Source organism: Amycolatopsis pretoriensis (assembly GCF_900107925.1).
Classification (GTDB): domain Bacteria; phylum Actinomycetota; class Actinomycetes; order Mycobacteriales; family Pseudonocardiaceae; genus Amycolatopsis; species Amycolatopsis pretoriensis.
Window position 1 is genome coordinate 677343 of record NZ_FNUJ01000007.1, and the last position, 56482, is coordinate 733824.

Here is a 56482-nt window from a genome sequence, read left to right on the forward strand (position 1 = left end):
CGGGTACTCCAACGTCACTGCTCCATGTGAAGCAATTTCGAAGTCTGGGGAAATATGTGAAACATTGGCAAACCGGGCGAATCGGCCCGATCCGCGCCCTTTGGCGTCTTGAAGCCGCCTGATCGGAGGGGCAGACTCGCCCGCATGCCCGCGCTCCGGAGTCGCACCCTCGTCATCGCCGCGGCGGCCGCGGTCCTCACGACCGTCGCCGCCGGACCCGCCACCGCCGCCACCCCCACGCCGAAGTCCCCGGTCGCCGTCGGGTTCGGGGGCGCTGTGGCCAGCATCGACGCCGACGCCACCGCGATCGGCACGAAGGTCCTGCGCGACGGCGGCAACGCCGTCGACGCGGCCGTCGCGGTCGCCGCCGCCCTCGGGGTCACCGACCCGTTCTCCGCCGGCGTCGGCGGGGGCGGGTTCTTCGTCTACTACGACGCGAAGACCCACCGCGTCCACACGCTCGACGGCCGCGAGACCGCGCCGAAGACCGCCGACGCGAACCTGTTCGTCGAGAACGGCCAGCCGCTGCCGTTCAACGACGCCGTCACCAGCGGGCTCAGCGTCGGCGTCCCCGGCACGCCAGCGACGTGGTCCGAGGCGCTGCGCAAGTGGGGGACGCGCTCGCTGGCGAAGTCCCTGAAGCCCGCGGAAGACCTGGCGCGCAAGGGTTTCGTCGTCGACTCGACGTTCCAGACGCAGATCGCGAACAACGCCGCGCGGTTCGCCGCCTTCCCGTCGACGCGCTCGCTGTACCTGCCCGGCGGCGCCCCGCCGGCGCCCGGGAGCGTCTTCCGCAACCCCGACCTCGCGAACACGTACGCGCAGCTCGAACGCCAGGGCGTCGACGCGCTGTACCGCGGCCCGATCGGCGCCGACGTCGCGAAGACCGTCCAGCAGCCGCCGAAGGACCCGGCCTCGACGCTGAACGTGCGGCCCGGCAAGCTCAGCACCGCGGACCTCGCCGCTTACCGCGCCATCGAGCGCGACCCGACCCACACGCGCTACGAAGGCCTCGACGTCTACGGCATGCCGGCGCCGTCCTCGGGCGGGCTCACCGTCGGCGAGGCGCTCAACATCCTCGAGAACTTCGACCTGAAGCACGTGAGCAAGGCCGACTACCTGCAGTACTTCCTGGAGTCGACGCGGTTCGCCTTCGCCGACCGCAACCGCTGGATCGGCGACCCGGCCGTGATCGACGTCCCGGCGCGCGAACTGCTGAGCCAGCGCTTCGCCGACTCGCGGGCGTGCCTGATCTCGAAGGACAAGGCCGCGACCAGCCCGGTCGCGCCGGCCGACCCCCGCCACCCGGCTCGGTGCGCCGCGGGCGCCAGCCCCGCGCCGACGCCGTACGAGGGCGAGAACACCACGCACCTGACGGTCGCCGACAAGTGGGGCAACGTCGTCGCCTACACGCTGACCATCGAGCAGGAGGGCGGGAGCGGGATCGTCGTGCCGGGTCGCGGGTTCCTGCTCAACAACGAGCTGACCGACTTCTCGTTCACGCCGGTGACGCCGGGCGTGCCCGACCCGAACCTGCCCGGTCCGGGCAAGCGGCCGCGCTCGTCGATGGCGCCGACGATCGTGCTCGACCACGGCCGCCCGTTCTTCGCGACCGGCTCGCCGGGTGGCGCGTCGATCATCACGACGGTGCTGCAGGTGATCCTCGGCCGGCTCGACCGCGGGCTGTCCCTGGAGGACGCGATCGCGGCACCGCGGGCGTCGCAGCGCAACTCGGCGGCCGCCCAGGTCGAGCAGGCGTTCCTGGACCAGCCGGAGACGGCGGACCTGAAGGCCCGCGGCCAGGGCTTCTCGACGGCGCCGGCGGAGATCGGCGCGGCAACGGGAGTGGAGCGCCTGCAAGACGGCCGCTGGCTGGCGGCGGCGGAACCGGTCCGCCGCGGCCAGGGCGCGGCCCAGGTGGTGTGGCCGGCCCGCTGGTAGCTCAGGCTTCGAGAGCCCAGCGGACGTACGGCGCCTTCGGGACGAACCCGGCCCGCTCGAACACCCCGGAGGCGCCCGACGGGCTCGCCGAGTCCACGACCAGGCTCGCCCGGTCGTAACCCCGCTCCTTCGCGGCGCTCGACGCGTGCGCCAGCAGGGCCGTCGCGATGCCGCGGCGACGGTGCTCCGGGAGCGTCCCGACGATCATGAAGTGCGCGTCGCGAACTCCGGTGGCCTCGGTGTCGGCGTCCCAGGACAGGGTCACCAACAGGCCCACCGGGACCCCGGCGGCGTCCCGGTGCAGGAAGCTGACCTCGGGTCGGAACGTCTGGTTGACGATCTTGTTCCGCCACATGTCCGGTGGCATCGGCACCGCGCCCCAGCAGTCCGCGAACGCGGCGTTCCGGACGCGCCGGAAGTCCTCGTCCGTCTCCTCCGACCACGGCTCGATCCGCGCGTTCACCGGCGCGACGTCCCCGAGCGGGCGCTCCATGCGCCGGAAGAACCGCACCGGCGCGAAGCCCTGGGACCGCATCAGCTCGGCCAGGCCGGCGATGTGCTCGGGCCGGTGGACGTCCACCGCGAGCCGCAGCCCCGGGTGGTGCCGGGCGTGCAGGACCTTCGCGGCGGCCACTCCCGCTTCGACGAGGGCGGTGCCGATACCGCGGCGACGGTGGTCCGGGTGCACGCCACCGTCCAGGAAGACCCGGTGGACTTCGGCCGCGGTCGGCTTGTAGCGGATCTTCATGTAGCCGATCATCGTGTCGCCGGCGAAGGCCGCGAGGCTCCCGCGCGCCAGGTCCACGCGCGAGGCGCCGACCCGGCTCACGACGTCGGCGGCGCGGAGCGCATCGGCCGACCCGCCGCCGAGGCCCCGAACGCAACCCCCACCCTCTCCGGGGGGCGTCCCCAGTCCAGCGTATCGGTGGTCGCCGGCGGAAAGGCGGGAAAGGGCCGTGGCAGGAGCCGGTTGTCCACATCGCGGCGGGGGTGTGGACAACCACAGCGCGCTCTGTCGGAGGGGGCCTTCTAGACTCGGGCCCGATGTTCCAGCCACCTGAACCCTCCCCACCGGGGGTGGGCCGATGAAGCTCGTCTTCGCCGGCACCCCCGAGCCGGCCGTCCCGGCGCTGCGCGCCCTGCTCGACTCCGGCCGCCACGAGGTCGTCGCCGTCGTCACCCGCCCGGACGCGCAGGCCGGCCGCGGCCGCCGCGTCGTCCGGTCACCCGTCGGCGCCCTCGCCGACGAGCACGGGATCGAGGTCCTGACGCCCGCGCGCGCCGGCGATCCGGCCTTCCTCGCGCGCCTGACCGAGCTGGCGCCGGACGCCTGCCCGGTCGTCGCCTACGGAGCGTTGCTGCCGCAGGCCGCCCTCGACATCCCGCGCCTCGGCTGGGTGAACCTGCACTTCTCGCTGCTGCCCGCGTGGCGCGGCGCCGCGCCGGTGCAGGCCGCCATCCGCGCCGGTGACGAGATCACCGGCGCGTCGACTTTCCGGATCGTCAAGGAGCTGGACGCGGGTCCGGTCTTCGGCGTCGTCACCGAGGCGATCGGCGCGACCGACACCGCCGGCGGCCTGCTCGGGCGGCTCGCGGAGTCCGGGGCCAAGCTCCTGCTGTCCACCATGGACGGTCTGGCCGACGGCAGCCTGGTCGCCCGCGACCAGCCCGCCGAGGGGACGACCTACGCGCCGAAGGTGACGGTCGAGGACGCGCGCGTGTCCTTCGCCGACCCGGCCTCGGCGGTCGACCGGCAGATCCGGTCGGTCACCCCGGACCCGGGCGCGTGGGCGGAGTTCCGCGGGGAACGGCTGAAGCTCGGCCCGGTCTCGGTGCTCGACGAACCCGGCCCGCCGCCGGGCGAGATCGTGGTCGAACGCAAGCGGGTGCTGGTCGGGACGGCGACGAAGCCGTTGCGGCTCGGCGAAGTCCAGGCACCCGGCAAGAAACGGATGGCGGCCACCGACTGGGCTCGCGGATCACGCATCGAGCAGGGAGAACGCCTCCGGTGAACGACCACAGGGAACGACGTCCGTCACGGCCGCAGCGGGGCCGTCCCGCGCCGCGCAAGGAAGGGCCGCGCCGGCCGCCGGCGGTGGACCCGCCGCGTCAGGCCGCTTTCGACGTCCTCGCGGCGGTGCGAACGAAGGACGCCTACGCCAACCTCGTCCTGCCCGACCTGCTGCGCGAGCGGCGGATCTCCGGCCGTGACGCCGCACTGGCCACCGAACTCGCGTACGGCGCGTCGCGGGCGCAGGGCCTGCTCGACGCCGTCATCGCCGCCTGCGCCGAGCGTCCGCTCTCGCAGACCGACCCGGCGGTGCTCGACGCGCTGCGGCTCGGCGTCTACCAGCTGCTGCGCACCCGCATCCCCGAGCACGCCGCCGTGACGTCCACTGTGGATCTCGTGCGCGCGGAAGCCGGTTCGTGGGCAACGGGTTTCGCGAACGCCATCCTGCGCAAGGTGTCCGAAAAGGACGAAGCGGCGTGGCTGGACGAGCTCGCGCCGGACGAGGCCACCGACCCGATCGGTGCCTACGCGCTGCGCACCGCGCACCCCCGCTGGGTCGCCCGGTCGTTCGCCGAAGCGCTGGGGGACAAGGGCGAGGGCCTCAAGGCCGCGCTCGAAGCCGACGACACGCGGCCCGAGGTGCACCTGGTCGCCCGCCCCGGCGAGATCAGCGCCGACGAGCTGGCCGCGATCACCGGCGGCGACCCGGCGCCGTACTCGCCGTACGGCGTGCGCCTGCCCGCGGGCGCAGGCGACCCGGCCGACGTCGAGCCGGTCCGTGAGCGGCTGGCCGCCGTCCAGGACGAGGGCAGCCAGCTGTGCGCGATCGCCGCGACGAAGGTGCCCCTGGAGGGCTCCGACGAGCGGTGGCTCGACCTGTGCGCCGGCCCCGGCGGCAAGGCGGCGTTGCTCGGCGCGCTGGCGGCGTTGAGCGGGGCGACCGTGGACGCCGTCGAGAAGGCGCCGCACCGCGCGAAGCTCGTCGAGAAGGCCACGAGCGGGCTGCCGGTGAAGGTGCACGTCGGCGACGGGCGCGAAAGCGGCCTGGAGCCGGGCTACGACCGGATCCTGGTCGACGCGCCGTGCAGCGGGCTCGGCGCCCTGCGGCGGCGGCCGGAGGCGCGCTGGCGCCGCCAGCCGTCCGACGTCGCGGACCTGACGAAGCTGCAGGGCGAGCTGCTCGCGGCGGCGTACGAGCTGCTGCGGCCGGGCGGCGCGCTGACGTACGTCGTCTGCTCGCCGCACCTGGCCGAGACCGAGGGCGTCTTCGGCGAGACGGCGCGGCGGCTGAAGGCCGAGGTGCTGGACGCGCGCGAGCTGTTCCCGGGCGTGCCCGAGCTGGGCGACGGGCCGTACGTCCAGCTGTGGCCGCACCGCCACGGCACGGACGCGATGTTCTGCGCCGTGCTGCGCAAGCCGTGAGGGACCTCGGGCTGGTAGCGGGCTCGTGCGGCGGACTGGACACCCGGTTCGCCGCCGAGCTGGTCCGGCCCGCCACCGAGCGCGGCTGGCGCCCGGCGATCACGCTGACGCCGACGGCTTCGCGCTGGCTGGAATCGACGGGCGCGCTGGCCGAGGTGGCCGAGTCGGTGGAGCTGCCGGTGCGCAGCGTCTCGCGGTTGCCGGGGGAGCCGCGGCCGCACCCGGACCCGTCGGTGTTCCTGTTCGCGCCGGCGTCGGCGAATTCGGTGACCAAGCTGGCGTTGGGGATCGCGGACAACCAGGCGCTGACGGTGCTGGGGGACGTCCTGGGCGCGCCGGGGATCACGATCGTGGTGGCGTACCAGATCCAGGACACGCGGGTGTTCCACCCGGCGTGGCAGCGCCACCTCGACACCCTCGCGGGGGCCGGGGTGACGCTGCACCGGTTGAACGTCGGGCGTCCGTGGACGGAAGCCTTGGACCTGCTGCCCTGAGCGGCACCTGCGCGGATGCCGATCGCCTGGATGACGGCGGCTTGGATGACGTGAAAGATGCAGACCTCATCGGGCTCGAATTGTCCACAATTTGACCACGGTTAGAGGCTTGCTGTCGTGAAGAGCCTCTGGTAAAAAATCACCACAGTCGCGCCGGGGAGGGGCGACCTGGTTCTCGGGGGTCTGTGGCTTCGTTGAGTGATCCGATGCTTGCCCTGTTGGCTATTTTGGCGTGGCCGATCGTTGCTGTGATTACGGTTTTCACGGTTGGAGTTCTTGTTAGTCGTGCCCTGCGTGGTGAACGTCAGCACTTGCGTTCGGTCCACTATGGTCGTATCCAAGCGAAAGCTACTGTCGACGTTCTCGACGGAATTCTCGACGCTGCAATCGCTTTGAACGCGCAGTACGCGCATCGCGAAGTGGATCCTGCAGTTCATCTTGCCGGTGCGCTTCGTATCAGTCCAGTGGATTTCACCTCTTCGGCTTTGGAGGTCGGACGGGCGGTCCGTGCCGGGAATGTCACTATTATCGACTTTGCGCAACTGGAGGTTGAGGATGCCCGACGGCTGGCTGATTTTTGTGGCGGGCTCGCATGTCATTCGGAAGCGTGGTTGTTTCGACCCTCGGTCACGACATTGATCGTCACACCACCGCGTCGCGCCTGATTGTTGTCCAGAGTTGGTCCAGTGTCGTCATGGAGCGTTGAATCGTGACAGTGAATGAGCATTTGCTCAGCATGACTCATCAGATCAGAGTGATCGAACACAAGCTCGCCGTGGCTCGTCGGAGGCAGCGGTGGTCCAACATCGCCCTTGTCTTCGGGCCGGTGCTCCTGATCTTCCTTTATGTCATCGCCTGGCTCCCGGCGATCAGTCGAACCGTGTTGATTGCTGTCTACATCCCGGCTCTGCCGATTGTGGTCGCCAGTTGTTTCGCGTCTTACCTGCTCAAGAGAAATCCGGGCGGCCCCCTGGTGCCTGGGGAAGGTGGTCGTCGGGTTCGCGAGAGCGAAGGAGCTTTGGAGCTTGAACTGGCGCGCGAGCGGGACGCGCGCAAGCAGGTTCTGGCACAAGCGGACGTCGAGCCGAAGGTCCGAAAGATCACCTATAAGGAAGACGCGTACTCTGACGTCGATCAACTTCGCGAGGAGAGCAAGAAATATCGAAGCGTCAACAATATGCTCCAAGGTTTTTTGATCATCGGTTCTTTGGCTGCCACTGCTGCCTCTGCGATTGCCGCAGAAGTTGTTGTCATCCGCTGGGTGACGCTTGGGATCACGTTCTTTGTCGGCATATCAAGCGGCTTCATGGGCTACTTCAAGTACAAGGAGCGGAGCTTCTACCTCCAGCAGACCGCCGACGCCATCGAACAGGAGTGGGAGGCTGTCGAGATCGGCGTCGGTCGATACAAGAAGCTGTCCGAGGAAGATGCACTGGCGGAGTTCGTCGAAGAGGTGCACCGGCTGAAGAGCGAACAGAAGAAGCGGCAGCAGAACCTCGAGCAGCCGCCGGAGGGGCGGAATCCGAACGACGGCTGATCGCCCGACCGACGTGCTCGACCTACTGCACTACGAACACGCCGCCGCGTCGGTGGCGGCCAGCAGGTGGCCGTTCGCCTCGGCCGGGGTCGGGTTCTGGTTCAGCACCACCGTCACCCGGCGGCCGCCCGGGGCCACGCCCGCCAAGTTCGTGAAGCCGATGATCCCGCCCTCGTGGCCCCAGAACTCCCCGCACGACAACGGAATGCTGCCCAACCCCAACCCGTAGCGAGCCCCCGGCACACCGAGGTCGGCCGGCACCGTGCGCTTCATCTCCGCCAGCTCCGCCGGCCGCAGCAACCGGCCACCCAGCAGCGCTCCGTAGAACCGGTCCAAATCGGCCGGTGTCGAGACCAGACCGCCCGCCGCCCCCGCGATCGTCGCGTCGAAGTCGCTGAAATCCACCCGGTCCGGTGTGTAGCCGACCGCGTGCGGGTCCGGCAGCTTCTCGTCGCCCCGGCGCGGCAAGTACGTGTCGCGCAAGCCGAGCGGCCGGGTGATCCGCTGGGCGATCAGGTCACCCAGTGCCTTCCCCGTCACCTTCGAGGCGAGCATCCCCGCCACGATGTAGTTCGTGTTCGAGTACGACCAGCTCGTCCCGGGCGGGAACAGCGCCGGGTGCTGCAGCGCCATCGCCACCAGCTCTTCCGGCGAAGCGCCGCGGTGCCGCAACGCCTCCGGGTCGCTCAGGTCGAAGTCCTGCAGGTAGTCGGGAATCCCGCTCGTGTGCTGCAGCAGCTGCCGGACGGTGATCCGCCGATCGGGCAGCAGCCCCGGCAGGTACCGCTCGACCGGCGCGTCCAGCTTCACCCGGCCCTCGCCGGCCAGCTGCAGCACGACCGTCGCCACGAACGACTTCGTGACGCTGCCCGCCCGGAAAGAACCGTTGCGCGGGAACGGTTTCCCCGTGGTGACGTCACCCTTGCCGCTGCGCGTGACCCGCGTCCGCGGGCCGTCTTGCACGACCGCCGCCGCGCCCGGTACGCCGTCCTGGGCGGTGAGCACGTCCAACCGAGCCTGCACCGGCGAGCCGGCGGCCAACGCCGGTGCCGCCGTGGTCGCCGCCAGCAGCACGACCAGTGTGCCGGCCGCGATGATCCGCACTGACTTCCGCATGAAAAACCCCCTGGTGTCTCGGTGCTCCCCACGCTAGGGAGCCGGAACACCAGGGGGCATGGGGCAGGCCGCCGGAAACGTCCGGGGGCCTGCCCCACCGGATCAGCGCAGCTTCAGCGCGCGCTTCAGGGTGCCGAACACGTCGGTCTGGTTGGTCAGCCCGACGATGTTGGCGGCCTGCGGGCCGAGGCCCGCGATGCGCACCTGGGTGCCGGTGTGCGACTGCGAGCCGCCGGTCTCCGCGGTGCCGTAGGCCAGGGTCATGTTCGCGCCCTCGTTGGTGACGAGCGTCGCGGTCAGGCCCGGGGTGGCCGTCGGCTCGACGATCTGGCTGCTGTGGCCGTGGTCGGCCGTCACCAGCACCAGCGTGTCGGGGTGGCTGCGGGCGAACGCCGTGCCCGCCGCGATCGCCGCGTCGAAGTCGATCGTCTCGCCGATCTGGCCGCACGGGTCCGCCGCGTGGTCCTGCTTGTCGATGCTCGCGCCCTCGACCTGGAGGAAGAAGCCCTTGTCGCTGCGGCGGTCGTCGAGCAGCTCGAGGGCCTTGCGGGTCTGGTCGGCCAGCTTCGGCTGGGTCTTCGGCAGGTTCGCGTTGGTGGCGCAGCGGGTCGGCGCGGTGCCGCCGTGGACGGCCGCCGGGCCGGTCCAGTTCACCGGCATGTTGCCGTCGGCGAACAGGCCGAGGACCGGCTTGCCCTTCGGCGCCTTCGCCAGGTCCGCCGCGGTGGTGACGACCTGGTAGCCGGCCGCCTTGGCCTGGTCCAGCACGGGCTTGCCCTTGAACTTGCCGGCCGTCACGGGCTGGTTGAAGTACTTCGCGCCGCCGCCCAGCAGGACGTCGGGGCGGGTCTGCACCAGCTGCTCGGAGATCGAGCCGAGGCCGCCGTTCTCCTTGGCGTTCTTCGCGCACTTCGCGGTCGTCTCGACCGGGCCCTTGCAGTCGCGGTTGACGACGTGCGAGCCGAGCACGGCCGGGGTCGCGTCCTGGACCTCGGCGGTGGTGACGTCGCCGGTGCGCAGGCCGTTGCGCTTGGCGATCTCCAGGATCGTCGGGACGTCGTTGCCGTACGCGTCGACGGAGATGGCGCCGTTGTAGGTCTTGGTGCCGGTCGCCCAGCCGGTGCCGGACGCGGCCGAGTCGGTCACGTAGTTCGGCTTGGCCGGGTTGTTCTGCTCGACCGCGTACGTCGTGTAGTCGCCGGTCAGCGGCAGCTCGTCCATCGCGAGCCGGCCCGCGGCGCCGCGCTCGTAGTTGCGGGCGGCGGTGATCTCCGACTGGCCCATGCCGTCGCCGATGAACAGGATCACGTTGCGGGCGTGGCCGCCCTGGATCGCGGCGCGGACGTCGTTCGTGCGGTCACCGGTGCCGGCCGACGAACGCGCGTCGGCGGAGTCGGAGCCGTTGGTGGCGAGGGCGACCGGGGCGGCGGCGACCAGCGCGGCGCCGAGCGCGCCCGCGACCAGCCACCGGCGGCGGCCGGCGAACAGCGAAGCCATGTTTCTCCTCTTTGGGGGACTTCGGGGATTACGGCCCGGATTTCGGACACGGGCTATTAGTCCTCCCGCATGTGTGGTGCGTAGAAAGCGAAGGTGACCACCGGGTGGCCGCTGGCCGAACTCATGGCTTCCCGCGGGTGACCGGGAGCACGTCGGTTATTGACCGGCGAGATGACCCGGCCGCACGACGCCCGATTCGTACGCTATGACCACCGCGTGGCTGCGGTTGGCCGCGCCGAGCTTGCCGAAGACGTTGCCCACGTGGGTCTTCACGGTCTCCAGGCTGATCACCAGTTCGGTCGCGATGTCCTGGTTGGACAGTCCGCGCGCGACCAGCCGGAGCACCTCGGCCTCGCGCCGGGTGAGCGCTTTCGCGGCCCGCGCGTACCGCCCGCCGGGCGGCCGGGCGGTCACCAGCCGCCGGATCGCTTCGGGGAACAGCAGCGACTCCCCGGCCGCGACGGTCCGGACCGCGTGCGCGATCTCCTCCTTGCGCGCCCGCTTGAGCAGGAACCCGCTCGCCCCGGCCAGCAGCGCCTCGTGCACGTAGTCGTCGTTGTCGAACGTCGTGACGACGAGGACCTTCGGCGGGTCGTCGAGCGAGCCGAGCAGCCGCCGGGTGGCCTCGATGCCGTCGGTGCCGGGCATCCGGACGTCCATCAGCACGACGTCCGGCCGGGTGCGGCGCACCGCGGGCAACACCTCGGCGCCGTCGGCCGCTTCGCCGACCACGGGGATGCCCTGCTGCTCCAGCAGCGCCCGCAGGCCGGTGCGGACGAGCGGCTCGTCGTCGGCCAGGAGCACGGTGGGGCTCACGCGCCCGCCCGCAGCGGGATGGTCGCGGACAGCCGCCACCGCGGCCCGTCGGGACCCGCGTCGAGCTCGCCGCGCAGGGCTTCGACGCGCTCGGCGAGCCCGGCCAGGCCGCCCCGCCCCGGCCGCGGTTCGACGCCGGGCAGCGCGTTGACGACGGCGATCGCGAGCCGCTCGGCCCCCGCCTCGACGTGGACCTCGACGGTGCCCGGGCCGGCGTGACGCAACGCGTTCGTCAGGCCCTCCTGGACGATCCGGTAGCCCTCGCGCGACACGGCGGCGGGCAGGCCGGCGACGGGCCCGGTGACGGTCAGCCGGACGTCGACCCCGGCTTCGCGGGCACGCACGGCGAGGACGTCCACCTCGGCGAGCGTGCGGGTGGGCTCCTTCGCCGCCGGCTCCTCGCGCAGCAGGCCGAGCACGTGGTCGAGGTCCTCGAGGGCGGATCGGGACGCTTCTTCGATCGTGCCGAGCGCGCGCCGCACCTGGGCCGGGTCGGCCTCGACCAGATCGGCCGCCGCGGCCGCCTGGATGGTCGACGTCGTCAGCGTGTGCCCGATCGAGTCGTGCAGCTCGCGGGCCAGCCGGTTGCGCTGGGCGAGCACGGCGGCGCGGCGTTCGGCGAGCGCCGCGCGCTCGGTGTCGGACGGGCCCAGCAGCGCTTCGGCGCCGGTGCGGAACGCGCGGGTGGCGCCCGCGACCAGCACGAGCGCGCCGAAGAGCAGCACGACGCCGAACGGGACCGTCCACGCGCCGAGCGGGACGTCGTCCCAGAACAGGCTGATCGAGTCCTGGCCGCCGGCCAGCCACACCGCGGGGACGAGCAGGCCGAGCCCGAGGAACGCGAGCACGGTGAGCAGCACGCCGCTGAGCAGCGTGTGCAGGGCGAGCCACAGGCCCGAGCGCAGCCGCGTCCCGGCGCCGGGACGTCCGGCCGGCGCCGGGACCGCGGTCCCGAGCAGGAGGTTCGCCAGCCCGATGCCGGCGCGCCGCACCGGTCCGAGCAAACCCAGCAGGCCCGTGAGCACCGCGATGGCCACCAGGGCGAGCAGCGCCCGCACCCGTGAATCGGCTTCGACGGCGACCGCCGCGGCGAAGGCGAAGGGGGACACCGGCACCATCAAGAGGGCGCCCGCGACGGCGAACGGGAGGCCGCGGTAGCTGCCGAGCCGCGCCAGGGAGCGGAAGAATCCGGACATGCGGCGAGCGTAGGACGGCCGGTGTGGCCGCCGCCTCCCTCCGCGGAGCCAGATCCTGGTCACAACCGGTTAGTGAGCGTTAGCACGCTCCTCCTACACTCAGGACGTGGCAGACCGACCCCTGATCGCCCCCAGCATCCTGTCCGCGGACTTCGCCCGGCTCGGCGAGGAGATCGCCGCCGTGGCCGGCACCGGCGAGACCCGCGCCGACTGGGTCCACGTCGACGTCATGGACGCGCACTTCGTGCCCAACCTGACCCTCGGCCTCCCCGTGGTCAAGGCGCTGCTCAAGAGCACCGACGTGCCGATCGACTGCCACCTGATGATCGACGACCCGGACCGCTGGGCGATCGGGTACGCCGAGGCCGGCGCCTACAACGTCACCGTGCACGCCGAGGCCGCGAAGGACCCGGTCGCGCTGGCCAAGAACCTGCGCGCCGCGGGCGCGAAGGCCGGCCTGTCGATCAAGCCGGGCACCGCGCTCGAGCCGTGGCTGGACGCCCTGAAGCACTACGACACGCTGCTGGTGATGTCCGTCGAGCCGGGCTTCGGCGGGCAGTCGTTCATCGCCGAGGTCCTGGACAAGGTCCGCACCGCGCGGCGGCTGGTCGACACCGGGCACCTCAAGCTGGTCGTCGAGATCGACGGCGGGATCAACACCGACACCATCGAGCAGGCCGCCGAGGCAGGCGTCGACTGCTTCGTCGCGGGCTCGGCCGTCTACGGCGCCGGCGACCCGGGCAAGGCGGTCGCCGCGCTGCGCGAGCAGGCGGCCCGCGGCCGGGCGGGCTGACCGCGCGGCGGCACCGGGGAAGCCCCGGGGCCGCGGCGGGTGTTGGATGGAAGGACCGGCTCACAAGGAGGCAGCGGACGTGTTCACCGGCATAGTCGAGGAGATCGGCGAGGTCACCGCGGTCGAGCAGCTGACCAACGCGGCACGGCTGCGCGTACGCGGCCCGCTGGTCACCAGCGACGCCGGGCACGGCGACTCGATCGCGGTCAGCGGGGTGTGCCTCACGGTCGTCGAGGTCGGCGGGGGTGAGTTCACCGTCGACGTCGTCAACGAGACGCTGCAGCGCTCGAGCCTGGCCAAGGTCGCGACCGGCGACCGGGTCAACCTGGAACGCGCGACGCCCGCGGGCGGCCGGCTCGGCGGGCACATCATGCAGGGCCACGTCGACGGCACCGGGACGTTCCTCGGCCGCGACGAAAACGGCGTCACGACGTTCTCGCTGCCCGCGCACCTCGCGCGGTACGTCGTCGAGAAGGGCTCGATCGCGGTCGACGGGATCTCCCTCACCGTCGCGGCCGTCACCGACGACCGGTTCCAGGTGGCGTTGATCCCGACCACGCTCGAAGTGACGACCCTCGGCGGCCGGGAAGCCGGCGACCTGGTCAACCTGGAGGTCGACGTGGTCGCGAAGTACGTGGAGAAGCTGGCCGAGGCGCATATCCGCGACCAGGTGCAGAATCGGGACGGCGGCGGCACGGAGGAGCGGTCATGAGTGAGTCGAGTGCACCCACGCCCGAAGCGGGCTGGACCCCGTGCGGCACCGGGGCGGTGTTCGACGCCGACGCCATCGAGCGGGCGATCGCGGACATCGCGGCGGGCCGGCCGGTCGTCGTGGTCGACGACGAAGACCGCGAGAACGAAGGCGACCTCATCTTCGCCGCGGAGAAGGCGACACCGGAGCTGCTGGCGTTCATGGTCCGCTACACCTCGGGCTACGTCTGCGTGGCGCTGACCGAGGCCGAGGCCGACCGGCTGGACCTGCCGCCGATGTACCACACGAACCAGGACGCGCGCGGCACCGCGTACAGCGTCACGGTCGACGCCGCCGAGGGCATCAGCACCGGCATCTCCGCTGCCGACCGCGCGCACACGATCCGGCTGCTGGCCGACCCCGCGTCGACGGCGAAGGACTTCCGCCGCCCCGGGCACGTCGTGCCGCTGCGGGCGAAGGAAGGCGGCGTGCTGCGGCGCCCCGGGCACACCGAGGCGTCGGTCGACCTGGCCCGGATGGCCGGGCTCGCGCCCGCCGGCGTGCTCTGCGAGATCGTGTCGCAGAAGGACGAAGGCGACATGGCGCGCCGCGACGAGCTCGAGGTCTTCGCCGCCGACCACGACCTCGCGATCATCACCATCGCCGACCTGATCGCCTACCGCCGCCGCACCGAGAAGCAGGTCGAGCGCGTCGCCGAAGCCCGCATCCCGCTGTCCGCGGGCACGTTCCGCGCGGTCGGCTACGACTCGCTGCTGGACGGCATCGAGCACGTCGCGTTCGTCTACGGCGAGATCGGCGACGGCCAGGACATCCTGGTCCGCGTCCACTCCGAGTGCCTGACCGGCGACGTCTTCGGCTCGCTGCGCTGCGACTGCGGTCCGCAGCTGGAGGCGGCGCTGGAGGCGGTGGCCGCCGAAGGCCGCGGTGTCGTGCTCTACATCCGCGGCCACGAGGGCCGCGGCATCGGCCTGCTGCACAAGCTCCAGGCCTACCAGCTGCAGGACGACGGCGCGGACACGGTCGACGCAAACCTCGCGCTGGGCGTCCCGGCCGACGCCCGCGACTACGGCACGGGCGCGCAGATCCTGTGCGACCTCGGCGTCCGCACGATGCGGCTGCTGTCGAACAACCCGGCCAAGCGGATCGGCCTGGAGGGCTACGGCCTGCGCGTCACCGGGCGGGTGCCGCTGCCGATCTCGCCGAACCCGGAGAACCTGCGCTACCTGCGGACCAAGCGCGACCGGATGGGCCACGACCTGGCCCAGCTGGAGCACTACGACCAGGTCCGCGCGGGCACCGAGCACCCCGACGGAGGACTCCTGTGAGCGGCGAAGGCCGTCCCGACGTTTCCCTGGACCTGACCGGCTGCAAGTCCCTCAAGCTGGGGATCGTGGCCACCAAGTGGAACTCGGACATCACCGACGTCCTGCTGGAGCGCGCGCTCGTCGCGGCCCGGGAGGCGGACCTGGAGGAGGACCCGACGGTCGTCCACGTCGCGGGCGCGATCGAGCTCCCGGTGGTGGTGCAGGCGCTGGCCCGCAACCACGACGCGGTGGTCGCGCTGGGCGTGGTCATCCGCGGCGGCACCCCGCACTTCGAGTACGTGTGCGACGCGGTGACGGCGGGCCTGACCCGGGTGGCGCTCGACGAGAGCACGCCGGTCGGCAACGGCGTCCTGACGTGCGACACGCACGAGCAGGCGGTCGACCGGTCGGGCCGGCCGGGTGCCAAGGAGGACAAGGGTTACGAGGCGACGGTGGCGGCCCTGGACACGGCCCACGTGCTGAAGAGCCTGCGCCAGCCGTGGACCGAGCGGGGTTTCGTGTGACCGTGAAGACTCTCCTGGTGATCCGTCCGCGGCGCGCGCTGATCATGTGCAGCGTGCTGGCGGTGGCGCTGCTGGCGGTGTTCGTGGTGGTGGCGGTCCTGCTGCGCAACGGCAACACGGGCGTCCACTTCCAGCGTTCCGACCAGGCGGCGATGATCGGCATCGGCATCCTGCTGGCGTGCGGCGTGATGCTGTTCGCGATCGCCCGGGTGCGCGCGGACGACGAGGGCATCGAGGTCCGGAACGTGCTGGTGACCCGGCGGTTCGCTTGGGACGAGGTGCTTTCGGTCAGCTTCCCGGATGGTGCCTCGTGGGCGCGGCTGGAACTGCCGGACGACGAGTACCACGCGGTGATGGCGATCCAGGCGGTGGACCGGGCCAGGGCGGTGGAAGCGGTGCGAACACTGCGAAAACTCCACCGCGCGGCCACCGGCGGCTGACCTTCGGGCTCGGCTTCGCGCGCTGGGTCGCCGCGTGGGGCGACAATTACGGCCGCGCGGGGCCACCTCGGCCAAGGCGGCGGGCGCGCCGGCCGCAACACTGGCAGGCGGTGCGGGCGTCGCGGAAACTGCACCGCGCGACCACCGGCGGGTGACACTCGCCCCGGCTCGTCAACTGCGCGGCCGATTCCGAGCAGCGCGCACTCGGCTTGGGCTGAGCCGCCCGCCACGGCGGCGGCCCCGCGCGGCCACCGGCGGCTGAGCGTCAGAGGTCCAGGTCCACCACGATCGGCGCGTGGTCCGACGGCCCCTTCCCCTTCCGTGCGTTGCGGTCCACATAGGAATCCGTCACCGCGGACGTGAAAGCCTCGTTCCCGTACACCAAATCGATCCGCATCCCCTTGTTGTTGGGGAAGTTCCCGGCCCGGTAGTCCCAGTACGTGAACGGGTGGTCGTACTTCAGCGGCCGCGGGAACACGTCCGACAGTCCGAGGTCCCGCAGCCGGGCCAACGCGTCGCGCTCCGGCTTCGTCACGTGTGTCGACTCCGCGAACACCGCGATGTCCCACACGTCCTCGTCCGTCGGTGCCACGTTGAAGTCCCCGAGCACCGCGTACGGCTCGGACGACAGCTCCGAAGACACCAGCGAGTGCAGCGACGACAGCCACTCCAGCTTGTACCCGTAGTGCGGGTTGTCCGGCTCGCGCCCGTTGGGCACGTACACCGACCACACCCGCACCCCGCCGCAGGTGGCTCCCACCGCACGCGCCTCCGCGGCGCCCTCGAACGACGGCTCGTCCGGCAGCCCGCGCACCACGTCGGACAGCCCCACCCGCGACACGATCCCGACGCCGTTCCAGCGCCCCAGCCCGTACGCCGCCACTTCGTAGCCCAGCGCCTCGACCTCGGCCAGCGGGAACTTCTCCGTCGTGGTCTTCAGCTCCTGCAGGCACAGCACGTCCGGTGCCGTCTCCTCCAGGAAGCCCAGCACCCGGGGCAGGCGGGGGACGATGGAGTTCACGTTCCAGGTGGCGATCCGCATGCCCGCGAGCATCCCACACGGCACCGACAAAACCGGGGCGGCGCCGAAGCGCCGCCCCGGAGGCTCACACGCCCGCGGTCGTCCGGATCCACGACCGGCTCGACGCCACGCTCGCGTAGTTGTTCGTCCCGCGCGTGTTCGTGCCGCTCTGGTTCTGGACCGTCGACGCGACGCCGACCTGCACGCCGCCCGAGACCTGGGGGCCGCCCGAGTCGCCCTTCCACGCCGACCCGTTGATGCCGACGCTCTGGATCGCGCGGCCGCCGTACGCGTCCGTCGAGCGGCCGGTCACCTGGACGTTCGCCGTCTTCAGGGCGGACGCCGGCGGGCCGGTCGGGGTCGTGCGGCCCCAGCCGTAGAGCTGGTTCGTGCTGCCGGTCGACGGGTCCGTGCTGCCCAGCTTGATCGGCGCCGCGCTCGTCGCCGACGCCAGGTGCAGCAGCGCGATGTCGCCGTTGGGGGACTCGTACTTCCCGTCGACCGCGATCTGGGTGCCGGAGAACAGCGTGTTGCTGCCGACCTTGACGTGCATGCCCGAACCGTCCTGGTCGAGGCAGTGCACCGCCGTCATCACCCAGCGCGCGGCGATGACCGTGCCCGAGCAGTTGAAGCCTTCGAAGTCGCGGCCCTGGGTGTTGACGTACACCTGCGCGCCCCACGACACGGTGGGGGCGGTGGTGCCGCCGACGATGTTCGGCTGGACGCCGGCGGAAGCCACGGCGCCACCCGCGAGAGTCAGCGCGACGGCGGCCGCGGAAACGGCGCCGAGGAGACGGAGAGAGCTCACGGTGGGGATCCTTTCGGACGGGGGCCGGATCGGCCGGTCGGAAAGTAACCACCGCGTCCTCGGTGGGGACACCTACCGAAGTCGGAAGCGGACGAACACCCTACTTCCGGCGGGGCGACCGGGGGCGTGCGAGAAGTGTCGGTGGTGGCAAATAGGCTGGGGGAGTGGCTGACCCGACCACCTACCGACCCGCTCCGGGAAGCATCCCGGAGGCCCCTGGCGTGTACAAGTTCCGCGACGCGACCAAGCGGGTCATCTACGTCGGCAAGGCGAAAAGCCTGCGCAGCAGGCTGAACTCCTACTTCGCCGACCTCTCCGGCCTGCACCCGCGCACCCGCCAGATGGTGACGACGGCGGCCAGCGTCGAGTGGACCGTCGTCACCACCGAGGTCGAAGCCCTCCAGCTCGAGTACAACTGGATCAAGGAGTTCGACCCGCGGTTCAACGTCCGCTACCGCGACGACAAGAGCTACCCGGTGCTCGCGGTGACGCTGAACGAGGAGTTCCCGCGGCTGCACGTCTACCGCGGCGCGCGCAAGAAGGGCGTCCGGTACTTCGGGCCGTACGCGCACGCGTGGGCCATCCGCGAGACGCTCGACCTGCTGCTGCGCGTCTTCCCGGCCCGCACCTGCTCGGCCGGGGTGTTCCGGCGCCACGGCCAGATCGGCCGGCCCTGCCTGCTCGGCTACATCGACAAGTGCTCGGCGCCGTGCGTCGGCCGGGTCTCCGCCGGCGAGCACCGGGACATCGTCGAGGACTTCTGCGACTTCCTCGCCGGCAAGACCGACGTCATGATCAAGCGCCTGGAAGCGGAGATGGCTGCGGCCTCCGAAGAGCTCGAGTTCGAGCGCGCGGCCCGGCTGCGCGACGACCTCGGCGCCCTGCGCCGCGCCATGGAGAAGCAGGCCGTGGTGCTCGGCGACGGCACGGACGCCGACGTCGTGGCGTTCGCCCACGACGACCTCGAAGCCGCCGTCCAGGTCTTCCACGTGCGCGGCGGCCGGGTCCGCGGCCAGCGCGGCTGGGTGATCGACAAGGCCGAGGAGATGGACGTCCCGGCGCTGGTCGACCACTTCCTGACCCAGTTCTACGGCGACGAGGCCGAGCTCGACGCCCGCGACGACGTCGACGCCGGGCCGGTCGTCCCGCGCGAGGTGCTGGTGCCGGAGCTGCCCGCCGACGCCGACGCGGTCGCGGAGTGGCTGAGCGGCCTGCGCGGCTCGCGGGTCCAGCTGCGGGTGCCGCAGCGCGGCGACAAGAAGGCCCTCGCGGAGACGGTCGAGCGCAACGCGGGAGAGGCGTTCACCCAGCACAAGCTGCGCCGCGCCGGCGACCTCACGGCCCGTTCGGCGGCGCTCACCGAGCTGCAGGAGTTCCTGGCCCTCGACACCGCGCCCCTGCGCATCGAGTGCATCGACATCAGCCACATCCAGGGCAGCGACGTCGTGGCGTCGCTCGTCGTGTTCGAGGACGGCCTCGCGCGCAAGTCCGAGTACCGCCGCTTCGCGCTGCGCGAGGCGGCCGAAGAGGGCGATGTGGCCTCGATCGCCGAGGTCGTGCGCCGGCGCTTCTACCGCTACCTGAAGGAAACGGCGGAGGACACGAGCAAGCCCGGCCTCGACCCGGAGACCGGCCGGCCGAAGAAGTTCGCCTACCCGCCGAACCTCCTGGTCGTCGACGGCGCGGGCCCGCAGGCCACGGCGGCCGCGGACGTGCTGGCCGAGCTCGGCATCACCGACATCTCCGTGATCGGCCTGGCGAAGCGGCTGGAAGAGGTGTGGCTGCCCGCCGACCCCGACCCGGTGATCCTGCCGCGGACGTCGGAGGGGCTGTACCTGCTGCAGCGGCTGCGTGACGAAGCCCACCGCTTCGCCATCACCTACCACCGCGAGAAGCGCTCCAAGCGGCTGCAGACGTCCGAATTGGACAGTGTGCCCGGGCTGGGGCAGGCTCGCCGCACCGCGCTGATCAAGCACTTCGGCTCGGTGAAGAAGCTCAAGCAGGCCAGGGTCGAGGAGATCGAGGCGGTGCCCGGCTTCGGCAGGCGCACCGCGGAGGCCGTGGTCGCCGCGCTGGCCGGGGAGTCCGGTGCGGGCAACGGCACACAAGCAGGGGAGTAGGGAAAGACAGTGAGTGCGCAAGAGGAGATCCGCGGGTCCGGCATGGAGGTCGCGGTCGTGTCCGGGCTGTCCGGGGCGGGCCGCAGCACGGCGGCCAAGTGCCTGGAGGACCTGGGCTGGTTCGTCGTCGACAACCTGCCCCCGGAGCTGATCGCGACGATGGTCGAGCTGGGCGCGCAGGCGCGTGGCGCGATCACGAAGGTGGCGGTGGTGATGGACGTGCGTTCGCGCGCGTTCACCGACGACCTCGCCTCGGTCATCAAGGACCTCGACGCGCGGGGCTACAAGCCGCGCGTGCTGTTCCTGGAAGCGACCGACGCCGTGCTGGTGCGGCGCTTCGAGGCCGTCCGGCGCGGCCACCCGATGCAGGGTGACGGCCGGCTCGCCGACGGCATCACCGCGGAGCGGACGCTGCTGGAGCCGCTGCGCGAAGAGGCCGACCTGGTGCTCGACACGTCGTCGCTGTCGGTGCACGACCTGCGCGCCAAGATCGAGGACGCGTTCGGCTCCGAGGCGAGCACCCAGACCCGGGTCACCGTGCTGTCCTTCGGCTACAAGTACGGCCTGCCGATGGACGCCGACCTGGTGATGGACGTCCGGTTCCTGCCGAACCCGTTCTGGATCCCGGAGCTGCGCGAACACACGGGCCTCGACGGCGAGGTCCGCAACTACGTCCTCTCGCAGGAGGGCGCGGAGGAGTTCCTGGACCGCTACCACCAGCTGCTGCGGCTGATCGGCGCCGGCTACAAGCGCGAGGGCAAGCGGTACCTGACGCTCGCCGTCGGCTGCACCGGCGGCAAGCACCGCAGCGTGGCGCTGTCCGTGGAACTCGCCCAGCGTCTGTCCAAAGAGGACGGTATGGCCGTGAAGGTGGTGCACCGCGACCTTGGTCGTGAATAACGTGCGCGCGGTCGCCCTCGGGGGCGGCCACGGGCTGCACGCCACGTTGTCCGCGGTGCGGCGGGTGACCCCCGACGTCACCGCGATCGTGACCGTGGCCGACGACGGCGGATCGTCCGGCCGGCTGCGGCGCGAACTCGGGCTGCTGCCGCCGGGCGACCTGCGGCAGGCCTTCGCCGCGTTCGCCGCCGAAGACGGCGGCACGCTGTGGGCCGAGGTGTTCCAGCACCGCTTCGGCGGCGACGGCGCCCTGGCCGGCCACGCGGTGGGGAACCTGCTGCTGGCCGGGCTCTTCGAGGTGCTCGGCGACCCGGTCGCCGCGCTCGACGAGGCGTGCCGGCTGATCGGCGTCTCGGGCCGCGTGCTGCCGATGTCGCCGGAGCCCCTCGAAATCGAGGGGCAGGTCAGCGGCCTGGACAGCGAGAACCCGGCGGCGCTGCGCACGATCCGCGGGCAGGTCGCGGTGGCGTCGACGCCCGGGCAGGTGCAGCGCGTGAGCCTGCGCGCGCCGGGCGGTTCGGGGCGCCCGCCGCTGGCGTGCGAGGAAGCCGTCGAAGCGGTGCTGAACGCCGACGTCGTCTTCCTCGGCCCGGGCTCCTGGTTCACCAGCGTGCTACCTCATTTGCTGGTGCCGGGCCTGCACGACGCGCTCGTGCGGACCGCCGCGACGAAGGTGCTCGTGCTCAACCTTGTCCCCCAGCCGGGGGAAACCGCCGGGTTCTCGCCGGAGCGGCACCTCGACGTACTCTTCGAGCACGCGCCCGATCTGCGGGTCGACGCGGTGATCGCGGACCGCGATTCCGTCCCCGACCCGGCGAATCTCCGGCGCGCGGCCGAACGGCTCGGCGGGCGCGCGCACCTGGGGGCGGTGGGCGACCCGGAAGTGGCGGGACGGCATGATCCTGATGCGCTCGCGTTGTGCATGCGGGAGGCTCTCGGTCTCGGCGGGGAGCACGGGGGAGGAGCGAAAGGCAGGGAGGGGCAGTAATGGCGATGACCGCCGCGGTGAAGGACGAGCTGAGCCGGCTGGAGATCACGAAGATCGGGCCGCGCCGGGCGGAGGTCGCGTCACTGCTCCGCTTCGCCGGCGGGCTGCACATCGTGGCCGGCCGGGTGGTCGTGGAGGCGGAGCTGGACACGGGCTCGGTCGCGCGACGGCTGCGCAAGGAGATCCACGAGCTGTACGGCCACCATTCGGACGTCCACGTCATCACCGCCAGCGGCGGGCTGCGCAAGGGCACGCGGTACGTCGTGCGCGTGGTCAAGGACGGTGAGGGCCTGGCCCGCCAGACCGGGCTGATCGACCAGCGCGGCCGCCCGGTGCGCGGGCTGCCCGCGGCCGTGGTGTCCGGGGGCGTGGCGGACGCGGAAGCGGCGTGGCGGGGCGCGTTCCTCGCGCACGGTTCCCTGACGGAACCGGGCCGGTCGTCGTCGCTCGAGGTGACGTGCCCGGGCCCGGAGGCGGCGCTGGCGCTGGTGGGCGCGGCGCGCCGGATGGGCATCCAGGCGAAGTCGCGCGAGGTGCGCGGAGCCGACCGGGTGGTGGTCCGCGACGGCGACGCGATCGGCGCGCTGCTGACCCGCCTGGGCGCGCACACGAGCGTGCTGCAGTGGGAAGAACGCCGGATGCGCCGCGAGGTCCGCGCGACGGCCAACCGCCTGGCGAACTTCGACGACGCGAACCTGCGCCGCTCGGCCCGCGCGGCGGTCGCGGCGGCGGCCCGGGTGGAGCGTGCCTTGGAGATCCTCGGCGACACGGCTCCCGACCACCTGCTGGCGGCGGGCAAGCTGCGGCTGTCCAACCGGCAGGCGTCGCTGGAGGAGCTGGGTCAGCTGTCGGACCCGCAGATGACGAAGGACGCGGTGGCGGGCCGCATCCGCCGCCTGCTGGCGATGGCGGACAAGCGGGCGAAGGACCTGAACATCCCGGACACCGAATCCGCGGTCACGCCCGAGATGCTGGAAGAAGAAGACGCCTGACGAGGTCCCGCAGCCACGGCTCGGCGATCGCGGGCTGCTGTTCGAGGACCCGGGCCAGCCGTTCCCGCACCGCCGCGGTGCGCCCGGCGTCGACGATCGCGACCGCTTCGGCCAGCGCCCGGCGGGTGCGGTGGTCGCGGGCCGGTTCGCGGACGTCCGGCGCGGCCCACAGCTCCCGGCCGAACGAGTGCGTCAGCTTCTGCTGGTGGTCGGCGAGGTAGCTGAACAACGCGGACTCGACGGAGACGTTCCGGATCGTCAGCTCGCGCGCCCAGTCCACGTGCTGGTGCCAGCGGTGGGTGTTCGGGCTGGTGTGCGTGCGCCGCGTCAGGCCGACGATCCGGATCCGGCGGAGGACGGCCGGCCAGTCCGCGCGGTCGTCCTCGGCCCAGTCCCGCAGGATGTCCAGCAGCTGCTTCAGCGTCCGGCCGGTCGACACGACGTCGGCGAAGACGATCGGCCGGGCTCCCCGGGCGAGGAGAGCCGGACTCAGCCCGTGCGCGGCCAGGTTGGCGCGCAGCTGCGCCACTTCGGCCGGGTGGAGGCGGCCGAAGAACCAGCTGTCGATCGACGCCGTGGACAGCGGCAGCAGGTGCAGCCGGTCCGGATCCGGCAACGCCCCGCCGAGCAGGTCGAACACCGAGTCCCCGGACCGGCCGACGAAGTACAGCTCGCCGTCTTCGGACCGCGCGAGCACCTTGGCCGCGCACTCGACGAGGTCGTCGAGGAACCACAGGTCCGGTTCGGGCAGGCCGTCCAGGAGCGAGCCGAGGTGGTCGGGCCGCGCGAGGTCCCAGCGGAACGGCCGGTTCGGCTCGATCACACCGGCATCGCGCCTTCGAGCCCGGCCATCAGCTCGGCGAGCCGGTAACGCGAGCCCGCCCCGGCTCGCCAGGACGGCCGCGGTCGCCACGAATCCCTCCAGGAGCGCCCGCTGGATCGGGTCACCCCGGTCCCCGACGGCCCGGCCGGCGGGACGAATGCCTCGGCGAGGCGCGTGAAGACCGTGCCGGGCCCGTGGGACGGGTTCCACACGTCCTGGCCGTCGATGCTGGAGTACTGGCTCATCGGCCGCGAGCCTAGGCCGTGCGGCCGCGCCGGGCAGCCGGTTTTCGGCCCGCCGCGTTAACCGGGCACGCCACTTCGTAACACCGCGGTAGCACCCGGGCGCCGTCGGCGAAACGCGGCACCCCGAACCTCGGAGGCGACCCGAGGGAAGGGGAAAGCATGCGCAACCCGCACGTGACGCCGGAGGTCGGCACCTGGCTCACCCGGCGCAGCAGCAAGACCGCGGACTGGACCGTCGACGACCTCGTCGCCGCCAAGCGGGGGACCACCGTCTCCGTCGTCATCCCGGCCCGGGACGAGGAGGCCACCGTCGGCGCGATCGTCGCCGCCATCCGGGACGAGCTGCGGGGCCGGCTCGTCGACGAAATCCTCGTCGTCGACAGCCACTCCACCGACGCCACCGCCGAAGCCGCCGCCGCGGCCGGGGCCCGGGTCGTCGCGCAGGACGCCGTCTTCCCCGGCCTCCCGGCGTACCGGGGCAAGGGCGAAGCGCTCTGGAAGGGCGTGGCCGCGACGACCGGCGACATCGTCGTCTTCGTGGACGGCGACCTCCACGACTTCACCACGGACTACGTGACCGGGCTGCTCGGCCCGCTGCTCACCGACCCGTCCGTCGCCTACGTCAAGGGCTTCTACCACCGCCCGCTCGGCGCCGAGGCGGACGGCGGCGGCCGCGTCACCGAGCTCGTCGCCCGGCCGCTGCTCAACATGTTCTGGCCGGAGCTGGCCGGGTTCGTGCAGCCCCTCGCCGGCGAGTACGCGGGCCGGCGCGAAGTGCTGGAGAGCATCCCGTTCGTCGTCAACTACGGCGTGGAGATCGGCCACCTCATCGACCTGCTGGAGCTGCGCGGCCTCGACGCGCTCGCCCAGGTCGACCTCGGCCACCGCGCCCACCGGCACCAGAGCACGCAGGCGCTGGGCCGGATGTCCGGGCAGATCATGCAGACGCTCTTCGACCGCCTGGAGCACTACGGCCGCCTGGTCACCGCGATCCCACCGGCGACGCTGCTCGCGCAGTTCCGGCGCGGGACGTCGGACAGCGGCGTCGAGCGCGAGCTGGTGCTGACCGACCTGACGTCCCCGCGGCACCCGCCGCTGGCGAGCCTGCGCCCGGGGAACGTGCTGCGGGACACGGCCTGACGAGTTACGCCAGGCCCGCCGGAACCGCGCCGAGTTCCCGTTCGAACGCCTCGATGAACGAGGCGATGCGTTCTTCGTCACGCCGGTAGTGGGTCCACTTCCCGACGCGCGTCGACCGCACCAGCCCCGCGCGCTCCAGCACCGCCAGGTAGGCGGACACGGTGGACTGCGCGAGCCCGGCCTTGGCCTGGATGTGGCTGACGCAGACGCCGACCTCGCGCGGGTCGGTGACGGCGGGGTCCACGGGGAAGTGTTCTTCCGGTTCGCGCAGCCACTGGAGCACCTCGAACCGCACCGGGTTGGCGAGCGCTTTGAGGGGCTCGAGCAGAGCCGCGATGTCGCCGGTCACGGGCATGTCTTCGCCGGCCTTCCGCGCTGGTCAATGGCCACATCGATGATATCCGATGCGACGGGCGGGTGCGACCTCCCGGCCGGGGGCGCACCCGCCTTGACTCGTGTCAGGATCCTGACATACAGTGTCCTGTGTCAGGAACCTGACACGTACGGAAGGACGATCGTCATGCCCGTCACCGGCCCCGACTTCATCTCGCTCCAGGCGCGCGACCTCACGGCGTCGCAGGCGTTCTACGAGCGGTACCTCGGCCTCGTCCGCTCACCGGCCGGACCCCCGCACGCCGTCGTCTTCGAGACGAAGCCGATCGCGTTCGCCCTCCGCGACGTCGTCCCGGGCACCGACCTCGCCTCGGCTGCCCGGCCCGGTATCGGTGCCGCGATCTGGCTGCACGCCACCGACGTCCAGGCCATCCACGACACCCTGGCCGGCGACGGCCACGAGATCGTCGCGGCGCCGATCGACGGCCCGTTCGGCCGGACGTTCACCTTCGCCGACCCCGACGGCTACCACGTCACGCTCCACGACCGGGCCTGACGGAGTCCCGGCGCAGGAACAGGGCGCTGGTCAGGACACCGAGCAGCACGATGGCGGCGTTCACCGCGATCGCCGCCTTCAGGCCGCCGAGGATGGCCGTGGCTCCGGTGCCCGCCACCGCGGACGTCACCACCACGCTCATGATCGGCGTGCCCATCGTGATGCCGACCTGCTGGGTCATCGTGGCGAGGCCGGTGGCCAGGCCCTGTTCGTGGTCGGCCAGCCCCGAGGTGGCGGTGACCATGAACCCGACGATGACGAGCATGTTGCCGACGCCGCCGGCGAAGCTCGCGACCAGCATCAGTGCCAGCCACGAGCGGTCGTCGCCGAGGCCGAGCAGGGCCGCGGTGAACACGGTCTGCAGGATGCCGCCGATGATCAGCGTCCGCTTGCTGCCGGCCTTGCCGATGACCTTCGGGGCGCAGACGCCGCCGGTGACCGTGCCCAGGCCGAGCACGCCGAACGACAGGCCCGCCGCGAGCGGGGAAAAGCCGAGCACCTCCTGCAGGTAGAGGGTCAGCGGGAACACCAGCGAGCACTCGGTGAGGAACGCGATCAGGCCCGCGACGTTGCCCCAGGCCACCGACCGCCTGCGCAGCACGGTGAGCGGCACCAGCGGCGCGGACACCTTGCGCTCGACGGCGTAGAACACCAGCAGCAGCACCACGCCGGCCGCCAGCGAGCCGAGGACGGCCGGCGAGCCCCAGCCCTCCTCGCTCGCCTGGGTGAGCCCGAAGATGACGGCGAGCAGGCCGAGCGTCACCGTGATGGCGCCGGGCACGTCGAGCCGGGGGCGCTCGTCGGGCCGGGACTCCTTGATCACCGTCGGGGCGACGAGCAGCACGGCGAGCGCGACGGGCACGTTGACGAAGAACGCCCACCGCCACGACAGCAGGTCGGTCAGCACGCCGCCGAGGATGGCGCCGGCGGTGAAGCCGCTGGACATCAGCGCGCCGTTGAGGCCGAGCGCCTTCCGGCGCAGCGGGCCCTCCGGGAACGACACCGTCATCAGCGACAGCGCGGCCGGCGTCACGGCGGCGGTGGCCAGGCCCTGGAAGACGCGGGCCACGATCAGCGTTTCCGGGTTCTGGGCCAGGCCGCCCAGGACCGAGGCCGCGGCCAGGACGACCAGGCCGCCGAGGAACAGCCGTCGCCGGCCGAACAGGTCCGCGACCCGCCCGAAGAACAGCGTGAACCCCGCCGCGCACAACGCGAACGCGGTGGCGATCCACTGCAGGTGCCCCAGCGGGAAGCCGAGGTTCCCGCCGATCACCGGCAGCGCGACGTTCAGGATGGCGAAGTCCGCGGCGAGCATGAACTGCGTGGCGAGCAGCAGGACCAGTACCAGCCGCAGCCGCGGCGTGAGCCGGGCGGGCGCCTCCGTTTCGATGACGGACATGAGGGTCCTTCCCCTGGGGTTTCGTTGTCACGGAGAAGGTTCGTCGGCGCGGCGGTGCCCAGCCAGAACCGCGTTCTGCCCCGTCCGCGCGAGGGTGGTCACGACAGCACCACCCTCGCGGCTCGTGGGCGCGGCATCATGGGGGTGAGCACCGGAGGTGTCCATGGCAGCCCTGTCCGAGCTGGGTGATTTCCTCAAGTCGCGCCGCGCCGCGCTGCGTCCCGAGGACGTCGGCATCACGCCGCACCCGGCCCGCCGCCGCGTCAGCGGCCTGCGCCGCGAGGAGCTGGCGACGCTCGCCAACGTCAGCATCACCCACTACACGCGCCTCGAACAGGGCCGCGCCGGCAACGCCTCCGACGGCATGCTCGAGGCGATCGCGCGCACCCTGCGGCTCACCGAAGACGAGACGGCCCACCTGAAGGACCTCGCCCGCCCGGCCGCGTCGCCGCGCCGGGCGCCGGCCCGGGTGGCGCAGGCGAGCGCGTCGGCGCGGCAGCTGCTGGGCGCGATGACGCACGTCCCGGCCGTGCTCATGGACCGCCGCGGCGACGTCCTCGCCTGGAACCAGCTGGGCCACGCGCTGCTCGCGGCCCACCTCGCGCCCGGCAGCCCGGACGACCCGGCGGCCCGGCCCAACCTGACCCGGATGCTGTTCCTGGACGAGCGCTACCGCGCGCTGTACCGGAACTGGGGCGAGCAGGCGGAGCTGGCCGTGGCCTCGCTGCGCCTGGTCGCCGGGCGCCACCACGACGACCGCGCGCTCGCCGAGCTCGTCGGCGGGCTCACGATGAACTCCGACGAGTTCGCGAAGCTGTGGGCCCGGCACCCGGTGCGCACGTGCACGTCCGGCGTCAAGCTGCTGCGCCACCCGGTGGTCGGCGAGGTGGAGCTCAGCTTCGAGAACCTCGACATCCCCGGCACGTCGGGGCAGCGCCTGATCGCCTACACGGCCGAGCCCGGTTCGCCGTCGGAGACGGCGCTGAAGCTCCTGGGCAGCGCGTCGGCACCGGCTCCGGCGGTGGCGCGGGGCGTCCACCCGGGTGGCCCGAACACGTAACCCGCGCGCTCGCGCCACGTCCGCGCCGTGCGCAGGTCGCGCAGGATCGAGCCGTACTCGTGGAAGCCGACCTTCAGCAGGTTGTACGTGCCGATGTTCTTCGTCAGCCCGTACGTCGGCCGCTTGCCCTCCGGCACGAAGCTGCGGAACAGGCGGTCCCAGATGATCAGGATGCCGCCGTAGTTGGCGTCCAGGTATTCGGCGTCGCTGCCGTGGTGGACGCGGTGGTGCGACGGGGTGTTGAAGACGTATTCGAACCAGCGCGGCAGCTTGCCGACCTTCTCGGTGTGCACGAAGAACTGGTAGACGAGGTCGATCGACAGGCCGGTCAGGATCATCCACGGCGGGATCCCGCACAGCGCCAGCACCGACCAGAAGGGGAGCTGGAAGTACGGCGTCCACTTCTGGCGCAGCGCCGTCGAGAAGTTGTAGTGCTCGCTGGAGTGGTGCACCTGGTGGCCGGCCCAGAGCAGCCGCACGCGGTGGCTCGCGCGGTGGTAGGCGTAGAAGACCAGCTCCTGGCCGAGCAGCATGAGCACCCACGTCCACCAGTCGCGCGGGTCGAACCTGACCGGCGCCAGCTCGAACAGGGCGGCGAAGACGAAGAGCATGACCAGCCGGAACAGCGCGTTGACGCCGACGGCGACCGTGCCCATCAGCATGCTCGTGCGGGTGTCGGCGACGGTGTAGCCGACGACGTTGTCGTCGTGGCCGAGCACGTGCACCGCGACGATTTCGATCGCCACGAACAGCACGAACACCGGGATCGCGAACAGCACGGGGTCGCGCAGGTGCGCCAGGAACTCGGCCACGTCGCCTCCTTTGATCTGACCTGACGGTAACTTACCTTCGGGTCACTTTACGCACGGTAGGCTCTCGCGCGTGACGGAGTCAAGGGCGGTCGGGACCAAGGGGATGCCTCGCGAAGAGCGCGAGGCCCAGCTCGTCGTGGCCGGCACCGAGGAGTTCGGCCGGGTGGGCTACGCGGGCGCGTCGATGGTCGAGATCGCGCGCCGGGTCGGGGTCACGAAACCGTTGCTGTACCAGTACTTCGGCTCGAAGGACGGGCTCTACCTCGCCTGCCTGCACCGCGCGGGCGACCGGCTGACCGAGGGGGTCGCGACGACGATGGCGGCCGGCGGTGACCCCGACCAGATGCCGCTGAAGGTGCTCTCGGCGATCTTCACGACGTTCGACCACGACCGCTACGCGTGGCGCCTCCTGCGCGACGAGACCGTCCCGGCCACGGGCGACATCGCGGCGTCGGCGGCGGACTACCGCTACCGCCTGGACGCGTTCGCGCTGCTGGGCGCGACGGAGCTGATGACCTCGCGCGGCCTGGCCGACCCGGTCGACATCGAGGCGATCGCGCAGGTGTGGACCGGGGTGGTCGACTCGCTGATCAGCTGGTGGATCGACCGCCCGGACGAGGACGCGGCCGCGATGACGGCCCGCTGCGCGCGCATCATGGCGGGCCTGTTCGGCTGGTGACCTACCCGTGTGGCGGGAGCTTCCGCGCGAAGCCGTGCCAGTACGCGGCGGCCGCGCTGTGCTGCCGGACCACCGCGTCGGGCGCCGGGGGAGCGGGCCAGAACTGCAGCACGTAGCTGTCCCGCTCGGCCTCGCCGTCGAGGCGCGTGTCCTGTTCGCGGCCGGTGTCCATCGCCGTCGCGCTGTAGCGGACGCGGTAATCGCCGGGTGCCAGTTCCAGGTGGTGAACCCGACGTCCCCGGTGTGCAGCCCGGTGAGCAGGAACAACGTGCCGGGCACGGCCGCGCCGCACAGCCCGTTGCGCTGCCCGGCGAAGCACGCGGTCAAGTCGCCCTCGAACGGCTCGCCGCCCTCGCTGCAGACGTACATCTGTCCATAGTGGACAGGAACGTCGCCGTGCACCACGGTTCGCATGCCCGCCGGCATGGCAGGCACCTCCGACAGTCTCCCTTTGGCCGGTTTGTCCGTTATCGTGATACGCAGAGTGGTGTTCGCCGATTGACTTCCCGAACGGCGTAGCGAAACCGGTCGCGTTCGCGATTAATCAGGGAAGCCATCGCGTCGAGAGGTGTCCCATGCCCGAACCAGCCGCCCCCGTCCCGGCCGACCCCCGCCTCGCCGCGCGGTTCACCGAGGACCTGCTCGACGGCTGCCGGGTCCTGGCCAAGGACTACGGCTACCGGCCGGCCCAGTTCGAGCGCATGGTCCGCGAGCACGGCGGCGTCGAAGCGGCCCGGCTCCTGCTGCGCGGCGCCGGCACGGCCGGCGGGTTCACCGTCCTCTGGGAGAAGAACCAGCTCGGCCGCAGCTCGGAAGCGACGATGCTCCGGACGGAGTACTCGGAGCTGTTCACCCCCGACGAGCTCCTGCTCGCCCGCCGCCGCCTCGAGGAACACGGCTTCGACGTCGACGCGCACCTGCGCACGCTCACCGAGCAGGCGTAGGGCGGCAGGGGTGACCGGCGCCGCTCCGGTCACCCCTGCCGCGGCTTCTAGGCGGCCGCGCTCGACTTGCCGCGCAGCACGACGTTCGCCGTCGACGCGCCCTTGATCGCCGTCTCGATCTGGGCCATCGTCGAAGACGAGCTCAGGCCGGGGACCGTCGCGGTGTTCAGGGCGTAGAGGGTGAACGTGTACGGGTGGCTGGACCCGCCCGGGCAGGGGCCGAAGAACTTCTGCGCGTTCGCCCCGCTGCCCATCGCCTTCTGCTTCGCGCCGCCCTGGTTCGGCACGGTGTACCCCGCGCCGAGGCCTTCCGGCAGCGACTTCGTGGCGGCCGGGACGTCCCAGATCGCCCAGTGCAGCTTGTTCCCGCTGTTGGCGACGTCGGCGAACACGATCGCGTACGCCTTCGCGCCGGTGGACGCGCCCCACCCGAGCGGCGGCGACGGGTCCTGGCCCGCCGTGCCGTCGCCGGCGCAGGTGTACTTGTCCGGGATGGTCGCGTTGTCGGCGAACGCGGAGCTGGTCAGCTTGAAGTCACCCGGCGTCGAACCGCCGGGGAACTTCAGCCGCACGATCACGTTGTCCAGCACCGACGGCGTGCCGCCGTTCTTGTCGTTGTTCGTCGACGTCAGCCACAGCCCGCCGTCCGGGGACTTCGTGACCGAGCGCAGCCGGCCCCAGCGGCCGGAGAACAGCGTCGACACGGTGCCGATGCCGGTGCCCGCGGAGTTGATCTGCGTGGCGAACATCTGCTCGCCGGTGACGCCGGCGATGTAGATCCAGTCGTTGACGATCTCCAGCCCGCTCGGCCCGGCCTGCGACGTCGGCCAGGTCTTCTTGGGAGCGATGAAGCCGCTGCAGCTGCCCTGCGTGCCCTCACAGCTGGGCCAGCCGAAGTTGCCGCCCTTCTGGATCAGGTTGAGCTCGTCCTGACTGCTTTCGCCGAACTCCGCCGCCCACAGCTGGCCGCGGGAACCCCAGGCCAGGCCCTGCGGGTTGCGGTGGCCGTAGCTCCAGACGTACCGCGCGTTGCCGCCGGTGGCGTAGAACGGGTTGTCGCTCGGCGCCGAGCCGTCGGGGTTGAGCCGCAGGATCTTCCCGTTGAGCGAGCTCTTGTTCTGCGCGTTGTCGCTGTTCTTAGCGTCGCCCACGGTGGCGTAGAGCTTGCCGTCCGGACCGAACTTGATCCGGCCGCCGTTGTGGTAGCGGTTCTTCGCGATCCCGGTCAGCACCGGCGTCGACGTCGAGGACAGCGTGCTGCCGTCGTAGGTCATCCTCACGATCCGGTTGTCGCCGGAAGCCGTGTGGTACAGGTAGATCGCGTGGTCGCTCGCCCAGTTCGGCGAGATCGCCAGGCCGAGCAGGCCGCCCTCGCCGTTGGTGCCGACCGCGCCCGGCACCTTGCCCAGCGTCGTCTTCTGGCCGGACGGCGTCACCAGCACGACCTCGAACCGGTCCCGCTCGGTCACCAGCGCGTTGCCGTTCGGCAGGAAGTCCACCGACCAGCCGAGGTCGACCTTCGCGATGTCCTTGTCGTACTCCGGGATGCCCCCCGCGCCGCCCGGAGCAGACGTCCTGGCGGTGACCGCGTTGCTGGCCGCGGAGCTGTTGCCGTCGGGGTCGCGCGCCTTGACCGTGAAGGTGTAGGAGGTGTTCGGGTTCAGGTTCGTGACGGTCGTCCCGAGCGACGTCGTGGTCGCGACCTTCGTGGCGCCCTGGAAGACGTCGTAGCCGGCGACGGTGCCGCCGTTGTCGGTGGAAGCGTTCCACGCCAGCGAAACGCTGTTCGCGGTGACGCCGGTGGACCGCAGGTTGCCCGGCACGGTGGGCGGGGTGGTGTCGTCGCTCGGCGGCGTGGTGAAGGTGACCACGTTGCTCTGCTGCGACGGGTTGCCCGCGGCGTCGTACGCGCCGACGGAGATGTCGTAGGCCGTGTTCGGGGTCAGGTTGTCGACGGTCGCGGTGGTGGTCTTCCCGTCGACGGTCTTGAGGATGTTGCCGCCGCGGTTGACTTCGTAGCGGACGACGCCGACGTTGTCGGTCGCGGCGGTCCAGGTGAAGGTCGCCGCGGTCGGGAGGATGTTGCTCGCCTTGAGGTTCGCCGGCGCCGTCGGTGGTTCGCCGTCCGTGGGCGCGACGAAGGTGTCGGTGAGCTTGTCGGCGTTCGGGCCGCCGTTCGCGGTGGTCGCGGTGGTGCGGACCTTGTTGACGCCGGCGGTCAGCTGGACGGTCGCGGTGGCGGTCTTCCAGGTCGTCCAGGCGCCGGTGCCGGGGAAGTCGACGGTGCCCTTGTCCCCGCCGTCGACGACGAGCTTGACCGGGCGGTTGTCCGCGGTTCCGTTGGCGTAGCGGAAAGTCAGGGTGTGCGTGCCCGCCTGCGCGGCGTTCACGGAGTATTCGACGTAGCTGCCGGCGACGTTGTCGAAGTTGACGAACCCGGTGCCGGAGTAACCGGCGTGGTTCGACTCGACGACGCCCTGGGAGATCACGGCGTTCTCGGACTCGTAGTCGGTGTCCGCGGCGAAAGCGCTTACCGGACTGAGCGCGGTGAGGCCGAGCGCCGCGACGGCGGTACCGGCCAGTACCACGCGCCACGGTGGACGGGGTGCCACTGGGAGCCTCCTGCGTGGGTCGGGGGACAGGGGGTGACCGGGGCGGAACTGGTCGGCGGACCACCGGAATCGGACCTAATAGTTAGGAAAGTTTCCTATCTATAGGGACAGATCTCACACCCTCCGAGCGGGCCGTGTCAATACTCGACACGGGCGCTCACCCTTGGTGAAGAAGGGTTTCCCGCTCACCGGTGCTTGGTCTCAGCCGACCACCGCGGCGGTTTCGCCCGCCCAGTCGCGCGGCACCAGGAACGAAGCCAGCTCCGCCTCCGGGCTCCCCGGCTCCGGCGTGAACCCGGCGTCCCACCGGACCAGCGGCGGCAGCGCCGCCAACACGGCCTCGGCGTCGTCCCTCGGGGCCGAGGCCGCGTGGAAGAGCGCGGACTCCACGAACCGGCCGCGGCGGTGCAGCTGCCACTGCCGCTCACGCTCACCGTGCGCCAGGTCCCGCCGCCGCCGGACGATCGGGAGGTACGCCGGCGCGATCGTCGCGATGCCCGCCGCCGTGAACGCCGCTCCGCGTCGCCAGCCGTGCGGGCCGGACGGGCTCAGGTGGTCGAACGCGATGCCGCCGATCCCGTGCGGCTCGGCGCGGTGGGGGAGCCGGAACCGGTCGTCGGCGGCCCGCTTCGCCTGCGCGTGGAACGCCGGGTCGAGCGTGTCGCAGTGGTTCTTGAGCACCCGGTGGAAGTGGGCCGCGTCCTCGGCGAAGCCGTAGCACGGCAGGAGTTCCGCGGCGCCTTCGAACCACCACGCGTCGCCGGATTCGCAGTACCGGAAGGACGCCCGCAACGCCGGGACCCACGGGTTGCGCGGGTGCAGGACGACCGACAGCCCGCTGGTGAAGAAGTCGCTGTCGGCCGCCGACGTCACGGCGACCGCGGCGCGCTCGAAGACGTCGCCGTCCTCCAGCAGTTGTACCCGGCCGCGGCCGAAGCGGGCCCCGCCGTCCAGCCGGTCCAGCTCGGCGACCAGCTCGCGCTGACCTGAGCTCAGGATCGCCTTGACGGCGTCACGTCTGTCGTCCTCACCCGGAAGCATGCCCCCACCCCCGTCGGCGAGGGTACCAGCGAACCGACGTCAGCCGGCGATTTCGGCCCGCGCGACGACCTTGGTGATCTTCGCCCGGACGAGTGCCTCCTCGGGGACGGCGTTGCGTTTGCCGTACTCCTCGGCCCGTTCGGCGCCCATGTACCGGGCGCCGAGGCGGGTCGCCCATTCGAGGGTCTCGGCGTGGTCGTGCGTCAGCCGCGCCTCGGCGGTGAACTGCACGTACGAGTACGGCGGCGCCTGGTCGTCGACGACGAGGGAGATCCGCCCGTCCCGGGTGATGGCCTTGCCCTTGAGGGTCTCGGTGCCGGTGTTGAAGATCAGCTCGTCCCCGTCCGGTCCCTCGTTCAGCAGGAACCAGATCGGGGCGACGATCGGGGCGCCGTTGGCGCGGACCACGGCGATCTTGCCCGTTCGGGTGCCCTCCGACGCGAACTGCCACCACTCGTCACGGCTCATCTCACGCATGTGAGCGACGTTAGCCCGTCACCCGCGCGTGCGCAGAGGGTGGCCGACTAGCCTGGCCTGCTGTGCGAGACGACACCGGGGGAACAGGACTGGCCGACGAGGGGCTGACGCGCCGCCTCAAGGCGCTGGCCTGCACCGCGCCGCTGCACGACCTGGACGCGCGGAAGGCGAAGCTCGACTGGGCCGACGCCACGGTCTACCAGATGGCCGAGATCGCGCTGCACACGATCGACCAGGTCACCATCGCCATGGACTTCGACACCGGCGCCGGCCACGACGAGGTCATCGACCGCCTGCTGCCCTTCATCGCCCAGCAGGCGCCGTCGCGGATGCCGGAGGAGCACGTCCGGGTGGCCAAGTGGGTCCTGGACAACCTCATCAACGTCGGGACCACCGACCGCGGCTTCCGGCGCGTCTACGGCTCGATCGGGCCCGGCGGCTACCAGCGGCGCCAGTTCGACTTCAAGCTGCTGGTCGAGCTGGCCGCCCCGGACGGCGAGGTCTACCTGCGCGCCACCGACGAGGCCATCAACGTCCTCGTGGGCGCCCTCGACACCGACGTCGAGTCCGCGCAGATCGCCGCCGAGGTCAAGCTCGAGAACCTGATCAACCGCGGCCGGCTGGCCGACGCCAAGCTCGCCGCCGAGCAGGCCCGCTACCGGACCGTCCAGTACGGCGAGACGCTGCGCGCGAAACTCGACGCGACCCGCCGCGACGTCCGGTCGGTCGACTGGGAACGCGAGGTCCCCGAGCTGCTCGACAGCGCGCTCAGCCACATCGAAGCCCGCTTCCGCGCCGAGAACGCCATCCTCAAGAACATCACCACCGCCCGCGACGAGACCGAGGACCTCGACCGCAAGCGCCGCGCCGCCGAGCTCGTCGACATCGTCGGCGACTGCATCCGCCGGCACACCCGCCTGCAGTCCCGGCTCGCGGACGCGGGCGCGGTCTTCCGCGCCGAGCAGGACCGCCAGCAGTTCTCCGGCCCGCCCCAGCGCGCCACGCTCGACCTGTTCGGCCAGCTCCTCGTCCCGACCCTCGGGCTGCCGCTGGCCGACGCCGTCGCGCCCGCCGAGCACTTCTTCCACGCCGCCGCCGGCATCACCGCACCGGTCGTGCCGTCGCTGTCGTCGCTGGTCTCGCTGCTGCTGCGCCAGGCTCCCGAACGCGACCAGCTCGTCGGGGAGATCCCCGAGCCGGAGCTCATGCCCGCCGAAACCACCGACCGCTTCGGCGACGACGTCTGGCGCGCCGCCGACGAGCTCCTCGACCTGCCCGAAGTGCCGCGCCGGCTCTCCGGGCTCCTCGAAGAAGCCCGCCGCAGCCGCCAGCCGGGCCTCGCCGCCCTGGTCGCGCTGCGCGCGGTCCACGCCTACAGTCCCGGGGTCGGCGCGGCCCGCCGCCAGGGCGACCGCTCGGTGCTGCTCGCCGTCGACGACGGCACGCTCCTCGACGACCCGGACTTCGGCGGCGCCGACCTGCTCCTGTCCACCGCCGCCGTCGAGCGGGCCGACGAAGAAGAGGAAGTCGCGTAATGGCGCTGTCCCACAGCAGCGTGGACGCCGAAGCCGCGGCCCGGCTGGTCGCCTTCGGCATGCGGCCGAAGCAGCTGCCGGCCCGTGACGTCGTCTACGGCGACCTCGTCCGCCGCTACGGCGAGGACAACGCGTTCAAGGCCCTCACCCACGCCGTCGCCGCCGGGCTCGGCCTCATGGTCCTCGAGGTCAACCAGCAGGCCGGCGCGGTCCTCGCCGCCACCGACGAGTCCGTCTTCGAGATCAAGATGGACTCCTACGCCCGCCAGGCCAAGATCCGCGAGCGCCGCGAGACGGAGAAGGTCCTCCACGGCCTCATCCACCTCGCCACCGCCGCACTCGGCTACCCGCGTCCCGACGACCTCGCCAACGACACCTACATCGGCCGCGTCAGCGTCGAGCAGGTCGACGCGATGGTCCGCGAAGCCGCCCGCATGCTCGACGAACGCGCCGCGGCGGCCGAAGCCAACAACGACCCCCTGGCCGACGCACCCGAGCTCGAACAGGCCTGGCGCGCGTACACGAGGCGCCCGGCCGCGGCGGCCACGAAAGACGGCCGCCTCGCCGCCGACACCACCCGCGGCATGGTCAGCCGCGCTCTGCGCTTCCTCGCCGACCAGGGCTTCCTGGTCCCGGTGAGCGACGAACAGGGCGGCACCTACCGGACCACGCCGCGCTACCAGATCCAGGTCCGCGAACTCGCCGCCGACGCCGCCTTCGACGACCTCCTGTCCCTCGACGTCGTGGCCGTCGCGAACGCCGGGGGCACGCTGCGCGCGACCTCGTCGGACACGCTGTAAAAGGGGAGTAGATGTACGAGCTTTCGCGGGTCCGCCTGCATTCCGTGGGCCCGGCGGGTGCCCGCTACCAGGACGTCGTGCTCGACTTCAGCGGCGTCGGCGCCAAGATCACCGCGCCCCAGCAGGACGCCCTGTTCAGCGCCGGCATCCACGCGACCGGCCCGGCCGAGCTGCGCCGCCCGTCGCCGGCCAGCGTGCTGTTCCTCGAGAACGGCGGCGGCAAGTCCGTCCTCATCAAGCTGATCTTCTCGGTCATGCTCCCCGGCCGTCGCCAGGTCGTCGGCACCACCAGCACGAAGGTGCTCGAGAAGTTCGTCGCCGCCAAGGACGTCTCGCACGTCGTGCTGGAGTGGCTGCACGTCGAGAGCGGCCACCGGATCATCACCGGCAAGGTCTCCGAGTGGCGCGGGCACGTCGTGTCCGCCGACTCCGAAAACCTCGCCGACTCCTGGTACTGCTTCCGCCCGACCGTCGCGCTGGGGCTCGACTCCCTGCCGATGACCCAGGACGGCCGGCTGCTCACCATGTCCGGCTTCCACGACAAGCTCGCCGCGGCGCAGCTGGCCGAGCCCGAGCTGGAGCTGTCCTGGACGCGGCGCCACCACGAGTGGACCGGCCGCCTGGACACCCTCGGCCTCGACACCGAGCTGTTCCGCTACCAGCGCGCGATGAACGCCGGCGAGGGCGAGGCGGCGGACGCGTTCGCCTTCGGCACCGACGACGCGTTCGTCGAGTTCCTGCTGAAAGCGGTGATCTCCGAGGACGAGCCGAAGGACCTCGCCGAGGTCGTCGCGACCTACTCGAACAACCTCGCCCAGCGCGGGGACCTGTTGTCGGAACGCGATTTCGTCGCCGGCGCTCTGGATCTGCTGGGCCCGCTGGCCGCCGAAGAAGGCGTCGCCGCCGAGTCGCGCAAGATCGCCGAGTCAGCGAAAGCCGACATGGCGTCGCTGGCCGGGCGCGTCGTCGCGCGCAACGAGCTCGAGAACGCGCGGCTGTCCGGGCTCGAGGACCACGTCACCGAGGTCAAGTCCGCGGAGAAGCTCGCCGAGGGCGACCACCGGCGGCTCGCCGCGGCCGTCACCGAGCTGCGTCGCCTGGTCGCCGTGCTGCGCTTGGACGAAGCCCAGGAGGCCCGCAAGCGCGTCGACGGCGAACTCGCTTCGGCGAAGACCGCCGCGGAAGCGTGGCGCGAGACGGCGACCGTGCTCAACTCGCTGAACGCGGCCCGCAAGGCCAAGGACCTGCGCGAACTGGTCGGCAACCGCGAAGAGAAGGCGCGGCCGGCCCTGAAGGCACGCAACGACGCCGCTTCGGCACTCGCGCGCGGGTTGCACTCGCTCGCGCAGGACGCCCAGCGTCAGGCCGACAAGGCCGAAGCGCACGCGGGCGCGTTGCGGGCCGAAGCCGAGAAGGCCCAGACCGAACGCGACGAGGCCGCCAACCTCGCCGCCGGACGGCGGGCCGAGGCACGCGGGCTGACCACGCGGATCACCGAGCTGCGCGAAGAAGTCCAGAACGCCGTGCGAGCGGGGTTGTTGCCGTCGGGGGCCGACGTCGCCGAAGCGTCCCGCGCCGCCCGTAGCGCCGCCGAAGCGGCCACCGCCGAACTCGCGCGGCGCGAGCAGGAACTCGACCGCGTCGCGGCGGATCTCCAAGCGGCGCAACGGGCCGTGAACGAGGCGCACCAGCTCGCGGGCACCACCCAGGACCGCTTCGAGCGCGCCACCGAGGACCTCGACCGCGCCCACCGCCGCACCGATGCGCTGGCCGCGGAAGGGCGGCTGATCGAGCTGCTCGGCGCGGACGACGTCGCTCTGGAGAGCGATCTGCCGGTGCTGCTGGAACGGCTGCGCGAGGCGAGCGCGGCGGTCGAGAAGGAGCAGACCGCGCTGCGGATGGAGGAGTCCGCCGACGAACGCGCGCTGGCCGCACTCGGGTCCGGTGGGCTGCTGCCGCCGCCGGAGGACGTCCAGGCCGCGTTGGACGCCCTGGAAGAAGCCGGGATCACGGCGTGGTCCGGCTGGCGCTATCTGTCCAAACTGGACGCATCACGTCGGGCTGAGGTGCTGGAAAGCCTGCCGCAGCTGGTGTCCGGAGTGCTGCTGAACGACGCCGCGCACGTGGACCGCGCCCGCGAGGTGCTCACGAAGCGGCGGCTGCTGCCGTCCGCGACCATCGCCGTCGGCACCACCGAAGCGCTCTTGGCCGAGGTGCCCGCTGCGCCCGGCGTGGAGTTCCTCGTGCCGCCGAACCCCGCGATGTACGACGAAGAAGCCGCCGACGCCGAGCGGGAAGCCGTGGCCCGGCGGCACACCGAACGGCAGCGGCGCCTCGAAGCGTTGTCCGCCAAGCTGTCCGCGGACGGCGCGTTGACGTGGAAGCTCACGACCTGGCGCGAGGACTACCCGCCCGGCGCCGTCGCGACCCTGGCCGAGCAGGCCCAGGCGGCCCGGACCGCACGCGAGACCGCGCGCACGGCGCTGGAGCAGGCCGACGCGGACTTCGCGCGGCTGAGCGAAAAAGCCGTGTCACTGCGCGAGCGCGTCCCCGAACTCCGCGCGGCCGCGACCGAAGCCGAGGAACGCGCCCGGCGGCTCGGGGAGCTGGGGGTCCGCAGCGCGCGGATCACCGAATGGACCGAAGACGTCGAGCGCGCCACCGAGGTCGCCGAGCGCGCCGACCTGCAGGCCGCCGACGCGGCGGGCAAGGCCGCGCGGCTGCGCGAGCAGGCGGGGGAGGAGCAGCGCACCGCCGACGGCCACCGCCGGACGGCGACCACCGCGCGCGCCGAACTCGCCGAGGTGCCCGGCGCGGCCGACGCCGCCGAAGGCCCGGTGCCGGCCGAGCCGGTCGATGCACTGCGGCGGACGTACCTGTCGGCGTCCGAGTCGTACGCGAAGGTCGAGGTCGGCAGCGACCTGCGGGCGGAGCTGGAGCAGGCCGAGTCCGCCGAAGCGGCCGCGGGCTCGGCCGTGGAGTCCCTCGACGAGGCCGTCCGGGTCCGCGCGGCCGAGCTGCTGGAGACCCCCGACGGTTCCGACGCCTCGGCGCGGGCGGCCGCTCTGGCCCGCGCCCGCCGCGTCGTCGACGGCTTGGAGGACGAGCGCACCGAAGCCATCGGGCTCGTCTCGACGCGGCGCGCCGAGCTGGACGCGCTGCCGCTGCAGAACGGCGTCAACGGCGAGAAGCCGCGGGACATCGAGCACGGCCTGGAGCTGATCGACGCGGCCGGCCTGGAGGCGTCGGCGGCCGCGCGGAAGTGGGAAGAACTGCAGGAACGCCGGGCGGCGGCCGAGGCGACGCTGGAGTCGGCTCGCAACTCCGCCTCGGGGTTCGCGCTGCTCGCCGAATCGATGGCCCACCTGGTCACCGACACCGACGCGGCCGCCTACGACGGCGACGTCGAGACCGCCCGCGCCCAGCACAGCCGGCTCAACGCGACGCACGGCCAGGCCCAGGAAGCCGCCGACGCGGGCGACCGCCGGGTGCGCGCGGCCGCCGACCAGCTCGCGCAGTACGCGACCGAGAAGCGGTTCGAGAAGCTGAGCACGCCGGTGCGCCAGCAGGTCATCTCGGTCAAGCGCGACCAGCTCCCGGCGCACGCCGCCGAGTGGGCCGAGGCGCTGCGGCCGCGGCTGCGGTCGCTCACCGACGACCTCGCGCAGATCGACCGGCACCGCGGCGGCATCATCACGCGCCTGCAGGGCATGGTCGACGGCGCGCTCCGGACGTTGCGTTCGGCCCAGCGCGTCTCGCGGCTGCCCGACGGGCTCGGCGACTGGTCCGGGCAGGAGTTCCTGCGCATCCGGTTCACCGAGCTGGAGGACAACGCGCTCACCGAGAAGCTCGGCGAGGTCGTCGACGAGGCCGCGGTCGGCAAGACCGCCGACGGCCGGGACGTCAAGCGCGACGGGCTTTCCCTGGTGCTGCGCGGGGTCCGGGCCGCGGCGCCCAAGGGCTTCCGCGTCGACATGCTCAAGCCGGACTCGGTGCTGCGGACCGAACGCCAGCGCGTCTCGGAAATCCGCGACGTCTTCTCCGGCGGCCAGCAGCTGACCGCGGCGATCATCCTCTACTGCACGCTGGCGGCGTTGCGGGCCAACAACCGCGGCAAGGTCCGCAACCGGCACTCGGGCGTGCTGTTCCTGGACAACCCGATCGGCCGCGCGTCCGCCGGGTACCTCCTGGAACTGCAGCGGGCGGTCGCCGAAGCGCTCGGTGTGCAGCTCATCTACACGACGGGCCTGTTCGACGCGGGCGCGCTGTCGGAGTTCCCGCTCATCGTGCGGCTGCGCAACGACGCCGACCTGCGGGCGGGCCGCAAGTACCTGTCGGTGGACTCGACGATCCGCAACTCCCTCGACGACCTGGGCGACCCCGACGGCGTCGCGCGGCTTTCGGCGACCCGGATGTTCACGCGGCCGGCCGAAGATCCCGCCGATTCCGCTGAGGACGAACAACCGGCCTGACGGGAACATCCGCCGGGGTTCCGTGGTTGCCCGGCGCATGACGAACCTGGGGGCGCTGGGCGCCACACTGAGCACGACCGGCCCGGAGACCGTCTCGGCCGCCGCCGAGCTGGAGGAGCTGGGCTACGCCGCGCTGTGGCTGCCGGGCGGGCAGGGCAGCAACCTGCCGCTGATCACCGACGTGGTCCACGGGACCGCGAAGATCCCGGTGGCCAGCGGCATCCTGCCGGTCGACCGGGTGCCCGCCGCCGCGGTCGCCGCGGCGTACGCGGACCTGCCGGCCGGGCGGTTCGTCGTCGGCCTCGGCGGCGCCCACGGCCCGCGTCCGCTGGCCACCCTGAACGACTACCTCGATGAGCTGGACGACACGGTCCCCCCGTCGGAACGCATCTTGTCCGCGCTGGGCCCGAAGATGCTGGAGCTGGCCCGCGACCGCGCGGCCGGCGCGTACCCGTTCCTGGTGACGACGGACTATGTCGCTTCGGCCCGCGAGATCCTCGGCGCCGGACGGCAGCTCGTCGTGTTGCTGAACGTCGTCCCGGAGCCCGACGCGGCGACGGCTCGCGAACGCGCCCGCGGCGGTTCGCTGCGGTTCCTGGCCGGGATGCCCGGTTACGCGAACAACTTCCGCCGCATGGGTTTCACCGACGCCGACATCGCGGCCCTGTCGGACCGCCTGGTCGACGGGCTGACTGTGCGCGGCGACCTCGACGCGGTCGTCGCCCGCCTGCGCGAGTACCGGGCGGCGGGGGCGGACCAGGTCGTCGTCCCGGCCGCGGACCTGCCCCGCGAGTGGTGGCCGGCGCTGGCGGAGGCCGTGCGGTGACCTCGGCCCGGGCTCGCGGCCTCACGCACGGCGTCCCGGCGGAGGTGTCCCTGCAGGACGCCCTCGCCGCGGTCGCCGACCCCGTGCGCCGCAGCATCCTGCGCTCGCTCGCCGAAGTGCCGGAGTGGACGAAGGCGTGCGGCACGTTCGACCTGCCGGTGGCGAAGGCGACGCTCAGCCACCACTTCGGGGTCCTGCGCGCGGCCGGGTTGATCGAGCAGCGCGACGAAGGCCCGCGGCGGCTGAACCGCTTGCGGCGCCCCGAATTCGACGCCGCCTTCCCGGGGTTGCTCGACCTGGTGCTCAGTCACCCCGGCCGGTGAACGCCAGCCCGGTGCCGAGGCCGATCATCACGAGACCGCCGGTGCCGCCGACCATTTCCAGGCGTTTCGGCGAGCGGGCGAACCAGGCGCGCGCGGTGCCGGCGACCAGCGCCCACGCGCTGTCGGTGGCGAGCGCGATCGCGGGCAGGCACAGGCCGAGCAGCAGCATCTGGACCGGCACGGACCCGGCAGCCGGGTCGACGAACTGGGGGAGCAGCGCGGCGAGGAACACGATCGACTTCGGGTTGGCGAAGCCGACGACGAACCCGTCGCGCAGCACGGTCAGGACGCGACCGGGTGTGCTGGGGACCTTCGCGGCCATGGCGTCGGTCAGCTTCCGGCGGTGCCGGAAGGCCTGGATGCCCAGGTAGACGAGGTAGAGCGCGCCGGCGATCTTGATGGCGGTGAAGACCGCGGCCGACGTCGTCACGAGCGCGCCGAGGCCGAAGGCGACCGCGACGACCTGCGTGTAGACACCGGCGGAGTTGCCCACGACGGTGAGCAGGGCGTCGCGCCGGCCGACCGTGAGCGCGCGGCTGATGGTGAACAGCACGCTCGGCCCGGGGACGACGACCATGAGGAACGTCAGTGCGGCGAAGGCCGCCAAGTGCGCACCGGAAACCATTTCGTGAGCGTAAGGGTGTCCTGGCCAGGCGACCAGCGGTTTTTGTCGGTGCCGGGTGGTATCCATTTTCCGTGCCTCCGAAGATCACCACCTCGCAGCGCCGGGCCCGCCTCGCGGTCCGCCACCACCTGGCCGCGCCCGCGGCCACGGTCGCCGACGCCGTGGCCGGGGTCGTGGCCCTGCACGCCACGGACCCGGCGACCGTGCACCTGTCGGCGTCCGCGCGGCTCGCGACACCCGGGGTTTCCCTTGTCGAGCAAGCGTTGTACGACGACCGGACGTTGCTGCGGATGCTCGGCATGCGCCGCACGGTGTTCGTGACGACCCTGGACACGGCGGCGCTCGTGCAGGCCGGGTGCTCGGCGGACATCGCCGTCAAGCAGCGGAAGCTCCTCGAACAGCACCTGGGGCAGCAGGGGCACCCGGAGAACGTGCCGGAACCGGGGAAGTGGCTGGTGGACGTCGAGGCGTCGGTCGAGGCGGCGTTGCGCGCCCGCGGTTCGGCGACGGCGCAGCAGCTGAGCGAGGACGAGCCGCGGTTGCGCCAGCAACTGCGGATGGCGCCGGGGAAGCCGTACGAAGCGATCGGCAACGTGACGAGCCGGGTGCTGTTCCTCCTGGCGGCCGACGGCCGGATCGCCCGCGGCCGGCCCCGGGGCAGCTGGATCAGCAGCCAGTACGTGTGGCACCCCCTGGATGCCTGGGCGCCGGGGTTGCCGTCGTGGGACGCGGAGGAGGCGCGGGCGGAGCTGGCCCGCCGCTGGCTGCACGCGTACGGCCCGGCGCCGGTCGCGGACCTGCGCTGGTGGACGGGCTGGACGGCCGGCCAGACGAAGAAGGCCTTGGCGGCGGTGTCCCCGGTGGAGGTGGACCTGGAGGGCGTGCCGGGGATCGTGCCGGCGGACGACGTGGAGCCGGTGCCTTCACCACCGCCTTGGGTGGCGTTCCTGCCGGCGTTGGACCCGACACCGATGGGCTGGCAGGAGCGCGACTGGTTCCTGGGCCCGCACCGCCCGGCGCTGTTCGACCGCAGCGGCAACGTCGGCCCGACGATCTGGGCGTCGGGGCGGGTGGTCGGCGGGTGGGCCCAGCGTTCGTCGGGCGAGATCGCGTACCGGCTGCTGGAGGACGTGGGGACGGAGGTCGCGGCGAGGGTCGAGGAGGAGGCGGACCGGTGCGCGAGCTGGTACGGGGAGGTCCGGGCCGTGCCGCGGTTCCGCACCCCGCTCGAACGCGAGCTGACGGCGTAGGCGATGGCGCTGGATCGGTCGAGTCATCGACCTCACGCTCGCTCCGGAGCCGCCGCGGACCTTCTTCGAATCGGCCTTTTCCGGTCTCTCGCCGGTGTCGCCGCTGGATCGGTCCAGCCCTCTGGTCCGCACACTTCCGCGTGCTCGGTCCCACCTGTTGTAACCTGCCGGAACCGGTCCCGCGCCCCGGACCGCGCACCTCCGGTGGTCCACCGTGGTACGCCCGCCGGAAGCGCTGCGGGACCACGCGGCTTCTTAATCGATTCTTGACCCGTTCGCCAAGTGGTGGAAGTCTCGTCAGGGCAGTCAGGGACGCGCATGCCCGCACGCTAGGGTTGCCGCGAGCCCGCAAGTCACGGCCGGGACTCCCGGCCGATCCTCAGAGGAGTGGCAGCAGTGACCGTTCGCGTAGGTGTCAACGGCTTCGGCCGCATCGGCCGCAACTTCTTCCGCGCCGTGCAGGCCAGCGGCCACGACATCGAGGTCGTCGCGTTCAACGACCTCGGCGACGTCGCGACCATGGCCCACCTGCTGAAGTACGACTCCATCCTGGGCCGGTTCCCGGGTGAGGTCAGCGTCAGCGACGAGGGCATCGTCGTCGACGGCAAGACCATCAAGGCCCTCGCCGAGCGCGACCCGGCCAACCTGCCCTGGGGCGACCTGGGCGTGGACGTCGTGGTCGAGTCGACCGGCTTCTTCACCAACGCCGACGCCGCCAAGGCGCACATCGCCGGCGGTGCCAAGAAGGTCATCATCTCCGCGCCCGCCAAGGGCGAGGACCTGACCGTCGTCCTCGGCGTCAACGACGAGAAGTACGACGGCTCGCAGGTGATCATCTCCAACGCCTCGTGCACCACCAACTGCCTCGGCCCGCTGGCCAAGGTCCTCAACGACGCCTTCGGCATCGAGCAGGGCCTGATGACCACGATCCACGCCTACACGCAGGATCAGAACCTGCAGGACGGCCCGCACAAGGACCTGCGCCGCGCCCGCGCCGCCGCCCTGAACGTCGTCCCGGCCTCGACCGGTGCCGCCAAGGCGATCGGCCTCGTGCTGCCGGAGCTGCTGGGCAAGCTGGACGGCTACGCCCTGCGCGTCCCGGTGCCGACAGGCTCGGCGACCGACCTCACGGTCACGCTGAAGAAGGCCGCCACGGTCGACGAGATCAACGCCGCCTACAAGGCCGCCGCCGAGGGCCCCCTCGCCGGCATCCTGCGCTACTCGGTCGACCCGATCGTGTCCTCGGACATCGTCACCGACCCGGCGTCCTGCATCTACGACTCGCCGCTGACCAAGGTCATCGGCAACCAGGTCAAGGTCGTCGGCTGGTACGACAACGAGTGGGGCTACTCCAACCGCCTCGCGGACCTGATCAAGCTCGTCGGCTCGAAGCTCTGAGCCGGATGTCCGTCAAGAACCTCGACGACCTGCTGGGCGAGGGCGTCCAGGGCCGGTACGTACTCGTGCGTTCCGACCTGAACGTCCCGCTCGACGGGGATCGCATCACCGACGACGGCCGGGTCCGCGCGGCTCTGCCGACGATCAAGAAGCTCGCCGACGCGGGCGCGAAGGTCGTCGTCACCGCGCACCTCGGCCGCCCGAAGGGTGAGCCGGACCCGAAGTACACCCTCGCGCCCGTCGCCAAGCGGCTTTCCGAGCTGCTCGGCGCCGAGGTCGCGCTGGCCGGTGACCTGGTCGGCGAGTCCGCGAAGGCGCTGACCGGCGGCCTGGCCGACGGCGGCGTCGTCCTGCTGGAGAACGTGCGCTTCGACGCACGCGAGACCAGCAAGGACGCCGTGGACCGCTCCGAGCTGGCCGCCGAGCTGGGCGCGCTCGTCCCCGGCGGCGCGTTCGTCTCCGACGGCTTCGGCGTCGTCCACCGCAAGCAGGCCTCGGTCTACGAGGTCGCGTCGGTGCTGCCGGCGTACGCGGGCGGCCTGGTGCTGGCGGAGCTGGACGTGCTGCAGAAGCTGACCGACGACGTCAAGCGGCCGTACGTGGTCGTCCTCGGCGGCGCGAAGGTGTCCGACAAGCTCGGCGTCATCGCGAACCTGCTGACGAAGGTCGACCGGCTGCTCATCGGCGGCGGCATGGCGTACACGTTCCTCAAGGCCCAGGGCCACGAGGTCGGCCAGTCGCTGCTGCAGGCCGACCAGCTCGACCAGGTCAAGGGCTTCCTCGCCGAGGCCGAGAAGCGCGGCGTCGAACTGGTCCTGCCGGTCGACGTGCTGGCCGCGACGGAGTTCTCGGCCGACGCCGAGCACGAGGTCGTCGACGCCACGGCGATCCCGGCCGACCGCCAGGGGCTCGACATCGGCCCGAAGAGCCGGGAGCTGTTCGCCGGCAAGCTGGCCGACGCCAAGACCGTGTTCTGGAACGGCCCGATGGGCGTGTTCGAGTTCGAGGCCTTCTCCGGCGGCACCCGGGCCGTCGCCGAAGCCCTCGTGAAGAGCGACGCGTTCACCGTGGTCGGCGGCGGCGACTCGGCCGCCGCGGTGCGGCAGCTGGGCCTGCCCGAGGACGGCTTCTCGCACATCTCCACCGGTGGCGGCGCCTCCCTGGAGTACCTCGAGGGCAAGGAACTGCCGGGGGTCACGGCGCTGGAGGAGAAGAACTAGTGGCACGCAAGCCGTTCATCGCCGGCAACTGGAAGATGAACCAGAACCACCTCGAGGCGATCGCGCTCGTCCAGAAGATCGCTTTCGCGCTGCCGGAGAAGTACTACGCGAAGGTCGACGTGGCGGTGCTGCCGCCGTTCACCGACATCCGCAGCGTGCAGACCCTGGTCGACGGCGACAAGCTCTCGCTGACCTATGGCGCGCAGGACGTCGCGCCGCAGGACTCCGGCGCCTACACCGGCGACGTGTCGGGCGTGATGCTGGCGAAGCTGGGCTGCAAGTTCGTCACCGTCGGCCACTCGGAGCGGCGCGAGTACCACGCCGAGTCCGACGAGCTGGTCAACAAGAAGGTCAAGGCCGCGCTCAAGCACGGCATCACGCCGATCCTCTGCATCGGGGAGAAGCTCGAGGTCCGCGAGGCCGGCGAGCACATCCACCACACCACGACGCAGCTGATCGAGGGCCTGAAGGGCCTCAAGGCCGAGCAGGTCAAGGACGTGGTGGTCGCGTACGAGCCGGTCTGGGCGATCGGCACCGGCAAGGTCGCGTCGTCCGCGGACGCCGAAGAGGTCTGCAAGGCCATCCGGGCGACCCTGCTGGAGAAGTACGGCGACGAGGTCGCTTCGTCCGTCCGGGTGCTCTACGGGGGGTCGGTGAAGTCGGGCAACATCAGCGAGCTGGTGGGCTGCGAGAACATCGACGGTGCCCTGGTCGGCGGAGCGAGCCTCGACGGCGAGGAGTTCACGAAACTCTGCGCACTCGCCGCGGGCGGGCCGCTGCCCTGATCGAGGCCACGACCGGGTAACCTGTGTATCCGGTCCGTCACACAGCAGTGGACGAGTCCAGGGGTACGGTGGTGGTCGGAAACGACCATGCCGTACCCCTGCATTCTCCTAGAGCCCAGAGGATGACATGAAGCTGTTCCTGCAAATCCTGTTGATCGTCTCCAGCGTCTTCCTCGTGGTGGCGGTTCTGCTGCACCGCGGGCGTGGCGGTGGCCTGTCGTCGCTGTTCGGCGGCGGGATGCAGTCCAGCCTGGCCGGGTCGAGCGTGGCCGAGAAGAACCTCGACCGGATCACCCTGCTGCTGGGCGCCGTGTGGCTGATCAGCATCGTGGGCCTGGGTCTGCTGCTCAAGGTGTGAGGCGTCCGGCGCCCCGCCGTCGATCGCGACCGGGTCACGACGGCAGGGCGCAGCGATTCGGCGTGCCTATTGGGGGGCGCGCCGCCGATTCCTAGGTGTGAGGATTCATGGTTGGCGGTAACGCGATTCGAGGCACCCGGGTGGGTGCCGGTCCTACGGGCGAATCGGAACGAGGTGAATCGGCGCCGCGGCGCCGCGTCGGCTACTGGTGCGCCAACGGCCACGAAGCCCGGCCGTCGTTCGCGCTCGACGCGGAGATCCCCGACGAGTGGGACTGCCCCCGCTGCGGTCTCCCCGGCGGGCAGGACGAGAAGAACCCGCCGGCCGCCCCGCGGACCGAGCCGTACAAGACCCACCTGGCGTACGTGAAGGAGAGGCGCAGCGACGCCGACGGCGAGGCCATCCTGGCCGAAGCCCTCGAGCGCCTGCGCCAGCGCCGGGAGATCATCTAGGTTCGGCGGCCGAAGCCACCCCGGGACACCTCGGGGTGGCTTTTCGCGCGTTCAGGGCCTGAGCAGCCCCCGTTTTCCACGCTACCGGCGAGCACCGACAGTTCCGGGCAGCCAGGGCGGTGAAGGCCTCCTTCAGGGCTTTGGCGGCCGCGCGGCTTTGCCGAGGTCGGCCCCGAGGGCCCACGCGGCGTTCGCCGCTCGGCGGCAAACCGGGCGGGCTCCGAGGCCCCCCGACAGACCAGGCCCCGATTTCCGCGCGCCGGCCAGGCACCGGCTGGCAGTTCCGGGCCGCCCAAGCCGCGAAGGCTCTTCGCCGGCATTCCGCACGTCCTGGCACCCGCCCCGCTTTGCCCAGAACGGGCCGGCTCCGGGGCCCCGCCCCCGATTTCCACGCTACCGGCAAGCACCGACAGTTCCGCACGAGAAAAGCCGCGAACGGCGATTCCCGGCCCAATTACGTCCGGAATCCGCCGTTCGCGGCTGCATCGAATCCGAAATCGTCGTACCCCACCGGTAAACTGGAGACCGGGGGCCGGCGGCCGCCCTCAGCGGTCCAGCGGGTACCGGGCCCGGACGCGGAACCCGCCGTCCGCCATCCCGGACGTCTCGAAACTCCCGCCCAGCAACCGCGCCCGCTCGGCCAGCCCCGTCAGTCCGTGCCCGCCCGATGGCAGCGACTCCGCCGTCCGGCGGGCCCGCTCGTTGCGGACCTCGATCTTGAGCGCCCCGTGCTCACCCTGGATGCGGATCGTCGCCGTCGCGCCCGGGGCGTGCTTGTGGACGTTCGTCAGGCACTCCTGGACCGTCCGGTACGCCGCCGCCGACACCTGGTTCGGCAGCGCCTCCGGCAGGTGCTCCACCGACAGGTGCACCGGCACCTCCGACGTCCGGATCAGGCGGTCGAGGTCGTTGATCCCGGGCCGCGGGCCGTCGTCGTCGGCGCCCGCGCGCAGCACGCTCAGCAGCGACCGCAGCTCCTCCAGGGTCCGCTTCGACAGCGTCCGGATGACCTGCGCGGTCTCCTGCGCCCGGTCGTCGGTCGACTGGGCCTGCAGCGCGCCGGCCTGCATCGCGATCAGCGTGATCTGGTGCGAGACGACGTCGTGCATCTCGCGCGCCAGCCGGGCGCGCTCTTCGGCGCGGACGGCGTCGGCGTGGAAGCGGCGCTCGCGGTCGCGGCTCGTGGCCAGCTCGGCGAGCTTGTTCGAAACCTCGGCGCGTGCCCCGATGAGCAGGCCGATCGCGATCGGCATGCCGGCGACGAGGACGCCGTAGATGCCGTCGAGGATGTGTTCGCGCCAGCTGAGCTCGGCGAAGTCTTCCAGGGGCCACTGCACGAACCGGCAGCACCACACCAGCGCCGCGCCGACCCACACCTGCCAGTGCAGCTGGCGGCGGGTGGCGAGCATGCCGAGCGTGATCATCGACGCCAGCTGCGCCCACCCGGCGAGGAACCCGGGGACCGCGACGAGCACGGCGAGGAACGGGAACTTCCGGCGGAACACCACCGCGAGACAGGCGGCGCCGGAGAGCCAGATCGAATAGGGCTGGGCCTTCTCGGGGATCACCAGCCACACGTCGAGCACGGCGAGGATGACCGCGGCCGCCTCGATGGCGAACGTGACCACAGCGGGGCGCGGCACCGAGCCGAACAGGCTCAATCCGCGCTTGCGCACCCGCTCGGCGGCCGATGGCCCCGAGCCGGCGATCGAGATGCCTGGAATCGAGAGTCCCTCTGTACTCATCGCTGGCGACCCCATTCGTCTTGTGGACTTGTTGGTGAGAGGTGCTCAGGGCCCGATCGGGACGCGCAGCAACGGACAAATGTGCGGATGCTAACGAGGTCGCGTACGAAGACGGTAAGTTTCACCCGTTGTCGGAGTTCCGGCGTCCGAATTCCGTAGTCGACTGCTCCGTCCGGGGTACGACGGCGGAGGTGTGCTACCGAGAGTGGGAGTACTGCTCCGTACTGTGCACCAAGACGACCACATCGTGGGAATCATGTTACCCACGTGTGGTCGCCCGGCAAGGGGTCATCAGGCCGCCATGGACCGGAGGTCGTCGCTGAGCAGGTCGTGCAGGCCGCCGGCGCACGCCTTCGCCGTCTCGATCGACCGCGGCAGCATCCCGGTCTCGTAGGCCCGGACGGCTTCGTCGACGCTCGGCGCGGTCGCCAGCGCCGTGGCGAGCTCGGTGCCGTCCAGCAACGCCAGGTTCGCGCCGACGCCCAGCGGCGGCATCAGGTGCGCCGCGTCGCCGAGCAGTGTGAGCCCGGGGGTGTGCGTCCACGCGTGCGGCACCGGGAGGACGTGCAGCGGCCGGTGCGTGAACCCGCCGTCGAGGTCGGTCAGGAACCGGAGCACGCTCGGGTGCCAGCCGGCGAAGCGCTCCAGCAGGTGTGCGCGCACCGCAGCGGTGTCGGCGAAGTCGAGGCCCGCGGCCCAGTCCTCGGGGGCGTAGAAGATGGCGTAACAGCGGATGTGGCCGTCGCTGTTGCGCTGCGCGACGAGCGCCTTCCCGTCGACCTTCGTCATCAGCGTGCCCTGGCCGGTCAGCGTCGCGAGGTCCGGGTGACGGCGGTCGGCGTCGTCGAGGCCGAGTTCGACGAACGTGACCCCGCTGTACTCGGGCCGGACGCCGGTGAGGGCCCCGCGGACGCGGGACCACGCGCCGTCCGCGCCGACGACCAGGTCGAAGTCCTGGCCCGCGCCGTCTTCGAAGGTGAGGCGGCCGGGCGCGACCTCGGTGATCGGACGTCCCCAGCGGACGGTGCCGGGCTTCAGCGATTCGAGGAGCATGCCGCGGAGCTGGCCGCGGTCGATTTCGGGGCGGAAGTCGTCGCCTTCGGCCGGTACCTCGTCCATGACGACTTCGCCGGTGAGCGGGTCGATGGCCCGCATCTGCTGGCCTTCGGGGCGGGCCAGGGCGCAGAACGGTTCGTGGAGCTGGGCGGTGTGCAGGGCGACCTGACCCGTGTCGCCGTGGAGGTCGAGCGTGCCGCCCTGGGGGCGGGCGTCGGCCGAGGCTTCCTGTTCGAAGACGGTGACATCGATGTCGTGGAGCTGCAGGACGCGGGCACAGGCGAGGCCGCCGAGGCCGGCGCCGACGATCGCGATGGAGTTCATGGCTTCCCCCTGGAAGTCCGGTGCCACCGGCTGGTCCGGCGGCGCTGTCCCCAGAAAAGCACAGTGACTAAAAAAGTGCAACGACTCAACTTTTGAAGTGAGTTAACCATCACGTAGGCTGAGAGGCATGACCGAAGTGATCGGGCGCCGCGAGCGCAAGAAGGCGCAGACCCGGCAGGCGCTGGCCGACGCGGCGCTGGAGCTGTTCCTGGCGCGCGGCTACGACGAGGTCGGGGTGAAGGAGGTGGCGGACGCGGCGGACGTCTCGGTGACGACGCTGTTCAAGTACTTCCCGAGCAAGGAGGCGCTGCTGTTCGACCAGGACGACGACATCGAGGCGGCCCTGGTCCAGGCGGTCCACGGCCGCCCGCCGGGGTATTCGATCGTGGACGCACTGCGCGAGCACATGCTGAGAGACAGCGCGGACAGCGGCCCGAGCCCGGAGTTCATCGGCTTGATCGAGAGCACCCCGGTGTTGCGCGACTACGCCCGCCGAATGTGGATGCGCCACGAGACGGCACTGACGAGGGCGATCGCGCAGGAGATGGCGGCTCCAGAGGACGACGTGTCGTGCGCGTCGTTGGCGAGGTTCGCACTGGCGTCGCGCGAGCTGATCGTGGCGAACGAGAACCCGCGAAAGGCGGCGGAGGAGATCTTCGGCAACCTGGGCCGCGGCTGGCGGGTGCAATGAAGCCCCCGTTTTCCACGCTACCGGCAGCCCCCGACAGTTTCGGCACTCGCGAACGGAGAAGGCCCCCTCGGCGGTGAGCCGAGGGGGCCTTCGAGAACGAATTCAAGCCGTAGGCGGCTGGTACACCTTCGTCAGTTTCCCCGCCGCAGCCCGATCCAACAGCCACAACGTCCGACGGTGCCCACGAGCCCCGGCCACCGGGAGCTGGACCTCGCCAGCCCCCGACAAAGCCAACGCCACCGCGTCCGCCTTCGCCTCACCCGCGGTCATCAGCCAGATGTCGCGAGCCTGGCGAATCGCTGGCAGCGTCAACGAAATCCGCGTCGGCGGTGGCTTGGGACAGTTCCGCACCGCCACCACCGAACGCTCGGTCTCGTAAACCGCCGGCGACTCCGGGAACACCGACGCCGTGTGCCCCTCACCGCCCAAACCCAGCAGCATGATGTCGAACGACGGTACGTCGCCGTGGTCCTCCGGCCCCGCCTGCGAAGCCAACACCGACGCGTAAGCCGCGGCCGCCGCGTCCACGTCGGAACCGAACTCGCCGTCCGAAGGTGCCATTGCGTGGACCCGGGCGGGGTCCAGCGGCACGTGATCGAGCAGCGCCTCGCGGGCCTGCTTCTCGTTCCGCTCGTCGGAATCCGCCGGGACGAACCGCTCGTCGCCCCAGTAGATGTCCAGGCGGGACCAGTCGATCGCGTCGCGGGCCGAAGACTCGCGCAGCTCCGAGAGCACCGCGATGCCCGTTCCGCCGCCCGTCAGCACCAGCGAGGCCGATCCCTTGGCCGCCTGGACGTCCACCAGCCGCGTGACCAGCCTGGCCGCCGCCGCGGCCGCCAAGAGGTCCTGGTTCGCGTAGACGACCACTTCCGTCTTGCTCATTTACGCGCCTTCGACGAAACCGCCGCCGCCGCGGGCGAAGTGACGTCCGCCTTGGGCGGCGCGCCCGTCTTGCCGTTGGTCCCGGAGGTGATCTTCGAAAGCCCGTGCAGCGACGTCTCGTACACCTCGTCCGGGTCGAGGCGCCGCAGCTCCTCGATCAGGCAGTCCTGGTTGTCCCGCCGCTGCAGCGCGATCCGGCGGGTCGGCTGGCCCGGCTGGGTCAGCGTGCCCACGCGGCCGTCCGGCCGGTGCAGCTCCACCGGGCCCGAACGGCGGTCCAGGGTGACCGAGATGATCCCGGCCGCGCCCGTGCTCTTGACCCGCTTGACCGGCACCTTCAGGTACTCGGCCAGCCAGCCGGCCAGCAGCTCGGTCGACGGGGAGTCGGCCTCGCCCGTCACCGTCGCGCCCGTGACCTTCTCGTAGGGCGGCAGGTCCAGCGCCGACACCAGCTGCGCCCGCCAGCGGGTCAGCCGGGTCCAAGCCAGGTCGGTGTCGCCCTCGGTGTACGCCTTCGCCCGCGTGGTCAGCGCCTTGACCGGGCTCTTCTCCGCGGCGGAGTCGGTGATCCGGCGCTGGGCCAGCTCGTCCAGCGGGTCCTTCGCCGGGTCCTTCGGACCGGCCCCGGGCCACCAGCAGACGATCGGCGCGTCCGGCAGCAGCAGCGGCACCACCGCGCTCTGGCCCTGCGCGGCCAGCGGGCCGTACAGGCGCAGCACGATGACCTCGCTCGCGCCGGCGTCGCCGCCGACCCGGATCTGGCCGTCGATGCGCGGGGCCGCCGTGCGGGCGCCCTTGGCCACCACGATCACCCGCGACGGGTGCTCGCGGCTCGCGCCGTTGGCCGCCTCGATGGCCTCTTCGAGCTTGGCGTCGTCGTCGGCCACGATCACCAGCGTCAGGACCCGCCCGAGCGCGACTTGCCCGCCCTGTTCGCGGATCTCCACCAGCTTCTTGTTGAGTGCCGAAGTCGTGGTGGACGGCAGGTCGATGATCACGGGCGCCTCCATTTCCGGCCGGTGCGCTCCAGCATTTCGTCGGCGGAGGGCGGACCCCACGTGCCCGGCGGGTACTGCTCGGGCGCGCCTTCCTTCGCCCAGTGCGCCAGGATCGGGTCGAGGATCTTCCAGGACAGCTCGACCTCTTCGTTCACCGGGAACAGCGACGGCTCGCCCAGCAGGACGTCGAGGATCAGGCGTTCGTAGGCCTCGGGGGAGGACTCGGTGAACGCGTGCCCGTACCCGAAGTCCATCGTGACGTCGCGGACCTCCATCGTGGTCCCCGGCACCTTCGAGCCGAACCGCAGCGTGATGCCCTCGTCCGGCTGGACCCGGATGACCAGGGCGTTCTGCCCCAGCTCCTCGGTCGACGTCGAGTCGAACGGCAGGTGCGGCGCCCGCTTGAACACGACGGCGATCTCGGTGACGCGGCGGCCGAGCCGCTTGCCGGTGCGCAGGTAGAACGGCACCCCGGCCCAGCGGCGGCTCTGCACCTCCAGCGTCACGGCCGCGTAGGTCTCGGTCTTCGAGTCCTTCGCGAAGCCCTCTTCCTGCAGCAGGCCGGGCACCTTCGTGCCGCCCTGCCAGCCGCCCGCGTACTGGCCGCGCGCGGTCGTCTTGTCCAGCGGCCCCAGCGGCTTGGTGCCCGAGAGCACCTTGATCTTCTCCGCGCGCAGGGCCCGCGGGTCGAACGACAGCGGCTCCTCCATCGCGGTGAAGGCCAGCAGCTGCAGCAGGTGGTTCTGGATCACGTCGCGCGCCGCGCCGATGCCGTCGTAGTACCCCGCGCGGCCGCCGAGACCGATGTCCTCGGCCATGGTGATCTGCACGTGGTCGACGTAGTTGGCGTTCCAGATCGGCTCGAACAGCTGGTTCGCGAAGCGCAGCGCCAGGATGTTCTGCACCGTCTCCTTGCCGAGGTAGTGGTCGATGCGGAACACCGACTCCTCGGGGAAGACGTCGTTGACGATCGCGTTCAGCTCTTCGGCGCTCTTGAGGTCGTGGCCGAAGGGCTTCTCGATGACGACCCGGCGCCAGGTGCTGGCGTCCGCGTTGGCCAGCCCGGAGCGGGCCAGCTGCTTGGTCACCACCGGGAACGCGCCGGGCGGGATCGACAGGTAGAACGCGGTGTTGCCGCCGGTGCCGCGTTCGTGGTCCAGGTCCTTGACCGTCTGCGCGAGCCGGTCGAACGCGTCGTCGTCGTCGAAGGTGCCCTGGACGAACCGGATGCCTTCGGCGAGCCGGTTCCACACAGACTCCTTGAACGGCGTCCGCGCGTGCTCCTTGACCGAGTCGTGCACGAGCTCGCCGAAGTCCTGGTGCTCCCAGTCGCGCCGGGCGAACCCGACGAGCGAGAAGCCGGCGGGCAGCAGCCCGCGGTTGGCCAGGTCGTAGATGGCGGGCATCAGCTTCTTGCGGGCCAGGTCGCCGGTGACCCCGAAGATCACCAGGCTGGACGGCCCGGCGATGCGCGGGAGCCGCTTGTCCCGCGGATCGCGCAGCGGGTTCTTCCACGTCATGCAGAGACCTCCTGTACCGCGCGGACGACCGCCGCGAGCCCCGCGGCCCGGTCGGTCAGGTGCAGGCGCAGCACCGGGCGGCCGTGCTCGGCGAGGACCTGCCCGTCGCCGAGGGCCTGGGCGTGCTGCAGCTGACCGAGCGTGTACGGCCGGTCCGGGACGTCGAGGTCCTGCTCGACGGCGCCGGTGAGCTGCAGGAAGACACCGTTCTGGTGCCCGCCCTTGTGGTACTGGCCGGTGGAGTGCAGGAACCGCGGGCCCCAGCCGAACGTCGTCTGCTTCCCGGTGCGCTTGGCGATCTCGCCGCGCAGCAGCTCGGTCGACGCGTCGTCGAGGCGGTCGAGGTAGGCCTGCACCGCGATGTAGCCCGCGTCCGGCGCCGAAGCGAAGAACGCGCGGAGCACGTCGGTCAGCTTTCCTTCGGTGGCAACACCTTCGGAGCCGAAGATCTCGACCGGTCCGTCCACAT

The 56482-nt window shown here is 71.7% G+C and carries 56 protein-coding genes (1 of these 56 running past the window's edge); 33 read left to right on the plus strand and 23 right to left on the minus strand.

Annotation, left to right across the window (positions count from 1 at the left end; translation table 11 throughout):
• Positions 1-144: 144 nt before the first annotated feature.
• Positions 145-1941: a gamma-glutamyltransferase gene (gene ggt / locus BLV96_RS33095; RefSeq protein ID WP_086671188.1), complete on the plus strand. Its 1797-nt coding sequence runs from the start codon at positions 145-147 to the stop codon at positions 1939-1941.
• Position 1942: 1 nt separating this feature from the next.
• On the opposite strand, the gene BLV96_RS33100 is transcribed toward ggt, so the two are convergent.
• Entirely contained in the window at positions 1943-2770 is an 828-nt protein-coding gene (locus BLV96_RS33100; RefSeq protein WP_244180635.1) for a GNAT family N-acetyltransferase, read from the minus strand.
• A 256-nt stretch (positions 2771-3026) separates the two neighbouring features.
• Between BLV96_RS33100 and fmt the strand changes: the two genes are divergently transcribed.
• From fmt to BLV96_RS33125, 5 genes are all read left to right on the plus strand, one after another.
• Positions 3027-3953, plus strand: coding sequence for a methionyl-tRNA formyltransferase (fmt, locus tag BLV96_RS33105; protein ID WP_086671190.1), 927 nt, complete (start codon positions 3027-3029; stop codon positions 3951-3953).
• Positions 3950-5374, plus strand: coding sequence for an RsmB/NOP family class I SAM-dependent RNA methyltransferase (locus BLV96_RS33110; protein WP_086671192.1), 1425 nt, complete (start codon positions 3950-3952; stop codon positions 5372-5374). Before fmt ends, BLV96_RS33110 begins: the two co-directional genes overlap by 4 nt.
• Positions 5371-5868 (plus strand): flavoprotein, encoded by a 498-nt coding sequence (locus tag BLV96_RS33115; protein WP_086671193.1) that lies wholly within the window; start codon positions 5371-5373, stop codon positions 5866-5868. Before BLV96_RS33110 ends, BLV96_RS33115 begins: the two co-directional genes overlap by 4 nt.
• Before the next feature lie 206 nt (positions 5869-6074).
• Entirely contained in the window at positions 6075-6533 is a 459-nt protein-coding gene (locus BLV96_RS33120) for a cell division protein SepF (protein WP_086671196.1), read from the plus strand.
• A 44-nt stretch (positions 6534-6577) separates the two neighbouring features.
• Positions 6578-7405, plus strand: coding sequence for an SLATT domain-containing protein (locus tag BLV96_RS33125; RefSeq protein WP_244180637.1), 828 nt, complete (start codon positions 6578-6580; stop codon positions 7403-7405).
• A 30-nt stretch (positions 7406-7435) separates the two neighbouring features.
• On the opposite strand, the gene BLV96_RS33130 is transcribed toward BLV96_RS33125, so the two are convergent.
• The 4 genes from BLV96_RS33130 to BLV96_RS33145 form a co-directional block, all read right to left on the minus strand.
• Entirely contained in the window at positions 7436-8521 is a 1086-nt protein-coding gene (locus BLV96_RS33130; protein ID WP_208608381.1) for a serine hydrolase domain-containing protein, read from the minus strand.
• Between the two features lie 102 nt (positions 8522-8623).
• On the minus strand, positions 8624-10018 hold the full coding sequence (gene phoA / locus BLV96_RS33135; RefSeq protein ID WP_086671200.1) for an alkaline phosphatase: 1395 nt from the start codon (positions 10016-10018) through the stop codon (positions 8624-8626).
• Positions 10019-10174: 156 nt separating this feature from the next.
• Entirely contained in the window at positions 10175-10834 is a 660-nt protein-coding gene (locus BLV96_RS33140) for a response regulator transcription factor (RefSeq protein WP_086671272.1), read from the minus strand.
• Entirely contained in the window at positions 10831-12030 is a 1200-nt protein-coding gene (locus BLV96_RS33145) for a sensor histidine kinase (protein WP_086671201.1), read from the minus strand. The genes BLV96_RS33140 and BLV96_RS33145 overlap by 4 nt, the downstream gene beginning before the upstream one ends.
• 121 nt (positions 12031-12151) lie before the next feature.
• Between BLV96_RS33145 and rpe the strand changes: the two genes are divergently transcribed.
• From rpe to BLV96_RS33170, 5 genes are all read left to right on the plus strand, one after another.
• The gene (gene rpe, locus BLV96_RS33150; protein WP_086671274.1) at positions 12152-12823 is read left to right on the plus strand and encodes a ribulose-phosphate 3-epimerase; all 672 of its coding nucleotides are present in this window, start codon (positions 12152-12154) and stop codon (positions 12821-12823) included.
• A 79-nt stretch (positions 12824-12902) separates the two neighbouring features.
• On the plus strand, positions 12903-13535 hold the full coding sequence (locus BLV96_RS33155; protein WP_086671203.1) for a riboflavin synthase: 633 nt from the start codon (positions 12903-12905) through the stop codon (positions 13533-13535).
• The gene (locus BLV96_RS33160) at positions 13532-14860 is read left to right on the plus strand and encodes a bifunctional 3,4-dihydroxy-2-butanone-4-phosphate synthase/GTP cyclohydrolase II (RefSeq protein WP_086671205.1); all 1329 of its coding nucleotides are present in this window, start codon (positions 13532-13534) and stop codon (positions 14858-14860) included. The genes BLV96_RS33155 and BLV96_RS33160 overlap by 4 nt, the downstream gene beginning before the upstream one ends.
• Positions 14857-15363 carry a 6,7-dimethyl-8-ribityllumazine synthase gene (ribH, locus tag BLV96_RS33165; RefSeq protein ID WP_086671207.1) on the plus strand — a complete coding sequence of 169 codons (507 nt, stop codon included), beginning with the start codon at positions 14857-14859 and terminating at the stop codon, positions 15361-15363. Before BLV96_RS33160 ends, ribH begins: the two co-directional genes overlap by 4 nt.
• Positions 15360-15803, plus strand: a complete 444-nt coding sequence (locus BLV96_RS33170; protein ID WP_086671209.1) for a PH domain-containing protein — start codon at positions 15360-15362, stop codon at positions 15801-15803. Before ribH ends, BLV96_RS33170 begins: the two co-directional genes overlap by 4 nt.
• A gap of 265 nt (positions 15804-16068) precedes the next feature.
• Here BLV96_RS33170 and BLV96_RS33175 read toward each other — a convergent pair whose 3' ends face one another.
• Both BLV96_RS33175 and BLV96_RS33180 read right to left on the minus strand, forming a co-directional pair.
• Positions 16069-16845: an exodeoxyribonuclease III gene (locus BLV96_RS33175; RefSeq protein ID WP_086671276.1), complete on the minus strand. Its 777-nt coding sequence runs from the start codon at positions 16843-16845 to the stop codon at positions 16069-16071.
• 64 nt (positions 16846-16909) lie between these two features.
• Entirely contained in the window at positions 16910-17632 is a 723-nt protein-coding gene (locus BLV96_RS33180; RefSeq protein WP_086671211.1) for a S1 family peptidase, read from the minus strand.
• 164 nt (positions 17633-17796) lie between these two features.
• Here BLV96_RS33180 and uvrC point away from each other — a divergent pair, with 164 nt between their 5' ends.
• Genes uvrC through whiA form a run of 4 tightly spaced genes read left to right on the plus strand, consistent with a single transcriptional unit; the run spans position 17797 to position 22632 of the window.
• Positions 17797-19752 carry an excinuclease ABC subunit UvrC gene (gene uvrC, locus BLV96_RS33185; protein WP_086671212.1) on the plus strand — a complete coding sequence of 652 codons (1956 nt, stop codon included), beginning with the start codon at positions 17797-17799 and terminating at the stop codon, positions 19750-19752.
• Positions 19753-19794: 42 nt separating this feature from the next.
• Positions 19795-20652: an RNase adapter RapZ gene (gene rapZ / locus BLV96_RS33190; protein WP_003101350.1), complete on the plus strand. Its 858-nt coding sequence runs from the start codon at positions 19795-19797 to the stop codon at positions 20650-20652.
• Position 20653: 1 nt separating this feature from the next.
• A complete protein-coding gene (locus BLV96_RS33195; RefSeq protein WP_086671214.1) occupies positions 20654-21640 on the plus strand; it encodes a gluconeogenesis factor YvcK family protein in 987 nt (328 codons plus the stop codon).
• Positions 21640-22632: a DNA-binding protein WhiA gene (gene whiA / locus BLV96_RS33200; protein ID WP_086671216.1), complete on the plus strand. Its 993-nt coding sequence runs from the start codon at positions 21640-21642 to the stop codon at positions 22630-22632. The genes BLV96_RS33195 and whiA overlap by 1 nt, the downstream gene beginning before the upstream one ends.
• On the opposite strand, the gene BLV96_RS33205 is transcribed toward whiA, so the two are convergent.
• The gene (locus BLV96_RS33205) at positions 22598-23455 is read right to left on the minus strand and encodes a hypothetical protein (protein WP_208608388.1); all 858 of its coding nucleotides are present in this window, start codon (positions 23453-23455) and stop codon (positions 22598-22600) included. The two genes, whiA and BLV96_RS33205, sit on opposite strands and share 35 nt — an antisense overlap.
• Positions 23452-23700, minus strand: coding sequence for a hypothetical protein (locus BLV96_RS33210; RefSeq protein ID WP_244180639.1), 249 nt, complete (start codon positions 23698-23700; stop codon positions 23452-23454). Before BLV96_RS33210 ends, BLV96_RS33205 begins: the two co-directional genes overlap by 4 nt.
• 159 nt (positions 23701-23859) lie before the next feature.
• On the opposite strand from BLV96_RS33210, the gene BLV96_RS33215 reads away from it, so the two are divergent.
• Entirely contained in the window at positions 23860-24840 is a 981-nt protein-coding gene (locus tag BLV96_RS33215; RefSeq protein ID WP_086671219.1) for a glucosyl-3-phosphoglycerate synthase, read from the plus strand.
• 4 nt (positions 24841-24844) lie between these two features.
• Here BLV96_RS33215 and BLV96_RS33220 read toward each other — a convergent pair whose 3' ends face one another.
• Entirely contained in the window at positions 24845-25195 is a 351-nt protein-coding gene (locus BLV96_RS33220) for an ArsR/SmtB family transcription factor (RefSeq protein WP_086671221.1), read from the minus strand.
• Positions 25196-25360: 165 nt separating this feature from the next.
• Here BLV96_RS33220 and BLV96_RS33225 point away from each other — a divergent pair, with 165 nt between their 5' ends.
• Complete coding sequence (locus BLV96_RS33225) at positions 25361-25729, plus strand: VOC family protein (protein ID WP_086671222.1); 369 nt, start codon at positions 25361-25363, stop codon at positions 25727-25729.
• On the opposite strand, the gene BLV96_RS33230 is transcribed toward BLV96_RS33225, so the two are convergent.
• The gene (locus tag BLV96_RS33230) at positions 25707-27128 is read right to left on the minus strand and encodes an MFS transporter (RefSeq protein WP_086671224.1); all 1422 of its coding nucleotides are present in this window, start codon (positions 27126-27128) and stop codon (positions 25707-25709) included. The two genes, BLV96_RS33225 and BLV96_RS33230, sit on opposite strands and share 23 nt — an antisense overlap.
• Positions 27129-27291: 163 nt before the next feature.
• Between BLV96_RS33230 and BLV96_RS33235 the strand changes: the two genes are divergently transcribed.
• Positions 27292-28188: a helix-turn-helix transcriptional regulator gene (locus tag BLV96_RS33235; RefSeq protein WP_086671226.1), complete on the plus strand. Its 897-nt coding sequence runs from the start codon at positions 27292-27294 to the stop codon at positions 28186-28188.
• On the opposite strand, the gene BLV96_RS33240 is transcribed toward BLV96_RS33235, so the two are convergent.
• Positions 28074-29000, minus strand: a complete 927-nt coding sequence (locus BLV96_RS33240; RefSeq protein ID WP_244180643.1) for a sterol desaturase family protein — start codon at positions 28998-29000, stop codon at positions 28074-28076. The genes BLV96_RS33235 and BLV96_RS33240 overlap by 115 nt on opposite strands.
• Before the next feature lie 70 nt (positions 29001-29070).
• On the opposite strand from BLV96_RS33240, the gene BLV96_RS33245 reads away from it, so the two are divergent.
• The gene (locus BLV96_RS33245; RefSeq protein WP_244180645.1) at positions 29071-29679 is read left to right on the plus strand and encodes a TetR/AcrR family transcriptional regulator; all 609 of its coding nucleotides are present in this window, start codon (positions 29071-29073) and stop codon (positions 29677-29679) included.
• Between the two features lies 1 nt (position 29680).
• On the opposite strand, the gene BLV96_RS50910 is transcribed toward BLV96_RS33245, so the two are convergent.
• The gene (locus tag BLV96_RS50910; RefSeq protein WP_244180646.1) at positions 29681-29851 is read right to left on the minus strand and encodes a hypothetical protein; all 171 of its coding nucleotides are present in this window, start codon (positions 29849-29851) and stop codon (positions 29681-29683) included.
• 81 nt (positions 29852-29932) lie between these two features.
• Between BLV96_RS50910 and BLV96_RS51320 the strand changes: the two genes are divergently transcribed.
• The gene (locus tag BLV96_RS51320) at positions 29933-30058 is read left to right on the plus strand and encodes a hypothetical protein (RefSeq protein WP_279627564.1); all 126 of its coding nucleotides are present in this window, start codon (positions 29933-29935) and stop codon (positions 30056-30058) included.
• A 196-nt stretch (positions 30059-30254) separates the two neighbouring features.
• Complete coding sequence (locus BLV96_RS33255; RefSeq protein ID WP_086671231.1) at positions 30255-30623, plus strand: hypothetical protein; 369 nt, start codon at positions 30255-30257, stop codon at positions 30621-30623.
• A gap of 47 nt (positions 30624-30670) precedes the next feature.
• On the opposite strand, the gene BLV96_RS33260 is transcribed toward BLV96_RS33255, so the two are convergent.
• The 3 genes from BLV96_RS33260 to BLV96_RS33270 form a co-directional block, all read right to left on the minus strand.
• Positions 30671-33235: a PQQ-dependent sugar dehydrogenase gene (locus tag BLV96_RS33260; protein WP_086671233.1), complete on the minus strand. Its 2565-nt coding sequence runs from the start codon at positions 33233-33235 to the stop codon at positions 30671-30673.
• 201 nt (positions 33236-33436) lie between these two features.
• Positions 33437-34276 (minus strand): coproporphyrinogen III oxidase, encoded by an 840-nt coding sequence (locus BLV96_RS33265; protein ID WP_086671235.1) that lies wholly within the window; start codon positions 34274-34276, stop codon positions 33437-33439.
• Positions 34277-34315: 39 nt separating this feature from the next.
• Positions 34316-34753, minus strand: a complete 438-nt coding sequence (locus tag BLV96_RS33270) for a PPOX class F420-dependent oxidoreductase (RefSeq protein WP_086671237.1) — start codon at positions 34751-34753, stop codon at positions 34316-34318.
• Positions 34754-34815: 62 nt separating this feature from the next.
• Here BLV96_RS33270 and BLV96_RS33275 point away from each other — a divergent pair, with 62 nt between their 5' ends.
• The 5 genes from BLV96_RS33275 to BLV96_RS33295 are packed head-to-tail and all read left to right on the plus strand — an operon-like array spanning position 34816 to position 42709.
• Positions 34816-36288 (plus strand): hypothetical protein, encoded by a 1473-nt coding sequence (locus BLV96_RS33275; RefSeq protein WP_086671239.1) that lies wholly within the window; start codon positions 34816-34818, stop codon positions 36286-36288.
• Positions 36288-37088, plus strand: a complete 801-nt coding sequence (locus BLV96_RS33280; RefSeq protein ID WP_086671241.1) for a hypothetical protein — start codon at positions 36288-36290, stop codon at positions 37086-37088. Before BLV96_RS33275 ends, BLV96_RS33280 begins: the two co-directional genes overlap by 1 nt.
• A gap of 11 nt (positions 37089-37099) precedes the next feature.
• The gene (locus BLV96_RS33285) at positions 37100-41560 is read left to right on the plus strand and encodes a coiled-coil domain-containing protein (RefSeq protein ID WP_086671243.1); all 4461 of its coding nucleotides are present in this window, start codon (positions 37100-37102) and stop codon (positions 41558-41560) included.
• A 37-nt stretch (positions 41561-41597) separates the two neighbouring features.
• On the plus strand, positions 41598-42386 hold the full coding sequence (locus BLV96_RS33290) for a TIGR03620 family F420-dependent LLM class oxidoreductase (protein ID WP_086671244.1): 789 nt from the start codon (positions 41598-41600) through the stop codon (positions 42384-42386).
• Positions 42383-42709 (plus strand): ArsR/SmtB family transcription factor, encoded by a 327-nt coding sequence (locus BLV96_RS33295; RefSeq protein ID WP_086671246.1) that lies wholly within the window; start codon positions 42383-42385, stop codon positions 42707-42709. Before BLV96_RS33290 ends, BLV96_RS33295 begins: the two co-directional genes overlap by 4 nt.
• On the opposite strand, the gene BLV96_RS33300 is transcribed toward BLV96_RS33295, so the two are convergent.
• Entirely contained in the window at positions 42690-43334 is a 645-nt protein-coding gene (locus BLV96_RS33300; RefSeq protein ID WP_086671248.1) for a LysE family translocator, read from the minus strand. The genes BLV96_RS33295 and BLV96_RS33300 overlap by 20 nt on opposite strands.
• 71 nt (positions 43335-43405) lie before the next feature.
• Here BLV96_RS33300 and BLV96_RS33305 point away from each other — a divergent pair, with 71 nt between their 5' ends.
• The 6 genes from BLV96_RS33305 (at position 43406) to BLV96_RS33330 (ending at position 48797) form a co-directional block, all read left to right on the plus strand.
• On the plus strand, positions 43406-44584 hold the full coding sequence (locus BLV96_RS33305) for a winged helix DNA-binding domain-containing protein (protein ID WP_086671250.1): 1179 nt from the start codon (positions 43406-43408) through the stop codon (positions 44582-44584).
• 396 nt (positions 44585-44980) lie between these two features.
• A complete protein-coding gene (gap, locus tag BLV96_RS33310) occupies positions 44981-45982 on the plus strand; it encodes a type I glyceraldehyde-3-phosphate dehydrogenase (protein ID WP_086671253.1) in 1002 nt (333 codons plus the stop codon).
• 5 nt (positions 45983-45987) lie between these two features.
• The gene (locus tag BLV96_RS33315) at positions 45988-47202 is read left to right on the plus strand and encodes a phosphoglycerate kinase (RefSeq protein ID WP_086671255.1); all 1215 of its coding nucleotides are present in this window, start codon (positions 45988-45990) and stop codon (positions 47200-47202) included.
• Entirely contained in the window at positions 47202-47987 is a 786-nt protein-coding gene (tpiA, locus tag BLV96_RS33320) for a triose-phosphate isomerase (protein ID WP_086671257.1), read from the plus strand. Before BLV96_RS33315 ends, tpiA begins: the two co-directional genes overlap by 1 nt.
• Positions 47988-48114: 127 nt before the next feature.
• Positions 48115-48345: a preprotein translocase subunit SecG gene (secG, locus tag BLV96_RS33325; protein ID WP_086671259.1), complete on the plus strand. Its 231-nt coding sequence runs from the start codon at positions 48115-48117 to the stop codon at positions 48343-48345.
• Positions 48346-48452: 107 nt separating this feature from the next.
• Positions 48453-48797 carry an RNA polymerase-binding protein RbpA gene (locus BLV96_RS33330; RefSeq protein ID WP_086671261.1) on the plus strand — a complete coding sequence of 115 codons (345 nt, stop codon included), beginning with the start codon at positions 48453-48455 and terminating at the stop codon, positions 48795-48797.
• A gap of 545 nt (positions 48798-49342) precedes the next feature.
• On the opposite strand, the gene BLV96_RS33335 is transcribed toward BLV96_RS33330, so the two are convergent.
• Both BLV96_RS33335 and BLV96_RS33340 read right to left on the minus strand, forming a co-directional pair.
• Positions 49343-50542: a sensor histidine kinase gene (locus BLV96_RS33335; protein WP_208608382.1), complete on the minus strand. Its 1200-nt coding sequence runs from the start codon at positions 50540-50542 to the stop codon at positions 49343-49345.
• Positions 50543-50833: 291 nt separating this feature from the next.
• The gene (locus BLV96_RS33340) at positions 50834-51922 is read right to left on the minus strand and encodes an FAD-dependent oxidoreductase (RefSeq protein WP_086673350.1); all 1089 of its coding nucleotides are present in this window, start codon (positions 51920-51922) and stop codon (positions 50834-50836) included.
• A 127-nt stretch (positions 51923-52049) separates the two neighbouring features.
• Here BLV96_RS33340 and BLV96_RS33345 point away from each other — a divergent pair, with 127 nt between their 5' ends.
• On the plus strand, positions 52050-52613 hold the full coding sequence (locus BLV96_RS33345; RefSeq protein WP_086673349.1) for a TetR/AcrR family transcriptional regulator: 564 nt from the start codon (positions 52050-52052) through the stop codon (positions 52611-52613).
• A gap of 102 nt (positions 52614-52715) precedes the next feature.
• Here the strand turns inward: BLV96_RS33345 and pgl are convergent, their stop codons facing one another.
• The 4 genes in view from pgl to BLV96_RS33365 are tightly spaced (each overlapping or abutting the next) and all read right to left on the minus strand, a layout consistent with a single transcriptional unit that may run on beyond the window.
• Entirely contained in the window at positions 52716-53495 is a 780-nt protein-coding gene (gene pgl / locus BLV96_RS33350) for a 6-phosphogluconolactonase (RefSeq protein ID WP_086673347.1), read from the minus strand.
• Positions 53492-54493, minus strand: a complete 1002-nt coding sequence (gene opcA / locus BLV96_RS33355; RefSeq protein WP_086673352.1) for a glucose-6-phosphate dehydrogenase assembly protein OpcA — start codon at positions 54491-54493, stop codon at positions 53492-53494. Before opcA ends, pgl begins: the two co-directional genes overlap by 4 nt.
• Positions 54490-56013 (minus strand): glucose-6-phosphate dehydrogenase, encoded by a 1524-nt coding sequence (zwf, locus tag BLV96_RS33360; RefSeq protein ID WP_086673345.1) that lies wholly within the window; start codon positions 56011-56013, stop codon positions 54490-54492. Before zwf ends, opcA begins: the two co-directional genes overlap by 4 nt.
• On the minus strand, positions 56010-56482 hold the 3' end of the coding sequence (locus BLV96_RS33365; protein ID WP_091389839.1) for a glucose-6-phosphate isomerase. Its footprint extends 1150 nt past the window's final position; 473 of the gene's 1623 nt are visible here — the last part of the coding sequence; its start codon lies beyond the right edge, outside the window; the stop codon is at positions 56010-56012. Before BLV96_RS33365 ends, zwf begins: the two co-directional genes overlap by 4 nt.

Bases quoted from the DNA above. Each gene is read 5' to 3' on its own strand.
- ggt (WP_086671188.1), top strand. From the start codon at position 145: ATGCCCGCGCTCCGGAGTCGCACCCTCGTCATCGCCGCGGCGGCCGCG.
- fmt (WP_086671190.1), top strand. From the start codon at position 3,027: ATGAAGCTCGTCTTCGCCGGCACCCCCGAGCCGGCCGTCCCGGCGCTG.
- BLV96_RS33120 (WP_086671196.1), top strand. From the start codon at position 6,075: ATGCTTGCCCTGTTGGCTATTTTGGCGTGGCCGATCGTTGCTGTGATT.
- BLV96_RS33130 (WP_208608381.1), bottom strand. From the start codon at position 8,521: ATGCGGAAGTCAGTGCGGATCATCGCGGCCGGCACACTGGTCGTGCTG.
- phoA (WP_086671200.1), bottom strand. From the start codon at position 10,018: ATGGCTTCGCTGTTCGCCGGCCGCCGCCGGTGGCTGGTCGCGGGCGCG.
- BLV96_RS33145 (WP_086671201.1), bottom strand. From the start codon at position 12,030: ATGTCCGGATTCTTCCGCTCCCTGGCGCGGCTCGGCAGCTACCGCGGC.
- BLV96_RS33160 (WP_086671205.1), top strand. From the start codon at position 13,532: ATGAGTGAGTCGAGTGCACCCACGCCCGAAGCGGGCTGGACCCCGTGC.
- BLV96_RS33175 (WP_086671276.1), bottom strand. From the start codon at position 16,845: ATGCGGATCGCCACCTGGAACGTGAACTCCATCGTCCCCCGCCTGCCC.
- rapZ (WP_003101350.1), top strand. From the start codon at position 19,795: ATGGAGGTCGCGGTCGTGTCCGGGCTGTCCGGGGCGGGCCGCAGCACG.
- whiA (WP_086671216.1), top strand. From the start codon at position 21,640: ATGGCGATGACCGCCGCGGTGAAGGACGAGCTGAGCCGGCTGGAGATC.
- BLV96_RS33210 (WP_244180639.1), bottom strand. From the start codon at position 23,700: ATGAGCCAGTACTCCAGCATCGACGGCCAGGACGTGTGGAACCCGTCC.
- BLV96_RS33215 (WP_086671219.1), top strand. From the start codon at position 23,860: ATGCGCAACCCGCACGTGACGCCGGAGGTCGGCACCTGGCTCACCCGG.
- BLV96_RS33220 (WP_086671221.1), bottom strand. From the start codon at position 25,195: ATGCCCGTGACCGGCGACATCGCGGCTCTGCTCGAGCCCCTCAAAGCG.
- BLV96_RS33225 (WP_086671222.1), top strand. From the start codon at position 25,361: ATGCCCGTCACCGGCCCCGACTTCATCTCGCTCCAGGCGCGCGACCTC.
- BLV96_RS33230 (WP_086671224.1), bottom strand. From the start codon at position 27,128: ATGTCCGTCATCGAAACGGAGGCGCCCGCCCGGCTCACGCCGCGGCTG.
- BLV96_RS33235 (WP_086671226.1), top strand. From the start codon at position 27,292: ATGGCAGCCCTGTCCGAGCTGGGTGATTTCCTCAAGTCGCGCCGCGCC.
- BLV96_RS50910 (WP_244180646.1), bottom strand. From the start codon at position 29,851: ATGGACACCGGCCGCGAACAGGACACGCGCCTCGACGGCGAGGCCGAG.
- BLV96_RS33255 (WP_086671231.1), top strand. From the start codon at position 30,255: ATGCCCGAACCAGCCGCCCCCGTCCCGGCCGACCCCCGCCTCGCCGCG.
- BLV96_RS33265 (WP_086671235.1), bottom strand. From the start codon at position 34,276: ATGCTTCCGGGTGAGGACGACAGACGTGACGCCGTCAAGGCGATCCTG.
- BLV96_RS33270 (WP_086671237.1), bottom strand. From the start codon at position 34,753: ATGCGTGAGATGAGCCGTGACGAGTGGTGGCAGTTCGCGTCGGAGGGC.
- BLV96_RS33280 (WP_086671241.1), top strand. From the start codon at position 36,288: ATGGCGCTGTCCCACAGCAGCGTGGACGCCGAAGCCGCGGCCCGGCTG.
- BLV96_RS33285 (WP_086671243.1), top strand. From the start codon at position 37,100: ATGTACGAGCTTTCGCGGGTCCGCCTGCATTCCGTGGGCCCGGCGGGT.
- BLV96_RS33290 (WP_086671244.1), top strand. From the start codon at position 41,598: ATGACGAACCTGGGGGCGCTGGGCGCCACACTGAGCACGACCGGCCCG.
- BLV96_RS33300 (WP_086671248.1), bottom strand. From the start codon at position 43,334: ATGGTTTCCGGTGCGCACTTGGCGGCCTTCGCCGCACTGACGTTCCTC.
- BLV96_RS33315 (WP_086671255.1), top strand. From the start codon at position 45,988: ATGTCCGTCAAGAACCTCGACGACCTGCTGGGCGAGGGCGTCCAGGGC.
- secG (WP_086671259.1), top strand. From the start codon at position 48,115: ATGAAGCTGTTCCTGCAAATCCTGTTGATCGTCTCCAGCGTCTTCCTC.
- BLV96_RS33330 (WP_086671261.1), top strand. From the start codon at position 48,453: ATGGTTGGCGGTAACGCGATTCGAGGCACCCGGGTGGGTGCCGGTCCT.
- BLV96_RS33335 (WP_208608382.1), bottom strand. From the start codon at position 50,542: ATGAGTACAGAGGGACTCTCGATTCCAGGCATCTCGATCGCCGGCTCG.
- BLV96_RS33340 (WP_086673350.1), bottom strand. From the start codon at position 51,922: ATGAACTCCATCGCGATCGTCGGCGCCGGCCTCGGCGGCCTCGCCTGT.
- BLV96_RS33345 (WP_086673349.1), top strand. From the start codon at position 52,050: ATGACCGAAGTGATCGGGCGCCGCGAGCGCAAGAAGGCGCAGACCCGG.
- pgl (WP_086673347.1), bottom strand. From the start codon at position 53,495: ATGAGCAAGACGGAAGTGGTCGTCTACGCGAACCAGGACCTCTTGGCG.
- zwf (WP_086673345.1), bottom strand. From the start codon at position 56,013: ATGACGTGGAAGAACCCGCTGCGCGATCCGCGGGACAAGCGGCTCCCG.